Below are 57671 nucleotides of genomic sequence, written 5' to 3'. Positions count from 1 at the left end.
AATAAGACAATTTCATTGCAATGGCAATTCCGATATTTTAAAATTGTCATTGGATTTTGTTATTGAATTTTAAAAAACATAAACTATGTTAATCGAATTAAACGAAGATACATTAGCAGATTTAATTGCAAAAGACGAAAAAGTTGTAGTTCAGTTTTCGGCCTCATGGTGTGGAAACTGTCGTATCATGAAACCAAAATTCAAAAAATTGGCTTCAGAAAACGAAACAATTACTTTCGCTTTTGTGGATGCAGAAAATTCTCCAGAATCTAGGAAGTTAGCTAATGTGAGCAATTTACCAACCTTTGCTACTTTCGTAAACGGAAAATTAGTGAACGAAACACAAACTAATAAACAAGAAGTGCTAATTGAATTAGTAAACGAAATAATTTAATTAGATTACTAGACTAACTTAGATTTTTAGATTTCTTAGTTTAACAGATTCCTCGAATCTTTTGATCTAAAATTTTAAAAAATTTAAGAAGTCTAAAAATCTAAAATGTCTAAAAATCTAAGAAGTCTAAATATGAAATTACCCGTAATCAAGCATTTAACACAGTTTATAGAAGATAACGATCAAGATTATGTGATAGAAGCGATCGAAGTTCTGCAAGCAATGACTGAGATTTCTTCCTTGAAAGACGAGGAATTAGATGTAATAGGTGAATTGATTTCTAATATGTATGGTGCATTGGAAGTTAACAAACTGGTAAAAAACGGAACGGATAAAAAAGAAGCTTTGAATACTTTCATGAAACGAGTTTTAGGCTCTATTGACCAATAGTTTTGGACATGAAAAAATTAGAAATGGAATTATCCGGATCTAAAAATAAAATTAAGGAAACGTAGTCAGTAATGGCTACGTTTTTTTTATGTGACTTAAATAAAAAAGGCATTCGGCTATTTTCGTTTTTTTGTACTAAAACGACAAACTTTATCCCGAATTTTCGGGGCCAAATCTTAAATAATTTTCATACTTTTGAACCTCATTAAAAAACATCTATTATGGCTTCAATAACATTAGGCGGAAATTTAATACATACAACAGGAGAATTGCCACAAGTTGGTACAAAACTATCTGATTTTAAATTAATTAAAACTGATCTTTCAATTGCAACCTTAGACGACTTTGCCGGTAAAAAATTAGTCCTTAATATTTTTCCAAGTGTCGATACAGGAACTTGCGCAGCTTCTGTTAGAAAATTTAACGAAAGTGCCAGCAATCTAAAAAATACAAATGTATTATGTATTTCCAGAGATTTACCTTTTGCCCAAAAACGTTTTTGTGGTGCTGAAGGACTTAATAATGTAGTTAATTTATCTGATTTTCCAGAAGGTAGTTTTGGCAAAGCAAATGGGTTGGAAATCACTGACGGACCTCTGGCAGGATTGCATTCAAGAGCAATAATTGTTGTTGATGAAAATGGAATAATTACGCATACGGAGCAAGTTCCTGAAATTGCAGATGAGCCTAATTATGAAGCTGCTTTAGCGGTACTTTAATATTTACGGATGGAATTTCAAAAAGATAATACTTTCGTTAGCGGAAGATTAAAAAGTGTCACTTATGCTTTTAAAGGAGCAGTAAAATTAATCACAACAGAACACAGCGTAATGGTTCAATTTTCATTAGGAATATTGATGGCTATTGCTGGCTTTTATTTTGGCATTTCTAAAACGGAATGGCTTTTTCAAACTTTTGCAATCGGTTTAGTAATGAGTATTGAAGGTTTAAATACTGCTGTAGAAAAAATGGCAGATTTCATTCATCCAAATTACCACGAAAGAATTGGTTTCATTAAAGACATTGCTGCAGGAGCAGTATTTTTTGCTGCAATGACGGCAATCGCAATCGGTTTAATCATATATATACCACTATTCTTCTAGGTATCAAAAAAACAAGAATGGCAAAAACAACAAAAAAAGAACCTTTAGATAAAAAAAACATTTCTAAAACGGGGGAAAATAATCCTTTGATATTAACCAAACAGCACAAAATTGTTTTGGGTTGTCTTTTGGTATTATTCTCTGTTGCTTTATTACTTGCATTTGTTTCCTTTTATATTTATGGACAACAAGATCAAAGCGCAGTTGCTGAATTGAATGACAGATCTGAAATTGTTCGTAATTGGTTAGGGAAATTCGGTGCTTTTTTAGCTGATTTAATTGTGTACAAAGGCTTTGGTCTCGCTGCATTTATATTCGTCCGTTTGTTTTTCCTGACTGGAATATATATGGTTCTTGGATTGCCTTTAAAAAAATTGAAAAACATTTGGTTCTGGGATTTATTCGTAATTATTGTCCTATCCGTTTTATTTGGTTTTTTCGCCACTTCAGTTCCGGAGTTAGGAGGCACTATTGGTTATGAATTAAATTCCTTTTCGCAAGACTACATCGGAAAAACTGGAACTTTGTTAATTTTATTTTTCGGATTAATTATTTACGTAATTTTTAAACTAAAAATATCTCCTGAAAATATTCAGTCCTTTTTCGATACTACTAAAAAAGAAATCAAAGATGAATTAGCGACTAATGCAATCAGCAGTACTAAAAACGCTTACAATTTAGAAGAATTTGCAGTTGCTGAAGAGGAATTAGATGAAATACATTTAAAAACAAATGGTTCACAATTCGAAATTAACAAAGAAGCATTAAAACCAACTATAAATAATTCTTCGGAAATTAATTTAGATCCTATTGCAAAACCATTAAATATGGTGGTCACGCCCCCGCCATTTCCTGAAACTATTTCAACTCCCAAAGAGGAATTTGTAATTGAAACTGCTCCTGACGAAGATATTATAGAAGAAAATTTGGCTTCAAGACTGGTTGCTGATTTTGGATTATTTGATCCAACTTTGGATTTATCCAATTATAAATTCCCTACAATTGATTTATTAAAAGAATATTCAACTGGAGGAATTACTATAAACCAAGAAGAATTAGAAGAAAACAAAAACCGAATTGTAGATACACTTCGCAATTATAAAATAGAAATCGCTCAGATAAAAGCGACCGTTGGCCCATCAGTTACTTTATACGAAATTGTACCGGAAGCGGGAATTCGTATTTCAAAAATCAAAAGCTTAGAGGATGATATTGCTTTGTCACTTTCGGCATTAGGAATTCGTATCATCGCTCCTATTCCAGGGAAAGGAACGATAGGTATTGAGGTTCCTAATAAGAACCCTACTATGGTTTCTATGAAAAGTGTTATTGGCTCAGCCAAATTTCAAGAAGCCGAAATGGAGCTACCAATCGCTCTTGGAAAAACAATTTCAAATGAAACTTTTGTAGTCGATTTAGCCAAAATGCCTCACTTATTGATGGCAGGGGCTACTGGTCAAGGAAAATCAGTTGGTTTGAATGCCGTTCTGACTTCACTTTTGTACAAAAAACATCCAGCTGAAGTTAAATTTGTATTGGTAGACCCTAAAAAAGTAGAACTAACACTGTTCAATAAAATTGAAAGACATTATTTAGCGAAACTTCCCGATATGGATGACGCTATTATAACTGATAACGCAAAAGTGGTCAATACTTTGAATTCCCTTTGTGTAGAAATGGACAACCGTTATTCTTTGTTGAAAGATGCAATGGTGCGTAACATCAAAGAATACAACGATAAATTTAAGGCTAGAAAATTGAATCCTGAAAACGGACACCGATTTTTACCATATATCGTTCTAGTTGTTGATGAGTTTGCTGATTTAATCATGACTGCCGGAAAAGAAGTAGAAGTTCCTATTGCCCGTTTGGCGCAGTTAGCACGAGCCATTGGAATCCACTTAATTATTGCCACACAAAGACCGTCGGTAAACGTAATAACAGGTTTGATAAAAGCCAACTTCCCAGCCAGAATTGCTTTTAGAGTTACCTCAAAAATTGATTCAAGAACAATTCTTGACACTCAGGGAGCGGATCAATTAATAGGACGTGGTGATATGCTTTACACTAACGGCAATGATGTAGTTCGCGTCCAATGTGCCTTCATAGACACACCCGAAGTTGAAAAAATTACAGATTTTATAGGTTCTCAAAAAGCATACGCAACCGCATATTTACTTCCGGAATTTGTTGGGGAGGAAAGTGGCATTAATCTTGATATGGATATCTCCGACAGAGATACTTTGTTTAGAGAAGCCGCTGAAATAATTGTAAATGCACAACAAGGATCGGCTTCATTGTTACAAAGAAAACTAAAATTAGGCTACAACAGAGCAGGCAGATTAATCGATCAACTCGAAGCTGCAGGAATCGTGGGCCCTTTTGAAGGAAGTAAAGCACGTAGTGTAAATATCCTAGACATGAGTTCTCTTGATCAATTTTTCAACAATGAACAAAACAATTAATACCATGAAATCAACGGATTCAGAATTCAAAAACAACAATATAAAAAACATGACTAAAAAGTACGTATTAATTACAGCCTTACTTTTTTTTAGCTTTTTGACTCAAGCTCAAGATAAAAAAGCGAAAGACCTTTTAGATCAGGTTACCGCTAAAGTTAAAAGCTACGATTCAATAATAATTGATTTTAAATATTCGTTAAACAATGCTAAAGAAAATATCAATCAGGACAGTAAAGGAAATGTAACCATGAAGGGCAATCAATATGTATTGAATTTTATGGGAATTACTAAAATTTTTGACGGAAATAAAACCTATACAATAGTTCCAGAAGACGAAGAAATCACAATTTCTAAAGTAAATGAAAAAGATGATAATGCGATCACACCTTCAAAAATGCTAACTTTTTTCAACACTGGTTACAGATATTCTATGGATATTTTACAAGATATAAAAGGTAGAAAAATTCAATACATCAAACTTATTCCTACTAGCGGTAAAGACCAACGAAAGGAAGTATTATTAGGTATTGATGTTCAAACAAAACACATCTATAATTTGATTGAAACGGGTAAAAAAGGTACTAAAACCACTTTAACGGTTAATTCTTTCAAAACGAACCAACCATTGTCAAAAAATCAATTTACCTTTACCCAAAGCAAATATCCAAATTACTACATCAATAAATTAGATTAATTCTTAGGTGAAAATTCTTGACAAATACTTATTAAAAACATTTCTGACTACATTTACTACTGTATTTGTAATCCTTTTTTTCATATTTATACTTCAAACTATTTGGCTGTTTATATCCGAATTGGCTGGTAAAGATTTGGATTTTCCAATGATTATCAAATTTCTAGCTTTTTCGATGCCAAGAATTATTCCGTTGGTATTACCATTGTCTGTTTTATTGGCATCTATAATGACTTTTGGTGATTTATCTGAAAATTACGAATTAGCCGCAATGAAATCTGCTGGTGTTTCGCTAAAAAGAGCGATGCAAAGTTTAACTATTTTTATCCTATTGTTGAGTATTATCGCTTTTTTCTTTTCAAATAATGTAATTCCATTTGCTGAATATAAGTTCATCAATTTCAGAAAAAACATAGCTCAGGCTAAGCCCGCTCTTGCAATAACAGAAGGACAATTTAGTGATGTTGGATATTATAATATTAAAGTAAATAAAAAATCCGGTGAGAATGGCAACACGCTTACTGGAATTACTATTCATAAAAAATCTGATTTTGGCGATGGTAGTAAAACGGTGATTAAAGCCAAAGACGGCCTATTGATTAGCAATGAAAAGTCCAGTATTCTACAATTAGTGTTGAATAATGGGTACTATTATGAAGACATTACTCCAAAAAAATATGAAGATCGCAGCAAAATGCCTTTTGCAAAAAGCACCTTCAAAAAGTACATCATTAATATTGACTTATCAAAATTGAATAAAACGGACCCTAATGATGAAAGTATCGCTAACACCAACACGATGTTAAATGTTAGTGAATTAAATTACACGCTGGATTCGCTCCATAAAACCTTCAAAACAGATGTTATTTCATTTTCAGAAAATATAAATCAACGAATTGGAATTCCAAAAGACAACAAGATACAGCCAGTCAAAAAAAATAAAAAACTTCCGGATAATATATTATCCTTATATACAAATGATCAGAAATCAAAAATACTGGACATAGCGATCAGTAATCTAGCGAGCACAAAATATTCAATTGATGCCAGCAATACTGAATTTAGACTGAAGCAAAAAAACATAAACAATCACATATTGGCATTTTATGATAAATTTGTAATCGCATATGCTTGTTTTCTAATGTTTTTTATTGGAGCACCTTTAGGAGCCATCATCAGAAAAGGAGGATTAGGACTCCCTATCATTTTTGCTGTCCTGATATTCATTACATTCCATTTTATAAATACTTTTGGTAAGAGAATTTCACAGGAAAATAGCATGTCTCCATTTATGGGCGCATGGATGTCCTCATTTATTCTTACACCTTTAGCCGTACTTCTGTCCTATCGAGCTACAAATGATATCGGATTAATAAACATGGATGTTATTTTAGCTCCATTTCAAAAGTTAGTAAAAAAAATATTTCCATCTCAAAAATAAATACCAATCATGGTTACAAATAAAATACAACTCAACACTATAGAAGAAGCCATTGAAGATATTCGACAAGGTAAAATTATTATAGTTGTTGATGATGAAGATCGAGAAAACGAAGGTGATTTTTTGGCTGCGGCCGAAAAAGTAACACCTGAAATGATTAATTTCATGGCAACACACGGACGCGGATTAATTTGTGCGCCATTGACCGAAAGCCGTTGTAAAGAATTAGGTTTGCATGTTATGGTTAGTAATAACACAGATCCTATGGAAACTGCTTTTACGGTTTCGGTTGATTTAAGAGGAAATGGAGTTACAACAGGAATATCAGCAGCCGACAGGGCAAAAACTATTTTATCGCTGGTAGATTCGAAAACCAAACCACATGATTTAGCGCGACCAGGACATATATTCCCCCTTATCGCTAAACAAGGAGGCGTATTAAGAAGGACAGGCCATACAGAAGCCGCTATTGATTTTGCTCGATTAGCAGGTTTTAAATCGGCGGGCGTGATTGTAGAAATCATGAACGAAGATGGTTCCATGGCTCGATTACCACAATTGGTTAAAGTTGCAAAAAAATTCAATTTAAAATTAGTTTCTATTGAAGATTTAGTAGCCTACAGAATGCAACATGATAGTTTAATTATCAAAAAAGAGGATTTTGATTTAGAAACCCGCTTTGGTACTTTTAGATTAAGAGCTTATCAACAAACAACCAATAAACAAATACATATTGCATTAACTAAAGGAACCTGGAATTTGGGCGAGTCTATTTTAACCCGAATAAATTCATCACAGGTTAATAATGATTTATTGGGTACTTTGACAAACAATGCCGACCAGCAACTTGATGATATGTTTAAAGTGATTAACGAGCAAGGAAAAGGTGCCGTTATTTTCATCAATCAGGATATGCAATCCGTAAATCTTCTCAGTCGCATTTCTGAATTGAAGAATTTACAGGCTGAAGGCACAATGAAAGCACCTAAAATTGTTATCGACAGTAAAGATTTTGGTATTGGAGCTCAAATATTACACGATATTGATATCTCAAAAATCAGATTAGTATCGAATGCTGAGCAAACCAAACGTGTTGGAATGATAGGTTACGGGCTAGAAATAACCGAATATGTAAAATATTAAACCCATTTTGAATTATTTTGTTAAAAAAATTTTATTCTAAAGCCAAGTAAATGAAAGATTTAAAAAATAGCAATAAAAATAGATGCATTTTTTCTAAAAATACATTTGCATAACCAAAAAAGGTTCTTATATTTGCACTCGCAATCAGGTAATGAAAGCGACATACTGGAGAAATGGCAGAGCGGTCGAATGCGGCAGTCTTGAAAACTGTTGACTGTAACAGGTCCGGGGGTTCGAATCCCTCTTTCTCCGCCAGTAGAAATACAAAACGAAGCAAACCCCTCTAAATCTTATGATTTAGAGGGGTTTTTTCATTTGCGGTAAATCAAATTATTCATTAAATCTCAAAACTTAGGTGTCTTTTGAGGTGTCACTGAAAATCTATTTTTTTAAGTGACACCTATCTCAAAAGTTACCAGTTCAACATTTGTCCAAATACCTTTTCACTATTTGAACATCTTGTTTGGAAGTATTACAAAGTTTAAATTTAATAATAACTAAAAGGTCACCAACCATGAACACAGCCGTATCCGTTCTCTTTTATATAAAGCGATCAAAAGTCAATAATGATGGTATCTGCCCTATTTACGTTCGCGTCACAGTACAATCTAAACGATTTGAATTTAGCAGCAACAAATTTGTTAATCCTGAGAAATGGTCAAATGAAGGATCTAAGGTCAAGGGAAACAATGAAGAGACTCGTTCAATAAACAGTCACCTTGAATATTTAAAATCTAAAATTTTAGAAGCTGAAAAAAAATTATACAAAAAGGATATCATTATATCTTCTGAAAATCTAAAGAATGAAATTTTTGATCTCCAAGACAGCCAAAGAATGCTTATCCCAATCTTCAAGGATCACAACAATAAAATAAAAGAATTAGTAGGCAAAGAATACGCCCCGGGAACATTAGAACGCTACAACACTTCTTTGAAGCATACGGTAGAGTTTCTGGAATGGAAATACAAAGTATCAGATATAGACATTAACAAAATAGATCATGCGTTTATTACCGATTATGAATTCTACTTGAGAAGCGTTCGCAATTGCGCCAACAATACTGCCGTAAAATACATCAAGAACTTCAACAAAATAATCAAGATTTGCCTGGCCAACCATTGGATAGAAAGAAACCCGTTTGCCAACTACAAATCGAAAGTCAAAGAAGTAGAAAGAGTCTATCTATCTGAAGACGAAATCCAAAATATACTCAACAAAGATTTCAAAACAGAACGATTATCGCTAGTGCGCGATATCTTCCTTTTCAGCTGTTTTACAGGCTTAGCCTACATTGATGTCAAAAACCTAACAAAGTCGCATATAAGCCTTGGAATCGACGGAGAGAAATGGATATTCACCCACCGCCAGAAAACAGAATCCGCTTCAAAAATTCCAATTCTTCCAATAACACAAATGATTATTGATAAATATGAAGACCATCCGGAATGCAATAATCAAAACAAACTACTTCCTATTTTGAGCAATCAAAAAATGAATGCCTATTTAAAAGAAATAGCGGGCGTTTGTGAAATCGAAAAAGAATTAACTTTCCATATTGCTCGTCATACTTTTGCGACGACTGTAACACTCACAAATGGTGTTCCCATTGAAAGTGTGAGCAAAATGTTAGGACACAAAAACATCAGAACTACACAGCACTATGCTAAGATATTGGATAAAAAAGTGAGCGAGGACATGATGGTTTTACGAAACAAAATGTTAAACTGCAACAATGATAAAATTATCAAAAATGCCAATTAGAATTTCTACTTTCCTAATGTAGCACATAATGAGTTTAGAATAGTTCAACGTTTCATTGTTCGTGCTGCGCACGCAACGAAACCCTTCCTGTTAGCATAAGTATTTATAATGTTTCATTAAAAATGATTTTCTCTTTTTGAGCTTCAATTTGTTCCCCAAAATTATATTGCTCTTTGGTTTGAATAAAAAACCATCCATCTGTATTTTCAGTTAACATTTTATTATTGCAAATTGGACACATTATGTTTGTGGCCTTTTCTTCTTCTGAAAAAAATAACTTATTTTCAATAACTACAATTTCAGAATCACAATTGTTACATATTATATCTTTTCTCATAATTTATTTTTTATAAAAATAATCTTTTTAATTCATTTACTGAACGTTGATTTAAATAATTGCTTGTACAATAACAATAGTCACATGTTCTGGTGGTAAATTTTCCGTTTAAAGGACTTGTGTCTGTAATAATTTCTTTGATTTTTCTTTGTACTGTATTAAACAGATGTGTTTTTTGTTCTTTTTCAGTTATGCTAACTTTTGGATCATCTACTATTATTCTTCTTACATAGTTAAATAATACAGGTGTTGAATTATTTCTAATAATTATCATTTTTCGTTGTCTCGGTATAGTATCCCAAAGTTCTTTTAATTCGTCAATATTTTGAAAATATCTTTCCTCAGTTGGAGTGTCATTATTCCAATAAATTGGATTGTTTTTTGTAATCCATATTTCAAAAGATTTATCTTTGATTAACTCTCTATCAAGCTCGAAAAGTATTGGACCATAATGATTTTCTCTTTTAAAAAAAGAATGTAAATCGGTAGTATCTATAAAAACATCATCCCATACGCCTAATACTTTATCAATGTCATCAGAAGATTGATGGGTTTGATAAAGACCTAAATTTTCAACAGCCCCTCTTGATAACAATCCTCCATTTTGAAAGTAAGTTATTGAGGTGCTTACTGTATTAGCATGATATAATGCTAAAATTTCTTTCCCTATTACAAAATTGTAGAGTTCTTCGTTATCCAGTCTCATAGTTTGGTAATATTTCTGTTAACGTCAGTATGTTTAAAAAACCTCTGAACAAATTGATTTTTATTTATTAGAAAGTAAATATGCCGGATTTAAACTACAATTATTTTTCTTTTTAACTACCTCTGGTTTCGTTCAACACAGCTTTCATTGTTCATGCTGCGCACGCAACGAAAACTTAGCTCTTAGCTGCTGCTCTTTTGATCCTTCAGTTGTTTTAAGCTCAAATAAAAAATCGCCAATTCACTAGAAGCTGCAACTGCTAGTTTTGTATAAATTTTGTCTAAACTCACAAATTCTGGAGAATGTCCATGCCCAGTTCCATATGAATTTCGTAATTCGGTTATTCCATGAACAATATTTGAAAAGCCACCTAAAATTTTTGCAACTGATGATTTTGCTAATTCAACATTTTCTACTTGAAAAGGCATTAAATCGATTTGCTTATTTGTTTCTTTTACCAATTTTGCAACATCCCACTCTTTATTGAGTTCTATACCTTCTTCATTAAGTATATGTTTACAGCAAGTTTCAATAAGTTCTTTCGAAATTCCTAAAGCCAAATGAGGATTATTTATAATAGAATTATTCATAAGCCTAATTTGTATATGAACATATTCGTGTGTAAGTATTTTTGTTATTTCATCAGTTTTTTTCTCGGATTCTTTATTATGTTCATTTTTTAAATATGGTCTCCAACTAATATCTCGAATATAGTTTCCACTTGATTGTGCAGATTCACTAATTGCAGATTCAATTGCAGAAGTTTCTTTACTATATTCGGCAAGTTTACGATGTAATTTTAAAGGTACATTTACAATAACTTCACTCATATAAGTCTCTATATCACTATCCATTGAAAATAAAGTGTCTATATAATTGTTTTCAATTTCACAATCGTTTAGAAAAATTGCTGCTTTATTTTCTTCTAATTCAATTAGCCAATCATAAATATGGTCTTTAAACTTTTCCATGATGTTCTTTTCGTACTTTTTTTTTAGAGTTGCAGCTAACGGTATAGATGCCTGTGCTCTGTTGTGGAATTTCGTAACCTTTTAATTTTCGGCTTTCCAGAAAGTTGATGCGAAACGGTAATTCCACTAAACTCCAGCTAGCTCAATAGTTGTTGGGCACAGTATTATTGTTCTTCTGTTAATTCATAATCTACAAGTTCATCATAAATTGCTTTAATTTCGACATTTAGTTGAACTATATATTCAGTACAAATGTTTTGAAATAGATCTTTCCCTTCATCTTCAAGACTAAATTCAAAAATCCCTTTCTTTAATTCTTTCAATAAGCTATTGAACACTTGCTTGATGTTATTTGGATTGTCGTCAGTAAGAATTATTTCAAGTGGAGTTTCACCAACTTCTAAAACCAAAAATGTATTGGTTTCTTCTCTTCTTATTGTAGCCTTTTTAGTTTCCATATATTTTTCCTCTTTCTCCAAAGGCTTCTTTACCGCCTTCTAATGTTTTCATACTTATTTCTTTCCAATTTAATTCAGGCATTGAATTATAAATACACTTTAATGAATTTGAAAACGGATTTCCAGTTAAAGTAAAGTGTTGCCCTTGTTTATGCAATCTATATATCGAATTATAAGGTAAAGTTCTAACTGCAATATTTGCATCGTGTGTAGCTATAATAACTTTTTTACAAAGAAATGCCTTTTCTTTTAGTAGAGGAACGATGACATCATTGATATAGTCATTACCTAAACTTTTCTCGGGTTCGTCTATTAAATAAATGTCTCTATCTTCAGTCAATTCCATATGAAGGAGAATCATTGAAGATTCACCATTTGAAGGACTATAATAGTTTCCGTTAAGTGTAAAGTGTTTTTGCTTCTGTAAAAGATCACTCAATGAGTTTATAGTTTCAATACGATCTATATCATTTAATTCAGATATTTTTAAAAATAATTCACTTGAGTGAATATGTTTTGATATTGAAATTACTGCATTTACAAAGTGTTTTTGAGGTGTCTTGTTTACATTTTTTACTGGAGAAAAGTCACCGTCTGTGAAAGTACCATTTTGAATAATTAGATTTGTTTTGCAGTGTAGTTGTCCTTTCTCTCCAAGGCTACCAACATATTCCTCTATTGGATCTATTTGTATTTTTATATTTTCAATAATTTTTTTTGCTGATCTCTCAATTTTCATTCGGTTTCGAGAATATTCTGCGAAACCTGTTTTTGTTGGTTTTGGTGGTTGTCCCGTTTTTTTTGATATTTCTGCCAAAAAAGTTGATACTATACCATTTAATAAATAAATACTTTTGTTTTCAATTATCTTTATCTCGGTTTCAGTTTTTAATTGATTAATTATTTTTTCAATTACTTCAATTAACTCTACAATTAGTGAATCTTGAATGTATTCTTTAAGTTCATCCGTTTCGTGAGCGTAATTTCGAAATGCTTTAAACTCAGAAAGAATATTTGTTATTTCAGTTAAACTTCTTTGAGTTAGGGTTTCATCTTCTTGATTTATGTTTTTTATTTTTAGTTTTTGAGATATTTTATTTGTCTCTTGAACTGAAAAATGAAGCATATATTTGTTCATACTTGTAACTTCTTCTTCACTTACTTCTTTGAGAAATTTTATAACTTCCTCACACTTATCTATTCCAAAGTCAGAAACTTCACAATTGAATGTATTGCCATTAATATCAAAAATATCATTTAAATGATAATCATTGGATTTGTAAACAGTAGTTTTATGACCTTTAGCATTATAATATTTTGATAACGCTTCTAAAATATCAGTTTTACCAGTTCCTTTAGAACCAAATAAAATATTAATATCATTATAAATATCTAGTCGAACAATTTCTGCTAGATTCTTAAAAGGTGTTATTTCAATATTTTCCTTTACTTTTTTGTTTAATAAAGTATTTATGGTTGCTTCATCTTTTTCAAGTAAAAGACAGAACTGTTCAAAACTTTCGACAGGTAAACGTAAATCAGGTAATGTTTTAGCAATTTCAATATAGTCATCCCAATTATGAACATCTGAACCATAAATAGAATTATGACCGTGACTTATGTATATTCCTGCGGAAATTGAATTAGTAGATTCTTTTAGAATTCTTTTAGGATTAGAAACTAAATCTGTAAGTATTTGTAATTCTTCATCACCAAGATCAGGTTTTTTTACAAAATAATGTGCAATATAAATACAGTCAAGAGAGTCAAATTTTTCAACTGTTTCCTGTAGTGTTGTTGTAAAAGTATCGGGATTTTTGCTTGCTAAAATTTCATTGACTTTTACATTAAATTCAATGTGATTTTTAGGATTACAAATAACAATTAAATGTGCTCTTTTTTTTCCGCTTTCTTGAATATCAAGTTCAATACCAGGCCATATTTGACAAGTTGTACAAACGCCATCCCTAAATTCTTCATATTGTACTAAATCAAAATGATTATGATTTGTGATAGCCAGAATTTTTACATCTGTATCTTTTAAAATATCAATGAATTTATCTGTTTCAATATTACGAGTTGGAGCATCTCCTGATTTTATTTTCCTTGTATGTACGTGTATGTCAAGTTTCATTTTTCGTGTTTTTAGGAGATATTGTGCCCAACTAGCACATAACATCAATAAGTAATGCCCTTTTAAAGTATTACCACATATCAAGGTATATTTTCTTGTTAGTAAATAAAAGCTTAATAAGTTGCATCCACAATACCCACTTTTAGTGATATTTAACACAAATAAAAAATACCATAGAAAACTTTCTTCAGATAAATTAATAGGTATAGGACACCTCACATCCTTCCCCCACTATTCCCTCTACCACTATAATAATAATCCCTCCTAAACTCAAAAACATTCCATCTCAGGTAAAGACCTAAAAACCAAACTACAATAAATACTATTGTTCCATACCTCAATTATACGACGCATCAAGAATAACTCTTTAAGTATAAAAGTAAAAAATAACTAACCGTTTACTAAAAAACACCTATTCAATTCCCGAATTGAACACTATACTTTTAGCAAATAAAAATTACATTATATAGTTTTGTCTGTCTTTTCAAGCACTTGTCTTGATATTCCACATTCAATTCCTCACTATATAATCTAATGGAAAATCAAAAAATGCAACAACGCATAAAGGCGATTTACCAAATGCTTTTTGAAATGGCAACTGGTAATCTCGCTTTTAGAATTATCAAAACAGATCAAGACGACGAAGTCGGCAAGATGTCTGAAATGCTTAATAAACTCGCTGGAGAAATGCATGATATACTACTCCAATCAGGTTACGTTAACCCTCATTACAGTTATCAAAACTTAGTACAAACAACATTTATCTTAGACGATAACTTTCTTATCAGCAATTATAATGCACACGCTCTACAAGCACTATACTATGAATCTGAAGAATTATTTCAGGTAGACTTTGGAAAATTTATCGCACCACAATCCTTCAGTATTTGGAATCAAAAAAAGAAAGAAGCTTCACTAGATGACAATTACCATAGTACCGTTCAGCTTATTTTTGTTACGGGTAATAATAAATTACTTCCTGCTTTTTGCACCATTTCACGGCTGCGCTACAGTGACAAAATAATAGTAAACTCAATTACTACGATATTGCAAGAATTGCTGTCAGACCCGAAGTATGTAATAAAAATAAATCCAGAAAGACAATCCGAAGCTATCGTCATGCAAAATCTTTATGATTACATATTAAATCACTTGGAAGAACCACTGCCTACTCTTAAAGAATTAGCTGTGCTTTTTGATTGTAATGAATACAAATTGAAACTTGGATTTCGTGAATTTTTCAAAACAAGTATTTATAATTTTTACCACGATGAAAGATTAAAAAGAGCACATTTGATGATCCTGCAAACAAAGATTCCACTCAAAGAAATTGCAATAATGAATGGCTTTAATACCTACCTCAACTTTTATAAAGCATTTAAAAAAAGATTTAAGTATGCACCGAGTGAAGTGGATCGTAGCCCGAATGAAGCTAATTAAATACTGAACAGCTTCAACTCTATTTTGGATAACGAAAGTTCTGATTTGCATAACATTATACTTTTATATTGTAGAATTTTACAAGACTAAAAAAGCAACTTATGAAAATTTCTGAAAAAATTAAAAGTGTTATAGTAAATTTCATAAGTTGGCTCTTTATTTTGCTTTTTACTTATGCAGCGACCAACAAAGTACTTGATTTCGAAAATTTCAAACAGCAACTAGGACAGTCACCGCTGTTGAGTTCTTTTGCCGAACAAGTAGCATGGGCGGTTCCGTCAGCTGAATTTTTAATTGTCATCTTATTGGTTTTACCAAAGTTTAGGTATCCAGCCTTGGTATCATCTTTCGTGTTAATGCTAATGTTTACAGCTTACATCTATATTATTTTAAATCATAGCGTATTTGTTCCTTGTTCTTGTGGAGGTATTTTAGAAAAAATGAATTGGCACGAGCATTTGATTTTTAACATAGGATTTGTTTTCTTGGCACTGATTGGATTGTGGTTGCAACCAACACCATCTATCACTATAAAAAGGAAATTAATTGTGGTGTCCAGTTCTGCATTGACAGGTATTATTATAGTAATTGCTTTATTTTTAATCTCGGAAAATATCCATAGTTATCACAATAAATTTGTGCGGCGTTTATCAAGTGCCCCTGCAACCAAAATCAAGGACTATAACCTCAAATTAAGGTCGTACTATTTTGCTGGGGCAGATGGTGATCATGTTTACTTGGGAAATACAACCTCGCAGTTATTAATGACCGTTGTAGATACAGCGTTAAATAAAACAACGATACACAATATTACGCTTGACAAAATAGACCTGCCATTTCGTTCACTGACAATTAGAGTAAACGGCCCCTATTTTTATATTTATGACGGAACGGTTCCTTGCATATTTAGGGGTAAAATTTCGGACTGGAAGGCTAAGTTATACAAAAGTGGCTCTGAGTACTTTACCTATGCAGAAGCTATTGACTCAACCTCTTTGGCAGTTCGAGTACAAAAACGGGGTAGTGGAGAAAGTATATTAGGGAAAGTTGATCTACTCTCCAATGAAAAGACAGTATTAAATCATAATTTATTGCAAAAACAGATTGATGGCCTATTCGATACTGATGGCTCATTAATGTATAGTAATGAAATTAACAGAATAATTTACTTGTATGCATATCGCAATGAATTTATCGTCGTCGATCCTAAACTAAATTTAGATTATAGAGGTAATACAATAGACACGATCGCACATTCAAATATTGAATTGGTAGATCTAGAAAAACGTGGGGAGCGAAAATTTGCAAAAAAGCCGTTGCTAGTAAATAAAGATGCAGCTGTTTATGGTAATGTACTCTTTGTAAACAGTAATATCCCCGGTCGATATGAAAGCTTAGAAATGTGGAAACTAGCCAGTGTTGTAGATAGCTATAATATCTCTTCAAATAGCTATCTCGAAAGCTTCTATGTCTACGATGTCGACAAACAAAAGTTACGTGATATAATAGTACATGGTGATAAGCTTTACGCCCTAGTGGGAAATCACCTTATAAGCTACAAACTACAGCCCATAATTACAACTAATTATAAAAAACAGAGTCGGTCGTAAACCCGACTAAGCAATCTATTGGCCAAATAGCAGGAAAAGATCGAAAACCTGTAAAAAAGAGTAGATCAAAACTTTTAATTTTTACGATTATGAAAACTAAAATTTTTAAATTCGGTATGCCGGTAGCATTTGTTGCTCTCGGATTAGTTGGTGCTTTATCCTCAAATGCGATGGAAAAAAAGGCAACCGTACTAGCTAGTGAAACGGGTTATAAAAAGGTAATTGGTGCTGCTCAACCTTGTCAACCTGTAGAATCGTGTGATAACGTTCAAGGTCAGCTTTGTAAGTCAAGCATTGATAACTCGCAGCTGTATCGTCGCATAAGCGACAACCAATGTCCAACGATGTTGTTTAGAAGTAATCCTTAATTATTAAAGAAAAGCCGTCACAAAAAAATGTGACGGCTTTTCAATTTAAGATTTTAAATATTTCGCAAACCAGGCCTCAATTCGTTTTGTGAGATCAGTCTGTTTCTTCCTGTCAGATATCGTATGAGATTCCTCTGGGTAAATAAGTAGAGTATGTTCTTTCTTCAACCTTCTCAAAGCAAGATAATACTCGATGCTTTGAAAATAGTATACTTGTTTATCTTCCTCACCTGTCCATGACAATAAAGGTGTGTTTACACCTTCAGCTTGCAATATAGGTGAATTTATGAGATAACTTGATAAAACTTCAAATAGCGACTTCCTCATTCGTTGCTGCTGGCTTTCAAATCGCCAAAAATTTGTAGTGGCAGAATCAGTGTTATAATAAAGATAACTTGATACCAAATCTGTAATAGCCGCACCGGATACAGCGGTCGCAAATCGGTCCGTTTTTGCTATAATGTAGTCTGTTTCAAATCCGCCAAAGGAGTGCCCTGTTAATCCAATTCTATTGGGGTCAACATTATATTTTAAAAGAACCGTATCAACTGCAGCCAATACACATTTTTTTGCTGATTCACCTGTTTGCCGCATTTCATAGACAATATCAGGCAACAGGATAAAATAGCCTTTTGACGACAATACCGTAAAGTTAATCCCATTCTCGTTCAATAGCGTCGGGTTAACATACCGATGTAAACTACCTCCTTGTCTTTCATAAATGCTAACAATCATAGGATACTTGACCGTAGAATCAAAATCCGCAGGATAAATTAAAACACCCGATAAGGGTTTTCCATCTACAACATACGAAACCTTCTCAACCTTAGCCCACAAATAGTTGTGGTGCTGAAAATTGCTGCGATACAATTCTTTTACTTTCCCAAGAGCATCGACGAACAGCAACTCAGGGGGCGCATCAAAATGTTGCGAGATAAAAGTAAAAGCGTTACTATTTTTCGCCTTTACCACACGGTCAGTTCTTTTGTATTCCCAAAAAATTGGACGCGCACCAGTTGTCCCATCGTATCTATAAAATCCACTATACCCTGTCGCAGCATTTTGGGCAGATAAAATCCACTGCGTTGAATTACTGATGATAGCATTGGTCCGATCCATGTAATCGAACTTAGAGAGGAGCCTGCGTTGGGAAGTTGCAAAACGAAAAGTAGTTTTATTTTCACGTCCCTTGGTCAACCGTTTCTTTGTCTTTCCGTCAGCGCTAATCATCCAAATATCAAACTGGTCATAAATGAAAAGTGAGTTGTCGTCTATGCTCCACCCTGCAATACCATATAAAGGAACTTGCCCCGCACGATCATAATTGATATCACGAACTGGAACGCCCAAATCTTGAGTAATATTTCGGTGTTCGTCCTTCTTGAAATCATACACCCACCAGTCACCATTTACTGAATAAGATAAGTAATTGCCCTTGGGCGAAAATGCCGGATCCATCCCCGTCCCAGGATATCCTTTGAGCAATAATCGCTTTGTACCCGTTTGAACTGCAGTTACATAAATATCTCTCGATCCTATACCATCAAAATGTGGCTCAGATTCGAATTCATTCCAAGTCAACGCATATTCTGCGGTACGCCCAATTAGTGCAGAGGGCTCTTCCCTGTTGCTAATCTGCAAAAACCGACCCGATTCTACGAACCATACTGCGACTTTATCCTGTAATGTAAAGTCCCCATACATTTTTAAATTGGGATAGATTTGCTTGTCATTTCCATTCCATACTTGAACAACTTCGGCTGTATCTTCATTCGGCACATTTTCTTTCAACTTGAAAAAGATCCGATTTCCATCATTTGAAATAGTAACCGAACAAAAACCAGCACCTATGCTCATATCATTAGGAAAATTGGAACAGCTTTCCGGAACAAATGATAAAAGCTTCCCAGTATCTAACCGATAGGCATACAGCTTGCCTCTCAAGCTGTTATTTTGAATAAAAGCAATAGTTTGGTTAAGCCAGCTCAGGTTTTTAATCGCGCCAACTGTTAAAACCGGAATCTCTTTTTTTATAAAATTGTCAAAGATTTCAAGTATTTCCACTTTCTCTTTTCCAGTAACGTATGCAATCGCATCCTTGCGTATATTCCATATCCATTCGTTGATATTATCAGCATTAGCCACGGTTTGACCAAGCATGTTTTTTACAGTTAAGCGCTGGTTGCCACTTTGATCATCACTAATCAGTATTAAGTATTTACCATTGCCCGAAAATGAATAGCTGCTAATTTCCGGGAAGTAATTCACTTTTCCTGATGTTAAGTCTTGCAAAACCAATGTATCATTCTGCTTACACGCAAACCAATTTTCACCATTAAACTCCCCATTTGTACCATGAGGAAATGCGTATTTTTTTCTGCTTTTTGTTGCTATAGCAAATAGCGTATCAGCTGTATCGTATTGCAGGCTGTAACTTGCCCAACCTCCCTTATCAGAAATACTGTGCGATAGCATATCACTCCATAAATGATAATCTTCTTCCGGTACCGTTTTCTTTTGTAAAACCTGCCCTACTACCGTGCAGCCCACTAGCAAAAAACAATATGTAGTTAAGCGGAAGAAAAAAGAATGACGAAGTTTTTTCTTTCTCTGAACTATTCTAGTAACCATCATTTTGTGGGGCAAGATTTGGGTTTAACAACAATTCTTTTTGAGGTAGCGGAAGTAATCTATCTGTAGTATTCCAACCCAATTTCACAGGAGACAATGCAGTATCCAATAAGCCATTTCTTTTTAGGTCAAAGAAGCGGTGTCCAAATTCACAAAAAAGTTCCGTTTGGCGTTCCTTTAGCACGGCAGTGATAATTTCTGCACTAGTTGATGCTGGTGTATCCCCTAAACCTGCTGTATTCCTTATCTTATTCAAATCTTCTTTAGCGCCAATCAAATCACCTTGCTGCGCTCTGGCTTCAGCACGAATCAGATACTGCTCAGCAAGTCGGAGCACAATCGAGTATTCTACAGAACTCCCCGTATTGGAAGACTCTTTATATTTATAAGCGTGAGACCAACTATTAACACCCGTTGTAATCATTTTTGTCCAGTGTACTTTTCTTTGATCATTAGCCTCAAACGCAGTAAGAATGGTCGGTGAAAGTGATGATGAAGGTGGCGGTCCGTTAAAAAACACAAATGTTTTAGCTTCCTTTGTATTGTCTCCCATCATAGCAGGCATCAATTGCCAAATCGTAGTTGTACTTTCTTTAAGGAAAATTTTATCAAGATCATTCTCCCATACATAAACATCTGTTTGGTTCAGAACAGCAGAAGCAGCATTGGAAGCCTGATCCCATAAATGGAGATAAAGGTTAACTCTCGCCAGCATGGCATAAGCCGCATAGCGGTTTGGCCTTACACGTTCTGAACTAATATAGGAGTCGGGCAAAAGTGCAATAGCCTGTTCAAGATCAGATTTAACTAAGAGTAGTGCATCATTTTCAGCAGTACGATGCGCAATGCGATTGGCTTCATAATTGGTAGTGCTAATATACGGCACACCACCAAAGGAATTTACCAAATAGAAATGAATCAACGCTCGTACAAAAAGAGCTTCACCTTTCAATTGGTTACGGTCAGGTTCTGGCAGAGAAACAGAATGATCCACACCCTCAATTACGGCATTGGCAGCATAAATTTGGCTATAGCTACTGTTCCATAATTGTGCTATTTCTGTTCCCGATGCTTGCAAAGCATTAGTACCGTAATTAAATGATAAACTACCTGGATTATAATAGGAGGTAAGTTCATCACTGTAGAGCCCCAACTGGTTCGAAAACCCTGTAAATAGGCCTGTAAATAGTCCATTATCGCGCATTTTTGTGTAAATATCAGTCATCGCGGCATTAGCGGTAAGACGGTCTTCAAAAACAGCATCAGCAGTAAGCTGTGAATCTGGAAGGTCAACTTCTGTGAAGCTATCGCAGCTTGTAACCAGTATAGCAATACTTAGAATCAAAATAGGTAACATTGCTTTCTTTGATAGTATATTTTTCATGGCTTCAGTTAAAAAGTGATTTGTAATGTAGAAGTATAAACGCGTAAAGGAGGCATGAAACCTGCGGTCTTAAATTCAGGATCCCCTCCCTTATAAGAAGTGAGGACAAGTACATTTTGCCCCTGCATGCTCAGCTTGCAACTAAAGGATTTTGTCCATTGTTTCGGCAAATCATAGGTCAGTGAAATATTCTTCAGCCTGATGTAAGAAGCATCCGTTATAACCGCATCACTTTGGGAGTAAAGGGTGTTTGCACGCTGAGCAGTAGGATTGATTCCTGTACTATAAAGCTGATTAGGACCACTATCTCCCCGATTTTGCCAGTGTGACACAAATGATGCTGGCTGGTTCGACATGGTTCCCGGCAAAAGGGTTCCAAATGCTTCAGTATAGTTTTCCTGCTTAACAAACTGAAACAAAAAGTCCAGTTGCACCGCTCCGTACTTCAACTGGTTTTGCAATCCCCCATAAAACTTCGGATTCAGTTCTTTTACAAACCCCCTGTCATCATTAGCCGATAGTAGGCCATCACCGTTTAAGTCCTCAAACTGATAAGTACCAGTCTGCGGGTCAAGACCAATATAATGGAATACCTTAACAATATTCAATGGTTGACCAATGACAAATTGAGATTGGTAAGACGAACCTTTCAGATCCGGAAAAGAGAGCAGATTATTCCTAGCACTAGTAAAATTGAAATTCGTTGTCCAACTCAATTTATCGCCTTGCAGGTTCAACGTACGTAAGGTCAATTCATAACCACTATTTTGTACTTCTGCGTCAAGATTTGCCTGTATCGAGTTAAAGCCGGTAGTTCCTGGTAAAGGCACACCTAGTAATTGACTGCTCGAACGATTTCGGTACCAAGCCGCAGTCAAAAAAATACGGTCTTTCAAAAATCCTGTTTCTAGTGCTACTTCAAGTTTTCGGTTGGTTTCCCATCCAAAGTCCTTATTGAATAATCTTGTCGGTTGTAAACCGCTTATGCCTTCATAATTGCTACCAGATGTACTGTATGTATCAAGATACTGATAGTCTCCTATCTGATCATTTCCAGTGGTACCATAACTGGCTCGTAGCTTTCCAAAACTGAGGAATTCTGCATGTTTTTTTATAATTGGTTCGTCACCGAAAAGCCATGATGCCCCAACAGCCCCAAAGCTTGCAAACCGGTTAGCAATCCCAAACCGGCTTGATCCATCTCTTCTACCCGTCATATTGATAATATAGCGGCCTTTCCAGTTAAAATTTGCCCTGCCAAAAAAAGCCTGGTATTTGTACACCGTTGCATCACTGTTCATAATGGAGAATAGGGATGCCGATGCCGGATTTTCAAGGAGACCATTGCTTGAAAATCCATAGCCCATATGCACAACTTGGTTCGACATCTGCTGTTGAAAAGTGCTACCGGCAAGCAGATCTATCTTGAATTGCCCTGCTGTAAACTGGTAGTTAGCCTGCGGCTCAATAATCCACGAATTACGGCTGGTATTGTTCTCAAAGACCAACGATGAGGAACTGTCTAAACCATATGCGGGGTTATACATTGTTGAAGGCAACAGATTTAATTCTTTGTAACGCAAATCGCTATAACCAAAACTCGATTTGAGTTCGAATCCCTTAAACAGACTGTACGAAAGCAGTGAGTTAGCAATAAGGTCATTAGTTCTCCCTTTAAAGTCCGTCGCAAGTAATTGTAGCGGATTTTCAAAAGTACCGTTTTCCCAATTCAAATTCCCTAAGGCATCATAAAGCGAAGGTGCGTTGGGCGCTAAGCTTAGAGCTGCTCCCGTAAAGTCAGCTGTCGGCATAGTATTGTTTTGTACCACATAACCAGTAGTAAAATTAATCCTGAACCGTTGGTCTTCCGACTCATGATTAAGATTCAGGTGAACATTGCCTTTTTCGTACTTATAGTCACCCGGAAACACAGTAGTCTCTTTATTATAAGTACCACTTAATACAAATTGCGTTTGCTTTGAACCGCCTGACAATGAGGTTTGCATAGTACTAATACTGGAGTTCCCTCCCAATAATTCTTTTTGCCAGTTCGTATATCGGTTTTGATCCCATGTTCCGTTAATGTCATAGGCATTAGCCGGATAATCCGTAACGCCGTCATTGGCATACGCTTCACGTCGCATTGCGAGGTACTCCGCGGTATTCATTAGCTTCATAAATCGGGTGACATGGCCTGAACCACTAGAGACACTACCCGTGAATTTAGTTTTTCCTGCTTTTCCTCTTTTGGTGCTGATAAGCACAACACCATTGGCACCGCGCGACCCGTAAATAGCGGTTGCATCGGCATCTTTCAATACTTCTATACTTTCTATATCCCCAGGATTAATGCTATTTAACGGACTCGTTCTTCGTGGCAAATGTCCCGACGTAAAAAGGCTTCCAATGGGTTCAGAAGCATAAGGCACACCATCCACGATATACATGGGGCTGTTACCATCAAACCTCAGGCTATTTTGTCCGCGTATCTGGATATCAAATCCCCCACCTGGCATCCCCGTAGTCTGGGTAATATTAACCCCAGCCATCCTTCCCTGCATCGTAGCAAGCACATTTGTTACTGGTTGTTTTTCAATATCCTTAGCTGTAATACGGGCAATACTTCCAGTGCGCTCCTTTTCTTTGACAGAATAATAACCCGCATTGATGTGAACTTCCTGTAGTTGGGTAGCATCTTCTTGTAATTGTACGTTTAGTATTTTACGTCCGTCTATAGGTTCTGTAACGGTTACAAATCCCATAAAACTAAAGACTACTATATCGTCTGCTGATGCAGTTAGCGTATAGTTCCCGTTAAAGTCCGAAATAGTTCCAGCTGTAGCTTTACCTTTTACGGAAATGGTCACACCGGCTAAAGGGTTTGTACCATTAGTGATAGTACCACTGATTTGCACTTGCTGTTGAGGTATAATTTTTTTTGTTACCGTCGCAAAAGCGGAAGGGTTGATTGTTGCGGCATGGACAGGAAAATCGCATAAGCAAATCCCTAAAATCAAAGGAATCGCCGGCCATCCCTTGTAAAATGAAAATATATTCATAATTTTGGTTTAGTTAAATGAAACGTTAGTTTTGTTAGCATTGGTCCTCTTTTCAGTTGTCCAGACGGTTGGAGGGCCTTTTTTGTCATTGCGAGGCACGAAGCAATCTCATTTCGAGGTTCGACGCACCCGAGAGAAGCAAAGCAATCTCAATATTATTATTCTATCATAGGCATACTTTTTAATTAGATTTATATTCGATGTTATTGTCTCTATATTCTAAATTCTTTAACCCAATTCAAAATTTAAAATAATTAATAACCTCTAATCACCTGACGATGTGAATTTTAACATCAGTTCAGTTCGCGCTATTATAACCATAAAACCACATGAACATCGTTGCTATAAAAAGTATAATTATTCCTATTTTTATTTGTTTGTAGTATTTCATAGTGAAAATTTAGATGTTGTAAATCCAGTTGTATTGCTAGGGTAATTTGGTGTTAGTACGTCATAAAGATTGAAGATAGATTTTTAGCATCAGCGTGCTCTTCCCTACAATTCAAAATTTACAATTCAAAATTCAAAATAACAATTCTTGCTTTTTTCTCAATCAAAAAAAAAAGAACCTGCACTGAAACACTAACTCAAAATAAAGAAACAGCACAGGCATTAAATTGACAGTATTTTTTTTATTTCATAGTTATGGTTTTTTTAGCGGTTAAAACTGCTGCGAGACTATGAAAAAGGATGAAGCGATGCTGAGAAAATTAAGCTTAAGTAGTGCCTATTGAAAATAAAAAAGGCATGGAACTCAGCATAAACGTCTCTGGTACTTGGCATACCTACCACGAATAAGTGAGCCCACGCCTATAGACGTGAGCATCTTACTTATCATCTCGTGGTTTTAAACTGCCAAGTTTCGAGCCGAGATTCAAAGCGAATGCTTCAAATATTTTATATGAAGAGTCGCAAAAATACATTACATATTCGTAATGATAAAACAAATATAACAAAATACTTTGAAATGCGTACTAAAGTACGCGCTATTTTTTATTGATTGACTTTTCTTTGTTATTAATGACAGAGACTAGCAACATTATTTGTAACTATATTTTCAGTAACTGGATTCAGCCTTATAAATCTCAGAGGTCATTTGCATTGGATCATAATATTGAAGAAAGCATCGTTAGAAAAATTAAAAACACTTCGCTTAATATCGAAGGATCAAATTATAATATTCCTGTTAATACTCTTAAAAAAATTTGCGAATCAAGAAATATCAAGTTGTCGGAATTTTTTAAAATATTAGAATTATAGAAAATAATAAGATTATATAAAAAAGATGCTCAGAGAGGCATCTTTTTTATTTTTTAAAACTCCCAAATTGCATATTGAATTTTCCAAATTGCATATCGTATTAAAAATAAAAACACATATTTTGAACTTACTTAAAGATTCAAAATATGGAATGGTATGAAATCATTGGGTTTGTTGTGGTTTGGCTTTTAGGTCTTTATGTGATAGGGAAGTTTTATGAGTCCATGAGGAATAGGTATTATAATGATAGTTGGAAAAAGAGGGATAAGAAATAATAAAAGATGCCACATTGGAATTAGCTTACTGTTATACTCTTTAATTTAAGTCAAAATATCACTAAATGTGGGTATTGTAACAATACTTATAAAAGTCTTTATTTACGAACTAGAATAAATAGCTTGATATATGACAAAACTTTAAAAAAAAGTGTTACTTGTTGATGTTGTTTATTATTCACGCGATTTAACCACCAAACATGACCGAACAAGAAAAACTTGAAAACATTATCATTAATGAAAATGCATATATTTTTCATAATGCAAAAAATGCAAACATTTCTAAATATAAAATTGAGAAGGTTTTTAGAGATGCTTCGGTAATAAAGTCCAGTAACTTCTTACTCAAAGAAGTAAAAAAATCCATAACAATAAATAATATTGAAATCTTATATTCGATATGTGTTTTCAAATATAATTCACAACCGACTTTCATTGATGAGTCAGTTGAGAATTGGATTGAAACAAAATTAGCATATCTTCTAATTGTAGAAATCGACGATTATTTAGTTATCAGTAGAAAAAATATATCCAAAATTCAAGATTTTATAAAGCAGTTTGACCCTCTTGATTACAAAGTTTTATCAACTCTTTTTATAAAAGATGAAACGCAATTTGAAAAATTTAACCTTAAGAATCTTAATGTCTCGGATAAATCATTACGCGAGAAAAGCCTTGAAGCTATTGACTTAAAAGAAAATTTTTCCGCACTAGGCGCTAATAATTATATGTTGAATTCATTGAGATTGAAGAATGTTGATGAAAAAGTTTCACTAATTTTAAATTCTTCCAGAATCAATAAATTTGGAAGAAAAAATTCTATCGAAGAATTTTGTGGTTGGGCAGAAAATTTGGTTAATAAAATTAAACATCATATCGAAAAAGAAACATTTTTATCAGTTTTTGCCGAACCACAAGATTATGAAAGTCTTCGCGATACTTTAGTTCCAATATCAATTCTTTTTACATTTAGCGGGCTATATACAGATTTCGAAAATGAAGTTATCTCTAATAGTGTAATTAGATTTTTAGACGAAGATTTAATTCTAGAAAGAAATATTGACATAATAAAGTATCTGGAAAATTTCGAACGTTTGTCTAAAATTATGTACGATGCTCACTACGATATATTTAAGGTTGACAATCCTATTGTGAATGATATTGAATTAAAATTTAATGAAAAATCAATCACACTTAAATCTCATAAATTGAAACATCTAAAGCTAATGAAAGCCAACGGAACAGAAATTTCAATTATAGATTATATAAGTAATTCAAGTAGCTTTATTATAAATTTTGATAATATTGATTTGGTTTATTCAAACCGTAAATTATTCAAAGACACAAAACTTCTAGGAAATATTGATCATTTCATGAAAATTTTTGTAGCACATGATGATTTAGTTCTTTGCGACAGTGAAAAAGGTTTATTCAGTACTGGTCAAAATGAATTTGAAAATCTATCCATTTTTAATTTTGTTGAACAAAATTTTATGGACGATGCAGAATACTTTATCTGCGACGACTTAATAAAAGAATGGGCCGATCATATAGCCATTTATGATAGTAAAATTATCTTTTTTCATTCTAAACATAACACCACTCAATTTTCAGCATCTGCATTTCAGGACATTGTTGGACAAGCACAAAAAAACTTAGGTAATCTTAGTCCTCAGACATACCAATTGCTGGAAAAGAGAGACACTTGGGTTTCAACTTATAATAACGATGGTGTCAATACGAATATCATTAGATTAAGAAAAGGAGATAATGTAGACAATGCTATTAATCAATACCAAGCTGCTATTAATAATCCACATTATAAAGGAGAAGTTCATTTAGTAATTGATTTCATTTCAAGAAACACATTAGAACAAAATCTAAATAATTTAAGGAATGGGGTCGCATTTGCTCGAAGAAGTGAAGCAATTCAAATCTTATGGTTTATATCATCCTTAATTTCAAGTTGTCAAGAAGTTAATACAGATGTTTATATACATTGCAAGCCATAGTTATATCGCCTAACCTAAATCACTTATAAAGTTTAGCCTCGCTATTTAAAAAATTGACAAAGTCAAATTTTATTTTAGTACCTGTAGACTTAGAATTGCATTCCGTGACTGTCAACTAGAGACGTTAACCTCTCCAAATAACATTGTTATATAAACCCTCTCAATCTAGACTCCAAGTTATTCAAAGTATCCATACTCCACACTAATAAATCAATTTTTAAATAGGTAAAAAAATCCATCAACAGTGAAACAATCAAAACATAAAAATTTCGCAACAGAGTTGAGAATAATTGAACAGCTAGAAAGTTTCAAACAGCATAAAGTAACTTTAGAGGCTTGTCCAGGAGAAGCATATCTCACAAAGTCAAAAAAAGAATATCAGCTTTCCTTTGAAGGCATTTTTCCATATAGCGAGGACAAAAAAATTAAAATTCTGATTAATGGAGAACCTTTCACAATTAAATCTACTGATTTTCAAAAACCTACACGCTCTAGATTAGCTGAAATTCCAGCGCAACACACTTTCGATATAGATGGAGTAAATAAAGGGAACCTAAATAACTCCTCATTCTTCAGAATGTTTTTTTTTGATGACTCAAAAAGAACAAATATCTTTCATTACAAGCTTGAAAAGCCTAAACATGATGGTATTATTCCTTGGGCTTTTGACTGCGTGAGGTTAGCCGTTATGAAAAAATCGTATGATATTACCCAAAATCGTAACGGAGAGAATAGTTATTTTATAATCGAAAATCTGGATGCAGTAACACTAGAAGAATTCGAGGAAGATTCATATGCTATCCAAAAAGGAATCGGTTTTTTAATTGGCTACATGCCTGGTGGTGAAAATTACATATTCTCCGGAGAAAACTTCATATACCAGCGTCTGGCAAGAAACTCCCTAAAATCTATTTTCCATCCGGTTACATCAAATCCATATTCAAAACTATTTAAAGAAAAGGAAAAAGAAATAGCAGATAACTATTATGGTAAACTGAAAGTGATTCCTGCTCCGGTAATTTCAGAACTGATTAACCAACTCCGTCAAAATATGGATTTTTCAGTAGCCATCATTTTCCTGATGGAAGTGGCAAGCTTAAAATCTATAGTTTCAATGCCTGGTGTTTTTTCTGTTATTTTGGAATCCTTTGCTAATATTATTATCATAAAGCAAAATAAACAAGAAAAGTTAATCAATGATAAAGATCTCGTTGCAAAAATAATTTATGAGATGAATACGCTCATAGATAAACATGCTCCAAAGATAAATCCCGAAGCTGAAATAAAAATAAGACGAAGAATAAATGAAATTAACAAACCCGTAAATCTTAATCGATTAACCAATGCGGAGAAGTTAAGAGCGCCCTTTGATCAGTTAAAAATAAAGCTCACAGCAGAAGAAGAAAAAGCACTTGATTATCGTAATTATCTTCTGCATGGAAACATTTTGATGAATAATGAGCTAGAAAGAACTAGTGAAGAAATAGATAATCACATGTTACATGTAAGCGCCAAGTTATATACCTTGATTAGCAAACTAATTTTAAAAAGCTGTGGATATGAAGGCTATGTGATTAATTATTCTAAATTCTATCAGAAAAATTCAATAAATTCCAAAGAAGATTATTTTGAGTATATTTAAAAAACAGATTTACAATACTACCCACACCTGCGAAATAATCAATACCATCTATACAATTATTCTTTGCAAAAGTTGTTGAAAGGTTTATAAAAGTTATTGTTTTTACAAACAAGATTGCAAATGACATTTACCTTAAATAGCTGATAAACATAGCATTTACTATTTATAACAGTATTAAAAAAGTTAATTTTTCTGCAAAGATTTACAAAGAAAATGTATTTCAATTACCCAAAAACCTATCGATATTCTTTATAAAAAGTTCGCAAAGTTTATAAAACTGCAAAGAAACCTGCAAAGAAAACCATAGCTAATCCCTTGTTTTTCAACTCATTTTTCTTTGCAATCATTTTTTAATTTTATAGGTTCTTTGATTATGTTTTATCTCTCTTGCAATTTCCACGAAATCTTTTTCTATCATTTCGGCAAAAAGTCTTGATACGTAGGACACGTCTGAATCAGCAAGATTAAGTAACTTTCTGGCAGCTTCATTGTCTATTTCATCTGCACTGTCAAGGTATCTGATAATTGCTTCAATCTGCCTAGCTTTTTCTTGCTTCTTTAATTTGGAATAGCTGATTTTATCTTCTGTAGATGCTAATTTGTTTTTATGGATAATATATTTAACTCCTGAAGTTTTTCCGGTTGTTTCTATAAATTCTATTTCTTGCAATTCTTTTAATATTCTTCGTAATTGGTATTGGTTGACAAACGGGTTAGCTTCCAGTTGTTGAAAAGTTTGTTTCTTTTCGGTATAAATACAATTGATCACCAATAGTTTTTCTAGATCAATATCAATACCCGTAATTTGCTTGAATTCGTGACTCAATTCTGCTAATTTCTCAGAATAGACATCAGCATCAACTCTAAAAATAATAGAATGTTCATTTTGTATTGATTTGGGTAAGTTTTTTCCTTTAGACAATAAGGCTGTAAATATTTTATCAAAACCAGTACCTGCTTTTTCGGCATAACTTACTTCCCGCATCACATCCATAATATTAGGATTACGAGGGTTTGTTTTACGAAGAAAGTTCGTTTCATCTATACCTTGTGGAAAATGCCCCGGACTTTCAAATTCTATATAATTAGGAAACTTTCTAATTTCTATAATTTGTTGTCGGCTGTAATCACGATGTACAATCGCATTAATAAGCATTTCCCGTAGTACAATTTCTGGATAATCCTCTATATAATCCCGAAACAAACCAAAATGAAATTCTTTGACTTTGATTTCAGATTTTAATTGACTGAAACAAGCATCTGCAATTTCAATCAAATTGCCAGAATATTCAAATGGTTTATAACTCCCATCTTCATAGTAACGAATATATTTAATTTGGCTATAAGGCATTTCTTTTAATGCTTTTTGATTACCAATGAATAAAACACCTGTGGTTGTGGGTAATTGAACACCATTTTCTTCCTTAACGAGTCCTAATGTTTCTGTAAATTCATTTGATGTATTCTTGAGATAAGGGCTTTTAGGTTTTTCGCTTTGAATTCGATTGTAAAGTAATCGGGTTCTTGAAAGGTCTTGCCATCCCGGAATAGGATTTCTTTGTTTATCCTGTTCAATAGATTGAAAAGGAAAATCCCAAGTTTTTTGATCATAAACAATTAGTCCCTTTTCCGATTGAATGGTAGCAATTTCATAAGGTTCAATGGCCCTATTACCGTCATTACTCCTAATTAAATATTCTCCTTTAGAGGTTCTGTGCATTTGTGGCGAAAAAGGAATTTCGAGAACAAGCACTTCACTATTATTTATTTTAAGTTTGTGGGGATGTAACGTAATCGAAGGAAAAGTTCTATCTTGAACTTGTCTGATTAATTCAAATATTTTAGCATCTGTAGCCAAAAAAATAGGGTTTATTTCTTTGGTATCATCAACGATACCTACAAACAAAAAGCCTCCTTTCTTGTTAGCAAAAGCAACAACATCTTTAGCTAATTCCTCATATTTAGGTGCAAAATTTTTAATTGATTTACCAAAAATAACTTTATCTTCAAGTTGTTCTTTAAAATCAAGAATATCGCATTCACCTTGTGCAAGAAGATTGTAAAACCACTGAATACTATGTTTGGTATATTTGTGCATAATTTAAAAAAGTATTGAAAATTGTTTTTTTTTCATGTATAAAACCATGTTTTTCTATACATGTTTTTGGAATATTTATACAAAACGTCATTTTTGTGTACATATCTTTTTAATAAGTACCTAAAAAAGCGCATCATGAACACGTTTTAATCTAGTCAATTAAATCTTGTAGATATTTATCCATTCTATCAAATATTTTTTATTGTCTATCGAAATTAAGTTTTAGTAAAAACAAGCTTAATTTGCCAAAATTATATTTATTACTTCTATTACTTCATTTTCCCGATTTCTTATCAAGCCACAACGTTTCATCCGTCCAATATTAATCTCTTACTTTTCAAAAGCATTCAAAAATATATCCTCAAGTTCTCCCTGCTGCGCCATAACTATTCGAGATTTCCCGTTCTCGAACTATTGCCGGTTACACCTAATGATCCGGAATTACATTCCATGATAGTCAATAAGAAAAATCACCATCTTTCACAAAAATAAGAGTAATTGAATCAAAACAAGTTATTTTTTAATCAAAATATTCAGAAATACACATTAAACTATTAGACTCCACTATTTTTAATAGTGTTTTCAAATCAAAATCAAAAAAAACAATAATTATCACTACTAATCATCACATTTTTGCGATCATTAAAACTCTCTTCCACAGCTTAATTACCAAAAAAAACTACTTAGAAAGTAAAAATTATAACCACTATGCAATTCGGGAATTTCAATATTCAATTCGGGAATTGAACACCACTCCATTTGCACCACGAACAACCATCAAATAGATTTGCCTCCGGATTCAATTACCGAATCAGTCAAATTGTAAATCTAAAACAGCCCTAATGAAATTGTTTGCTGAATCCTTGATGTCCGAATTAGAACATCAGTTAAAATTGATCCATCTGGAAACAGAAAATCAGGTACAGTTGGCCGAGCAGGCAATTAAGATCAGTATTATTGTCTTAGAGAAACTAAAAACCTTTTTCATAAAATATAAAAGGCTAAACAAAACAGAGGAAATAGAATTCTTCCGGGACATCAAGCCTAAGTTTGCTGCCAAACTGATATACTATAACGAAATTTACATTATTGAAACCAACAAGCCATTCGGGTCTCAAAAAACAATAGGTAAATATTATAAAGCAGAACTCAATAAATTAAAAGTCTTTTTCGAGAAGAACCAGGAGTTTTACCGCTACTACCGCACCGGCAACAACTGCCTTGATAATAAATATTTTATACGTGCAAAATATGATCTTAAGCTAATGGTGGACAGTTTTTATTTTCAGGCAGATCATCACTTCACGACCTCGCATGACTATAAAGTGGCCAGCATACTAGCCAACGATGAGATTAAAGTTTTTCTGGAAGAGCAAATCCAAAAATTAGGCAGTAAAACAATCCAATCACCTTCTCAACTCTCTAAAGGCCCAAAATGGACGGGATCAAAAGTAGAACTGATCGAGTTGATTTATGCACTCCATACCGAAGGCGTTTTTAATAACGGCACCTCAGGACTCAAAGAAATTACAAGCTTCTTCGAATCCGTTTTTGAAATTGATTTAGGGCAATTCCACCGCGTCTTTCTCGAAATCCGAAACAGAAAAACGGAAAGAACTAAATTCCTAAATACCCTCAAAAACAAACTCATCATCCGCATGGACAACGCGGATGAGAATTAAAATTTGCGCTTTAGAATCCGCCCTTAAATTAAAAACGTCAATAAACAACGAAAAACGGAATTGCAGTGCTCCGCAAGCTGAGCATGAAAGGCGAACGGGTAGGGGCGCGGAATGGAGTTTTGAGGTAGTTTTTAAGTTTTGAATTTTCAGGCAGTGAAATCGAAGATTATTTCATCCGTTCGCCTTTCAGGCTCGGGTCATGAATACCAAAAAACAATAATAAACCATGAATAATTTTTTGTTACTTTTTTCATCAAGGAAAAAAGTAAAATCTATAATCAGAGACCATTCGTTATTGAAAATACAAATCAAAGATCCTGCGAACACCATTTAAAATAAAAATCTGACAAACTAAAAAAAGGCTGCCCATCTGGACAGCCCTATCAACCTAATTATTTAAAAATAAAATTTCTATTAAAAATCAACAGCTAGTACTTTTTTGATGAACTAACTTCTCTAAAAAGAATAGTCCAATCAGGATCTTTATTCTTTGGAGGTGTTATTGACTCCTCATAAGTTTCATACCGAACAACTGATGAATTCGTTAAAACAACCTCTTTATCATTTTCCGTAAACGTCTCATTTATCAAAACACTCGCTTCATAAGCAACTATAAAATCATATAGAACTTCATATCGTTCTTCCGTTTTTGAAAGAAGCAGCAAGGAATTAATAAACCGACTAAAACTTAATTTGGTTTCTACTGATAAATCCCAATTAGCAACTAATTCAGACAGACTATCCGAAAGAATAGGCGATACTTTTCCTGATGATAAAGAATTGGTATCACTACTCTTCACGCTGCTAATTACACTACCTTTTTGTAGATTTTGAAGAATGACATAAGACTTTTTCTTATAAAGTTTTCTTCCTGCCTCATCATAAGGATTAGCACTATTAGCTGGAATGATACGACTACTTATTGAGTTGTATTTAGTGTAGTGCGTTCTCTTTTCAAAACTATTGGGTGCATTGTCAATAGTTGATTCAGAATCAGTACTACAAGACTGCAGAATAAGCGAAATGGAATAGCACATTAAAATGGCTAGGAATAAAAATACTTTTTTCATTTTTGTAAATGTTTTAAATGTTACTGATTACTTTTTTCATCAGTTCTTTTCACCCGGGGTAATGGGAACAGTGGCGATTTTGCTCATAACAAAACCATTCGAATTCAGGGCAAAACTAAATGTGTAGTCCGCAACACACAACGCAACTGCTGTTCAATTCGGGAATTTAATAGGTGTAATTCCTGAATTGACAACAGTCAATTCAGGAACAAATAGTACATAACCAACAACTTAACATTCAAAAAATACATTTAGGGTCTCTCAGGGTAATTATCTTAATTATTGAAGTTTTTTAGCTACATTTAATCCTGATAAATAGAGGCCCAACTCCTTTATTTTGTTTTTAAAACGCTATAATCCCCATTTTAGAACATGAAAAAAAACTACTTAATCTTACTTTTACTTTGTTTTTTTATCAGCTTAAACGCTCAAAAAAAGTTTATAATTCCAGATAGTCTCTCAAATAAAGACTGTAACTACTTCAATGAAAAAATAAATTATAAGGAAAGTGATAGTTTAAAAGAACGCTTATATGCACAGTCTTGGTTAGCTAAAGCCAAATCCGAAAGAAACGATAAGCAAATAGCTCTCGCCTATAAATCCTTAATATATAAATTCGATAAAAAACTCCGACACCTATATGCTGACAGTTTGGTTATTGCTGCTAAAAGAACAAACAGTGCTGAATTGATTGGATCCGCTTATATGACAAAAGGAATAGTATATTATGATGATAAAAAGATGATGAAAGCACTGGACAATTACCTCATTGCCGAGGATTATATTTCCAAGACAAACGCCGAATATCTTATTTACAAATTAAAATACTGCAAAGCGCTAACTAAATATTATCTTGGATTTTATCACGAAGCAATAAGTTTATTCAAAGAGTGCGTTACTTATTTTAAAGAGCAAAATGATCACGCCTATGTCAATTCATTATATTCATTAGGTCAATGCTACAGCAGAGTTAATAAATACCAATTAAGCAGTCAAATAAATCAAATAGGAATAAAAGCGGCAATTCAATTTGAAATTTTCAGAATGAAATCATACTTTCTATTTTCTGAAGGTATAAACCAATCTTTTAAACACAACTATGTCGATGCTATAAAAAAATTATCGTTGGCATTACCGGATATTAAGAGTAATAAAGATTTTGCCAATGAAACTCTTGCTTATTTTTATATCGGTAAAAATTATTGGTCTCAAAATCAAAAAGAAAAAGCCGTAGCCTATTTCAAAAAAGTAGATATAATTTTCCAACAGCAAAACTATATAAGTCCGGAATTAAGGGAGGCCTATGAACTGCTAATTGATTATTCTCTAATTAAAAATGATAAAAAAGCACATTTACTTTACGTAGATCAACTCTTAAAAATCGATCAATTATTAGAACACAATTACAAATACCTTTCAGGAAAAATAACTAAAGTATACGATACTGAAAAACTACTGCAAACGCAACGTAATTTAGAAAACTCCAATAATTCCATAACTAATATTGCCATTAGTACCACAGCAGTCTTGATGTCAATAATTTCATTCCTTGTTTACAGACATTTTAGATCTAAAAAATTATTTCAAGAGCTGATGAACCGCCAACCGGCAACATCGAAATTATTTGTAGCAAACGGAAGTAAGGAACTCGATATCAATCCTCAAATAGTTGCTGCAATCCTAAAAAAATTGGAAAAATTCGAAATCAGTAAAAAGTATCTCGAAAAAGAGATGAATTTATTGAAATTGGCTTCTTTATTGAATACAAATACCAAATATGCTTCAAAAATAATTGCAAAATACCGTAACAAAGGAATTATTGAATATATCACTGATCTTAAGATTGATCATATCATAGAATTGCTTAAAAGTGAGAATAAATACCGTATTTACAAAAACAAATCTCTAGCAGACGAAGCTGGATTTGGTTCTACTCAAAACTTCACAAGAGCATTTAAATCCCGTACAGGAATATCCCCTAGCTACTTCTGTACGGAATTAAACAAATCAATAGCAGTAAACAATTAAAAATATTTTTTTAGTATGATTTTTATACACTCAAAAAACACTAGAAAAAATTAGCTCTGCTCACTCATATAACCCGCTGGGTATAATTATTCAAAACGTCAGTTAAAGGCATAAATTTTATTCCAAAAAAAGCAATATAAAATGACGTTTAAGATTTTAAATATGTTTAGCCAACTCGCTAATATTTACCAGACCCAAACGTCATTAGCATCTGCAGTCGAGTGTCAAATGTTTGACGAATGCGCAAAAAGAAAAGCTGTTTGAGCGCAGCGAGTGCTGCCTCTTTTAGCACTCGAAAACTAATTTGACCGACAGGGGTACGCAGGCTTGATTTTTTTGTTACTTTTTTCATCAAGGAAAAAAGTAAAGATTTCTTCAAACAAAAAATCAGTACTTACATAAACGTACTTCTTATATCCGTTCTTATATTTTTATTAAAAAAAGTCAATAACCACAACCATTTCAAAATAAATGCTCCTTTTTTCTTTCACAACTTGTGAACCACTTGTGATATAAAATCAACCAATACCAACACTTTTGTACCATAACAACCTAAAACATAAGTTATGGCACTTGAAAGCAACAGCTCCACCAACGCTACTAAAAACAGAATGTACCGCGAGCAATTAATTACAATGGAAGACTTAAACGAATTTCGAAGTCTTCTTCTCAATGATTTAAAAGGAATCATACAATCCAAACCACTCCGGCAGAAACAATGGCTCAAATCCAACGAGGTCCGAAAATTGCTGAATATTTCACCCGGTACTTTACAAAACCTTCGCATTAACGGCACACTGACCTATACCAAAATCGGTGGAATTATGTATTACGACCAAACTGATATAGAAAAACTTTTAAACGGAAATAAAGTAAATGCCCTCCCTATCCTTTTCAAGTAAAGTCATTGCAAGGAGCGAAGCAATTAAATTATCATTCCCCGTCATCTCGAGCGCAGTCGAGAGACACTTTTCACCACTCACCGTCATCTCGAGCACAGTCGAGAGACACTTCTCACTAAAAACATGAACTACATCAAACACCTCACCGGATTTTTCAATAAAATCAATTATGAACCCAACCTAAATCCAACACACATTTCGCTCTATTTGGCACTTTTCCAATGTTGGAACGTAAACCGATTCAAGAATCCAACAGGCATTTCTCGGGAAGAAATCATGAAAGCCAGCAAGATCAATTCAAAAGCAACGTATCATAAATGCATGAAAGAATTAGAACTTTTAGGATTTATGGTATACAACCCAACATTCAATCCACACTCTTGCTCCAACATCATAATGGTCAATTTTTCTGAAAAAGAAAAAACAATGTCAAAAATACCACACTCAACCCATTCAAAAAATGAACCCGTTCACAATTTGACCGAATCAAAAAATGAACAAGTCATTGAACAGGTAAATGAACAGCTCTATATATATAATAAAAAACAAACAGTTAAAAACAATTTAAACAATACAAAAATAGATATAGAAAAAAATTTAATAAATCAACCAGTTCAAAATTTGAATCCTTTGATAAATCCAAAAGAAAAGGAAATAAAAACGGAGAGCGGTCAGCAAATACTTCCCGTATTCGCTGCCACCAATAAAAAACAAACTGAAAGCGGGCAGCAAAAAGAAAAAAGTTGCGCCAAAAAAGAAAAACCAGTTGAACTCGATTTATTTTTTGAAGCAAACTCAAAAAATCAAACTGAAAACAGTTTGTACGAAACTGTCATTTCGAGCGTGTCATCCAGAGCGGAGTCGAAGGACGAGAAACCATCACTCGAAATGATACTGGAATACTTCTCTTTCAAAGAAAGTTCCCAAATAGAAGCCAATAAGTTTTTCAATTACTACTCCAGCATTGGTTGGCTCATAGGCGGTAAAACAAAAATGAAAGATTGGAAAGCTGCAGCAAGAAACTGGATGCTCAACACAGCTAAGTTTGCAACAAACACTCCAAAATCCGATTACAACGCCCAACCAAAACCGATGCACTTGCACACAGCAACCCAGAAAAACTATGACGAACCATTGTAAATCCGTCCGTGAAACCTTCCTAGTCCATAAAGGTTTCAAAGTGTATAATTTCCAGAAATGTCTCGAATACCTAGAGAACCAAGGAAAAACAACCTATGGAAGTTCGTTTCAAATCAGCGAAATGGATTATCCTACCATCTACAAATTGTTGATTTATATGATAAAAGATGAGAAAGCTGCAATAAACCAAAATATAGACTTATCAAAAGGAATTCTATTATCAGGTTCAATAGGTTGCGGAAAAACATCTTTAATGAACTTAGTACGTCCATTTGCCTATCATGCATCCGAATACAAAATCAAAACATGTAGAGAAGTCTCGTTTGAATTTGCCAAAAATGGCTTTGAGGCCATCAACTGCTACACGCTAAAGCAAACCAATCAATCGAAACTAACCGGTTATTGCTTTGACGATTTAGGTGCCGAACAGCAAATAAAGCACTTCGGAAATGATTGTAACGTCATGGCTGAGGTTCTAATCAGCCGTTACGAACAGTTTGTCGAAAACAAATCCATCACTCACATCACCACCAACCTTTCCGCCTCCGAAATCGAAAACAACTACGGCAACCGACTCCGCTGCAGAATGCGACAAATGTTCAATTTAATAACATTTGATAGTAGAACGAAAGACAAACGCTAAAGTCATTGCGAGGAGTTACGAGACTTGAAGCAAAGCAACCTCATCACGAGCGTGTCATCTCAAGCGTGTCACCTCGAGCGTGTCATCTCGAGCGCAGTCGAGAGACTAGAGACGATAGGCAAAACTCACTATTCACCAATCACTACAAAAAAATGAAAAAAATTAACACTTTCTGGAACTGGATCCAAGACAACAATCAAACCATCAAAAACCTCATCAACGAAACCCCTAAAAACCAAAAACACATCAGCTTTTGGATAAACAAAAACCTCAGCTACTATTGCAAGGAAATCGACTTTATGATTGTATTTCCAAAATCTAGTAATGGAAAAACAGAATTGATACTAACTGCCAATGGCGACACGGAATATTTTAACCACGTAATTGATCTAGTCGATAATGCGCCACAATTAAAGAATTGGAAATTCACCGCATTTATACAACCATTGGAAAGAATTGACGAACTCATGAAGGGTATTGACAATCCATATATCTTCCATGAGATTACATTAAAAGCCAGCGAACTCACATTTTTACCTGTTGAGTATCATGAATTATCGCATAAGGTAGACATTGTAGTTTTTCTAAAAAACTATAATTTGTATTGCGATACAAAGACGTTACAGCAAGCAATTTTTATCATCATGCAAGACATTGTAGGAGAAAAATCCCTGTACCAAAACATCAATTTTGTGCAGTTGGCACAAGTACCGGTTAATATGGAGGGATTGATTAAATTGTACGATTTTCAATTGTTTCTAGACAATCTAAACGGTATCGAATTAAATAATTATTTTCTCAAAATGTGGGAAACCGTAAGATAAATTAATTAATCAACTTAGTTTTGAAGAAACCATACAAATTTGAACTGTATGGTTTGTGTTTTTATAAACCTACTTTTTTAATAACAAAATTCTTACACTACTTTCAAATTGTGTATTTTTAGATTCTCAAAAAAAAACACATTACCAATGTCTTATTCCAGCCCTAAGTACTTATTAAATATATGAGCCCAAACTCTAAAATCACAAATAGAAACCACCGAAAAAGCCATTGATAAAATGGTGTATGAATTATATGGTTTGAGTGAGGAAGAGATTGAGATTGTTGAAATGAGTTAAAAAAGTTATAAGATAAAAAAACAAAATAAATATTTGGACGAATATGAACATTAATCAAAAACAAATTGTTCAGGATAGTTTAGAAGCTATAAAAAGTACTGATATTGAGCAACATTTAATAGCTGCTTATCCTACTGAAGCTGATTTTAGTAAAATAAATATCAGTAAATATAGTGCAGCAGAATTTCTGTTTCTTTTTAATAAAATGATTTCTCAACTAGAAGAGCTCATAGAAAATATCAAAACTTTAAAAAATCAAATAAATCAGTTAGGCTGGAGTCTGGATTACCATTCTAAGCACAACCTCCCCTCCTATTCTTTAAAATCCAAATAGAACTTATTATCAAAAAAAAGATAGATGTTGTATTACTCGCTTAACCGATGAATACAATAACTGCCGCAAGCAATTTTTGAGACACAACCAATAAGTTAGGAATTGCAAAAAGTAAATAAGAGTCCACGAATAAAGCTTTTTATCAATTTTAGATTGTTGAATAATTTTAAAAGAATATATTTGTTAATGTTATAAAATCCATTTTGTAATACTTTACATAGCAATTAGCGCCATGATGAAAAAGCTTATAAAGTTTAAAATAAAATAAATGATAAAAATACCTTTTATTGTATCCGCAAGAGCAGGAAAACTATTGGGAAGAGAAAACTTTTCTAACCCAGAAGGTGCTATAATTGAACTGGTTAAGAATTCGTATGATGCTGATGCAAAAAGTTGCCTTGTAGTTTTTGATATTGTATTTAAAATTGAAAAGGACGAAGACGGAATTGATAAAAAAATATTAAACAATGATTTAAGCAATATTTACATCATTGACAATGGTGAAGGAATGTCGAAAGATGTGATTGAGAATCAATGGATGAAGATTGGAACTGGCAATAAAGAAACTGAATTTATTTCAAAGGATAAAAGAGTTAAAACTGGAGCAAAAGGTATTGGAAGATTCGCTCTTGATAGATTAGGTTTTAAAGCTGAAATGTGGACGGTATCAAACGACAATAATGGATTTAATTGGAAAATGGATTGGAAGCAGTTCGATAATTCCGATAAATCTATTTCAGAAATTACTGCTGATTTAAGCGACAATGATATTAATATTGCAGAATTCTTAAAAACAAATTTCAACCATATTAAAATAAACAATCTATTTAATGAAGTAAGCTTTAATACAGGAACGGTCCTTAAAATATCTAATTTAAAAGACGACTGGTTTGAAAAAGATATTGCTGGTGTTTTTAAAAGTTTAGAAGCATTGATTCCTCCAAAAGAATTAAATATGTCTTTTGAAGTAAATTTTCAACATCTGCAAAAACCAAAAGAATTTGGAAAAGTTGAAACCGCATTTTTTAATGATTATGATTATAAACTCACTGCTAAATATGATGCTGAAAAGCTTTCTGTTGATTTCGTAATTACAAGAAATGAGATGGATATTGATGTTATTAAGAAAAAATTTTCTGAATTATATAAAAATACAAAAGCCCCATATGACTTAAAAACCTTGGAAAATAAAGTTTTTAAATATTCTAAAAGCATCAATGAATTACTAGAATTGGAAGTAGATGAAAATAATAATAAATTATTAAAAGACCTTGGTTCATTTGATTTGACCTTTTATTATCTGAAATATAATGTTTCGTTAAAAGAAGGATATCCATTCAAATCAATAAGCCAAAAGGAAAGAAGAAATGTTTTAGATAAATTTGGAGGTGTAAAGATTTATAGAGATTCTTTTAGAGTAAGACCTTATGGCGATACTGATAATGATTGGTTAAAACTTGGAGCAAGAGTTGCACAAAGTCCTGCAGGGGCAGGACAAAGAATTGGAGACTGGAGAGTTAGACCCGAACAAACGGCTGGTATAATTACAATTTCAAGAAAAAACAATCCAGATTTAATTGATAAATCTGACCGAAGTGCTTTACAAGAAAATGATTCTTATGAAATATTCAAGAATATAATTATAAAAGTTGTCAAAGAATTTGAAGTTGACAGGTCTAAAATTCTTAATGTGTTTTTTAAGCATTTTAAAATTCTTAATGAAAAATTAAGAGAAAATGAAATACAAAGGCGTGCAGAAGATTTAGTAAATAAAATCATTGAAGAAAGGAAAGTTGTTGAAGAAAAACTTTATGGTAAGAAATATAATTCAGTAGATTTATTTCAACAAAAAAGAGATGAAGAGGAAAGGAAAAAGTATGAAGAAGCATTCAAAGATACTTTTAAAGCTATTGATGATGAAAAAATTGAAAAGGATAATGAAGAAATAGTTCAAATACGTGGTTTAGCAAGTCTTGGTTTGATTGTTTCATCTTTTGCTCACGAACTCAAAGAAATAAAAAATAATTTTGATGACATTAACGATTTAGAAAATATTTATACCGATTTAGTTTCTAATGAATCAAAGAAAAAAATAGAATATAATGATGGAATTAACATCATTAAATCACTAAAATTAGATACCGAAAAAATCATCCATTGGGTTGATTACTCCTTAACTGCTGTTAAAAAAGACAAACGTAAAAGAGGCAACCTAAATTTTATTAAATACTTTGATTCTCTATCTCAAGAATGGAAAAATGTTCTTAAAAATAGAAATATTGAGTTAGTAATCAAAAAAGACACTAAAGCAAAATACTTATTTAGGGCTTTTGAAATGGATATGAATACTATTTTTAGTAATTTGATTTCAAATTCAATCGATTCTTTGGATATGCAAATAAAACCCGCAATCTTAGTTAAGCAACATTTTTAAAATTATTTTTCTGTTTCCAGAATTCTTCTATTGTTTTGTAATCTAAGGCGGAATGCCTTCTTTTTCTGTTGTACCAGATTTCAATAAATTCAAATATATCGAGTTCCATTTGCTCTTTTGATATAAGTTTATTACCATAAATTTGTTCGGTTTTCAAAGTCTTAAAAAAGCTCTCAGCTACTGCATTATCCCAACAATTCCCTTTTCTACTCATACTCCTTGTAACCATTTTATAGGAATCAATCACATTAGTAAACTTCTTGCTGGCGTATTGAATGCCTCGGTCAGAATGAAATATCAATCCTTTTTCAATGCTTCGGTTTTTAATAGCCATTCTCCAAGCCGCCAAAGAAGTTTCCTCTACACTCATCCCCTTACTTAGACTCCAACCTATAATTTTTCTGTTATAGAGGTCTAAAACGGTTGTTAAATATAAAAACCCTTCTTTTACTCGAATATAAGTAATGTCCGATACCCAAACTTTTGAAGGTTCTGTAACCGAAAATTCCCTATTTAAAACATTGGGTACAATTAAATACTTATGCTTAGAATTTGTGGTAACCTTGAATTTCTTGCTTAATTTACTTCGTAAACCCAGTTGATTCATATATTTAGCAACTGTAATCCTTGATGATTTATTGCCTAAAGAAGCCAACTCGGCAGTCATTCTTGGACTTCCATATCTTTGTTTTGAATTAAAATAAATGGATGTTATTTTTTCTTTAACAAGCTCAACTCTTTGTTTTCTATCTGAAACAGACCGACTTTTCCATTGATAATAACTTCTTTGACCAACTTGCAATACTTTACACATCTTTTCAATCGGAAATATCTTTTCATTGTTTCTGATGAAAGCATAAATCATCGACCGTTTTTGGAAAAGATGCCAATTGCTTTTTTTAATATATCACGCTCTAGTTCCGCATCTTTGAGTTTTCTTTCAAGCTCAAAAATTAGCTCCTGTTCTGGCGTTTGCTTTAAATTGCCATTACCTGGAAAACTTCCTTGTCCAAACTCTTCGTACTCTTTTCTCCATTTATACAATTGTGGAGCTGTAACTCCTAATTCTCTGGCCAGTTCTGAGATGTTATGTCTCTCATAACTCAATTGAACGGCTTTCTCTTTAAAAGCTCGGTCATAAATTTTACGCACTTGTTTCATATGTTAAAATTAAGGTTTTATTCTTAACTTTTTATGCAGGTAAAGTTAGCAAGTCCACTTCAAATAATAGATATTGATCCGCAATACACGTTAGGAGATTTAGAAAATGAAAAGCGAGAAACGATCAAAAAGCTAAAGCTGGAGGGTATTTACGATCAAAACAAAGAATTAGCACTCGCTTTTTTACCGCAAAGAATTACGATAATTTCGGTAGCAACCAGCAAAGGCTTTGGTGATTTTATAGATGTAATTGATAAAAATTCGTGGAATTACAAGTTCTTGTATCTTTTATTTCCATCCATACTGCAGGGAGACAAAGCAGTTACTGGCATCATGGCACAATTAAAAAGAATTAAAAAAGTAATCCATTATTTCGATGCAGTCGCCATCATTAGAGGTGGCGGCGGTGATGTGGGCTTGTCATGCTATAACAATTATGAATTGGCCAAAGCAATTGCCCTATTCCCTATCCCAGTTATTACCGGTACCGGCCATGTCACAAATGAAACGGTATGCGAAATGATTGCACATACCAATGCAATAACACCAACAAAGCTCGCCGAGTTCCTCATTCAAAAATTCCATAATTTTTCGGTTCCAATTCAAAAGGCCAAAGAAAAGATTGCGGACAAATCCAGAAGATTACTAAGAGAGGAAAAGACAAAACTAGAATCAGAACTTAAATTGTTTCGCTCGATAACAGTTTCTATTTTGAACACTAATGAAAACCGCATCAAAAATGCTAGCTACGCAATTCAGCAACAATCCCAATTTATAGTAAAAAACAACCACGAAAAATTAAACGTAGTACAAGCCAAAACACGCATTGCAACTAGATTCAATCTGAATCAATTAAAAGTAGCTGTAACCCCCGAAAAAAGACCAATGGTAAAATTATTTGCAACCTCTCCCTCGGATTCCACAACTCTTGCAGTAGTTGTGTTCCAAATTGCTCCATTTGGATTGGCTCCAACTCCATAAATCTTTTTAACTACTCCAACAGAATTTTGATCAGAATATGTACTGGTGATTTCTAGCTCAATAAAACCATTGATATAAGTATTTCCGCATCTTATATCAATTGCTTGATTTGCTGTGACATTTGGAAATGACACTGAAAAATTTCTGTTTTCTTCATTGCCAACTTTAAATGCTCTGCCCGTAACCTCTAGTTTCGCTGTGGGGTTTGTCGTGCCAAAACCCACGTTAACTCTTGCCGGAAAAGTATTCTGCCCCAAAGACGATGATTTAGCCAAAAGTGCTACAAATAAAATATTCTTTTATATATATGTTTTTTTAAAATCAAAGCCCCCTATTCTTCTGCAGAATCACTTCAACATATAATTGATCCGCATTGGTTTTATTATTTCTTTTTTTTGTGAAATTCAAATGTTTTATACTGCCAAGTGAGGGATTGTGTTCGATTTTGTTGAGCAATGCCAGACAACCATTAAAAGACCCTTCCAAAGAAAAAATGTAGCTTGTACTGACGAACCCTTTTTCGGATATAACATGTGGCTCTTTAAAATCTATAATTTTTAGTTTAAAGGAATCGCTGTAGGTGTTTAATTGTTTTAACAAATCGTTTTGAAAAGATTCCGAAGCAGTAATGTTATAGCGGGACAATAACAAATCCAATTCTTTCTCTTTTTGACTGAGCTGATGTCCTAATTTTGGAGAACTGGTATTATCGGTAATCATAGTATTTTTCGAACTATACTCTTTGTAATAGCGTATAGTATTCGAAATCGCAAAAGAGTAACAGATATATAATGCTACGAGAAACCCACAAAGAAGTAATTTATTTTTTCTATTTAGTATCATGCTATTTCAAGGTGAGTTTAATAGAAAATTCCGTTTCATTCAGATCATTTTTTCCAAAACGAGTAATGACAACCTGATTCATCCATTTAAATTGATCAATTGCTTCAATCCAATGGGTAAAAGCGGCATTGTCGATAGTGGTACCGGAAAGAATGATTATTTTTTTTTGCGTTACAATCGCTTCCTCAGTTTTGATATTTTTTTCTAAGGGATGATACACCAATTCGGTCAGCAAAATCGACTTTGGAATCCTCTTCGTGATTTCATTAATGACAAGCGAACTTTGCGAACCTGTTATTGCCGACATATTTTTTACTTTTTGTTCTTTCTCTTGAATGCGTTGCTTCATTTTAATCACTTCTTCGAGCGAAGATTTACTCAACAAAAGACTTTCCGATGTTTCTTCAGCTAATTTATAATAGTGGGTAAAGGTGAAAAAGTTAATTAACAAAATAGTGAGAAGTACACCAATCATCACCTTTAATCCTTTCGAAAAGAAACTGCGTTGCTTATAATTCTCATGAAGTTCGTGGCTATAATTGATTAGATTCCCAGTATTAGCAGTTCCATTAAGCAATAATCGCAAGATCCCTGAAAAAGCCAATAAATGACTGTTTTGAATAGACAGATCGTTTATATTAAAAGTAACATTTACATCTGTAGCATTTGTTGCAATGATTGGAATTTCTTCACTCCAAGAAACAGTTTGATGATTGGTAAACAATTCATTCGCTTCAGAATATTTAATTATTTCTTCAATAGAACAAACACCCAGACTAATCCCGGCAATAGAAATCCCTTGTTTTTGGTAATTAAATAACAATTCATCTACATAGGTTTTTCTACTAATAGCAACTATAGATTTTGTCTTTAACCTCCAAATTTCAAAATAGAATTCCTCCCAATTGGTATTCGGAAAAGCTTTATGAAGAAGTTTTTCATCTTGAGTATCTATACCCTGTACTTCTTTCTGAATGACCTGACTAGTATTAATAATAAGAAAAAAAGGAAGGTTCTTGTCCCATTTCTCAGGTACCGTTTCTGAATAGGAGACTTTATCTTTTTTAGTAATTATTAGTTCTTCTTTTTTCTTTTCAATAAGCAAAACAGCAATCATTTCCTTTGTATCTAAAGAAAAATGCTCGATACCAATGTATCGTTTGCCAAGTAAAATATTGGTTAACGAAGGGATATTCATTAGTAAATAACAGTAGGTTTAATTAATACCGATAACTTTTTCTTGGAGTCTTCGCGTTTTCTGGAACTAAACAACCATTTGATAACAGGAATTCGAGCTAATATTGGGACACCAGTGCCTGAATCATTTTTAACCGACTCTTCAAGACCACCCAAAACAATTAAATCTTGGTCTTTTACACGAATGATAGAAGTGAACTCTCTGGAGTTAATTCCAGGAGGCGCATTTTTATCTACTTTTTGACCGTTAAAACTTGATTGTATAACCTTAATATCCATCGTTATTTGACCATCCCCGGAAACCAAAGGCATGATAGTTACAGATAATTCGGCATCAATAGGCTGATAATTTTTAACCTCTGACGCTTGTGGAATCTGGGAACCGTAAAAATTCTGGTTCGTAACAACATAATAGGTCGTTTCGCCAATGGATAAATAAGCTTTATGGCCATTTAATGTTGATAATCTGGGAGAGGAACGAATTTTTAAATTTCCATTAGTTTCCATTGCTTTAAGACTCAAATAAAAATTAGGCACTACACTTCCAACATTTAGAGAACCAAAACCGTCAAAACCATTAATAATTTTGTTGATGGTTTGAGCACCAAGATTAATGTCGACATTAGGGAATACAGTTCCTGAAGTCGTAACTGGTTTATCGCCAATTCCGGCACTGATTCCCGTTTCTACAGTTGCACTCTTATTGACTTCCAAAAGCATAACTTCAATTAATATAACAGGAACGGCTTTGTCAATGTATTTTATAAAAGACTCAAAACGTTCAATGCTGGCTGCAGGACCATTAACCAAGAAACTATTCAATTCTTTATCAATCTTAATATCTAAATCTTTTTTTATTTCATCGGGAATAATGGTCAAAATAGATTCAGAAGCATTACTGCTGCCAGATGATGAGTTATTATTTTGGTTTTGGAAATTTGAGTTACTTTTATTGTCAGACGAATTTGAATTAGAATTATAATTCGTGAAACTGGTATTCGTATTCAACCTCCCCGCACTTCTTCCTTCTTTCGAAGGGTCCTTTAATAACTCAATTGAACGGTGCATCAATGGAATCGATTTTACGGCTCTGACAACCATTTGATTTTTAGTTCCAAAAAAATAAATAGACCCTTTTTTCATAAATGTATACCCTTCACCAGTGGAAGCCGAAGAGGCATCATTGTTGTTTTGGGACGGTGAGGAATTATTGGATTGCGCTTTGCCTTCTGCTCTGGTTTCGAATAATTTAACTAAAAGCGCATCGAATGAAATATTCTTAGCTTTAACGGTAGCATAACCTGCATTTTCCAGAGGACTTGAAACAAATAGATCAATATCCAATTCATGCCCTATGTCATAAACAATACTCGAAATGGGTGTGTTTTCAAAATCTACATCCAGTATTTTTCTATCGGCATCTACCACAGTAAAGAAAAAATTTGATTTTCTGGAGCGCTGCGGTTTATTTTGCCTAACAGCAGTTCCATTTTTATCAGCACTGTTTTCCGGAGAATAGTTACCTTCTAACTGGTCAAAAATATAGAAATTATCTTTGGATTTTATAACGCTAAGATTATTTGCATAGGCTAATTTATTTAAAGCCGCATCAAAAGGTATACTTTTGATATATACAGTTAGCATCTGATTCTCTAGACCCGGGGCATAAACGATATTTTTTCCGCTTTCATTCATTATTTTTTTGAAAGCATCATACAATTTGTCTTCTTTTAAATTAAGAGAGAGCAAATCATTTGACGAATCATATTTCGCATCAATTGTTTTTTCAATCGATTTTTCAATCGGCTTTTCATACGACTTGATAGCGAGAATGTTTCCCGAAAAATCAATAGTAAGATTGTACTCTTTACATAGAAATACCAATAAATCGGCAACACTTACATCAGTAAAATTATTAACAATGTTTATTTGACTCAAGTTTGGAGCAACACTGATGTTTAATTTGTGAACTTCTGAAACAGCCAATAAAAAACTGGAAAGTGAAGCTTCTTTAATATTAATATTTATTTTTTCAGATAGACCAGGCGCATCTGCACTAATGGCATCCATATTATTTTTAAGTTGTTGAATTCTATTCTCTTGAGCAAAAGCAAATTGAAAAATAAATAGTAAAAGGAGAGTTGTAATTTTTTTCATGAATGGGGACTAATTGAGTCGGCTAATATTAAGTTTACATTACAAGAGTAAAGAAAAAACCTCATCTATAGATGTTATCCCTTCTTTTATTAATGATAGGGCATTTTTTTTCAAAGTAAAAATCTCTTTTTCTTCGATATAATGATCAATCTCCAACTGATTGTTTTTGATCAAAGTAGAAAGCTCATTGTCTATAGGAAGAATTTCATAAATGGCTTTTCTTCCGGAATAACCAGTATGATAACACTGTTCACAACCCACGGCTTCGTAATGTATTTGCATTTTTTTAGGTATTTTAAATCCCGTTGGGAATAATGAGGCATGAATAGGTTTCTCTGATTTGCATTGATTACAAAGTTTCCTTACTAGACGTTGGGCAACACTTAAATTAAGTGTGCTGGCAATCAAGAAAGAGGGAATTCCCATATCTATGAGGCGGGATACGGTAGCCCAAGCCGAATTGGTATGAATCGTTGATAAAACAAGATGTCCGGTCAAGGCAGCTCTAATAGCCATATTAGCAGTATTGACATCGCGTATTTCACCAACCATTATAATATCAGGATCTTGCCGTAAAAAAGTACGAAGTGTTGCAGCAAAATCAAGCCCGATATTTTCGCGTAACTGCACTTGATTAATTCCTTCAAGAGTATATTCAATAGGATCTTCAACCGTTAATATATTAGTATTAGGAAGGTTTAGTTTTTTTAATGTCGCATACAAAGTTGTTGTCTTTCCAGAACCCGTAGGACCAGAAATAAGAACAATCCCATTTGGTTTTTTAATATTTTCAAGATACGTAATTAGTTCCTTTTCCGTAAAACCAAGCGCATTAATATCAATATGACTGGTGTCTTTACTCAAAATACGTAAAACCACTTTTTCTCCATGTAGCGTAGGCAAAATAGACACCCGAATATCAAAATCTTCTTGATCTGTTACTATGGTAATCCTTCCATCCTGAGGCAATCGCTTCTCGGAAATATCAAGTTGTGCCCTAATTTTTATTTTGTTGATAAGGATGGGGTATTCATCTATTGCAATATGAAACTGTTCTTTTAACTTTCCATCCAATCGAAAACGCACCCGTGCATTTTTCTCATAAGGTTCAAAGTGAATGTCACTACTGCCAATTTCTTTGGCGTTGACTAATATTTTTTCAAGGAAATCAATCGAATAATGAATGCTGGAAACTGTATGGGCAGATGATTTTCGGTAATTAGTACTTAGATAGCGATTAATATTTTCAGTAGTGTCTTCAACCAGTTGAGTAGGAAAACTCAATAAAATAGACAACTCTGATTGTAAACTGACAATGTCTGCAACATCAGTTTTTAATATAATTTGTTTCCCTATTTTGTCAAAAGGAATTATTCTATAATGAAATGCCTGTTCGGCTTTAACAAGCTGTTGAATGGCTATAGGGATGTTAAAATCAGTCATTTTTAATAAGCATATAAAAAGTTAGGTTCACAAAAAAAGACAAAGACATATACTACTCCAAAAAACAAAGACATATACCCCGCTAGCGGAACTGTTTTTACAATCTGCTTGTGTTGCAAAACGGAATGCAATAGTAAAGAAAATACCAATGCAAATACAAAGAGAACAAAGAAAGAAATTATTGAAAATGAAAACGCCATAAAAATAAAAAATAAAACATCACCCAATCCAAAGACTTCCTTTAATAAAGGCTTTTTCAATTTTAAAACAGCATATAAGTAGCAAACAAAAAGCAAAACAAAAACAAACAACAAATTAAAACCAGCGTTGACAGCCAAGTAGTAAATAGGCACAACCTCCATTTGCAAAACAAATACCAAAACACCCACGATAGGATAAAGAAACCAATATACTTTCCGGTCTTTACAATCCTGAATGAAAATGATTAAAAACACACCAATGAGCAAAAGCCTCAAAAACCACATTAGTCGTTGGTTATTTGTTTTGGGAGACCACTCTGATCTATTTCCCACACATTAAAAATACCATCCCCATTAAAATCAGTCAGGGCAGTAGCTCTTACCTTAAATTCAGTATTGGAAGATTGAATAATTTCATAAGCATAATTAGCACTGCCATTTTCTTTAACCGTTTTTGGAGCTTCAAAGTCAATTTCTTCAAAATTAGAATTGTATTTAGAATACATAAAATAATATTGCTTCTCGGCATTATAAATAGCCTTGAGTTGTATTTGTGCTTCAACACTTTTGGCTTTAGTTATTAAAGGCATCAAATTAGGTAATGCAATTAACAACAGAATGCCAATAATAGCCAATACAATAAGCATTTCTTGAAGATTAAAGGAATCCAGTCTTTTAAAAAAATGTTTTTTCATGCTTCAATTATTTAACAATAGCAAATATATACATTTTGTTCAAAATCCTACAATTAAAATAAAAGAAGAAGTATTTTATGAAAACTTATATATGTTTAAGAAATAATTTGTTAATATTGTATTAAATTAATTTTAAATTTAATAAATAACAATAGTTAAGGCAACGAGATAGTCGATTACAAAAAACTTCTATCACCCTCTCAAAATTAACAAAAAAAAAGAAAAACATAACCTCCTACTTTAAACTTAAAACTGAAAACAAATGAAGAAACAATTTAGCTTACTTTTTATTTTATTGATCATGTTTTTTCCACAAATAAGCAAATCTCAAGTCAGTACTGACCTGCGTCCCGCCATAAAATCACCAGAAGTAAACAAATTCGAGCAATATATAAATATGCCCGTGAATTTGGTTTCTGGAACGCCACAAATAAGTATTCCAATCTATAATCTGAGCTATGGTGGAATGTCATTACCAATATCTCTTGAATATGATGCTTCGGGTGTAAAAGTGGAAGACATATCGTCCTCTGTTGGACTTAAATGGAGTTTAATTGTCGGCGGTACCGTTAGTCGTATTGTAAAAGGTGGGCCTGATGAAGGTAATTCGTATGGCTATAAAAGGGTAAGTAGAATACAAACATCTGGATATTATTTGGATTATGGATTACGCAATTTGAATAGTACTTTGAATACTTATTCAGAGACGGGACAACCCGTAAACCGATATGGAGAATTTAATTTTTGGATGAATGATGTTTTTCAAAGTTATTTAGATGCACAACCCGATTTGTTCTATTTCAGTACACCCGAAGGTGGCTCAAAATTTGTTTTTAATGATCATAGAGAAGTCGTATATTTAGAAAACACTGATTTTGTCATTAATGTAAATAATGGAATTACTTCTGCTAATAGTCTTTTTGATTCCTGGAATGCTACTTCACCAAAAGGAATAAAATATACTTTTGGAGCAAATAACTTAAAAGAGCAATCTATAATTTCAAATGTTGGGGATCCAAGCTATGAATGTAAAACAAATGCTTGGCTTTTAAATGAAATTTCAAATTATGCTACTAATGATAAAATAACAATAGAATATACAGATAACAATTACTCTACTATAATAAACAAAGCTCCGAGTAAAATAACAACTCCTTGTATTCCTTCTTTACAAAACGGATCTCAATGTGGCAGTGTAGGAGAAGCAGCCGGATATGAATATTTTGCACAGAGTCCATATTCTGATAACAGTACTAATCCAGAAATTTTCTCAGGAGGTGCAAATGGACCAAATATAGAGAATCATGTAATGTCAAAATTAATTAGTAAAATTAAAGCCGGTACTACAGAAATATCTTTTATTTATAGTACAAGGAATGATTTAGCTCCACTAAGCAATAATTCTGGAGTTATCACAGCTAAAAGACTTGACGAAATACAAATTATGCAAGATGGTATTTGTATTAAAAAGTTTAATTTTAATTACAGTACAACCGTTTCAAGCGATGCCTTACCGGCTGGACCTGCCAGTCAACCAAATTCCACTGTTTTAAAAACACGATTAATATTGAACAGTTTTACAGAATCTAATTGTGATGGTTCAATCACTAAGCCTTATGTTTTTGACTACAATACGCAAGTATTACCAAATAAACTATCTTATGCACAAGATAAATGGGGATATTATAATGGGAAAATCAATAATCCTTCGCTTGTTCCAATACATAAATTTTCTCAAGAGCCATCGATTTATGCAAATCGTGTAGTCGATTTCTCTTTTGCTAAAGCAGGTGTCCTTGAAAAAATCACGTATCCGACTAAAGGAACAGTAAATTTTGAATATGAACCACATCAATCGGATGTTCCTACAGATTTTAAATATGATGTTGAACATCCTTTAGGAACATTAGCTAATATATCTTCTACACAATCAACATCTGGAACTTACTCTTCTGTTTTTACTTACAATGCCAGCGATAATGAAACATTACTTTTGCAGACTTTTTTAAATTATAACCCAACAGGAGGGAGTGGATGTTCCTCTAGTATTTCCAGAGCAGCTTCAATAGTCGATAATGTGACAAATACAGTTATTGCTCAAACTAATTATCAAGGATTACTAACATCAAAAACAGTACAAGTTCCAGTTGATAAAGATTTATTGGTAGATCAAAGGCAATATACTTTAATTGTGCAAGGTTATGGAGGAAGTAATGGAATGAATTATATGTGTAATATTAATACCAGTAGTATAATCAGAGTTCCTATAATTTATATTTATGATGTAGGGGGGCTAAGAGTGAAGAAAATTACCCATAAAAATTATGACAACACCAATGCAAAAGATCTCAATTACACTTATTTTCAACCTAAAACAACTTCAAACCCAAAACCAATTTATAAAATTGATTATAACTACTTGAACTCCTTCAATGAATTACTGAGTTACCCATCAATATTAAGTAATTACAATGTTAATAGTTTCAAGAATTATATCATTAACAATAACTCGAATTATATATCAGGATATTATTATTATGTATCCTCAGGAACTGACCTCTTGGATGTTAATTTTATGGGCCCCGATATTACTTATGGAAAGGTTGTAGAAACGGATGGTAATGGAAAAACTGAATCTAACTTTAATACATATAAATCCTACTTTGAACTTAACGGATATGCACAACCGAAACAAATTCCCGCTGAACCTAAATTCCAATCTCTTTTAGCAGGTGAAAAATATTCTGTAATTAATTACGATCAAAATAATAACATTAAAAAAAATAATGAAACTGTTTATAACTATAATAATAATTATACTTTAACTACATACCCAGTTGTAGGATTAAATGTAAACAAGAATGAATATGGCTGTATATATTATCCATATACTTTAAAAGGACAAATAAAAACTCTTAAAACTGAAACAGAAACAACTAACCTTGGTGGGTTATCTGTAACAGCTACAAGTGATTACGAATATGCTGGAACAAATCATTTTCAACCAACCAAGACCACTGTGACTAATAGTAAAGGGGATCAATTAATTACCAAAATGTATTATCCCCGTGAATTGGACACAGAACCCTTGATGCAAGATTTATTAATTCAAAACAGAAAAGCTACACCTATAAAATTAGAATCTTTCAACGGATCAACAAAACTATACGAACAAAAAACTGTTTATGCTAATGATGCCTCAACAAACTTTCTATTACTGCCTAAAAGTATTTATGCCGCTAAATTCCCTAATATACTCCCTATTATTGCAACTCCCAATGTAGGACAATTAGAGAAAAAGGTGACTTCGGATAAATATAATACTAATGGTAGTTTATTACAATTTACTCCTGAAAATGGTTCTTCTGTTACTATGCTATGGGGGTATAACAAAACAGAACCAATTGCAAAAATAGAGAATACAACTAGCACACAAATAGCAACTGCCCTAGGGGTAAGTGATTTGAGTTCACTTAATGAGACTAATTTAACAGCAATTAACAGTCTGCGAACTAACAGTTCTCTTTCTAATATAATGGTCACCACTTATACCTATAAACCGCTTGTAGGAATCAGTACAATTACAGATCCAAAAGGATTAATAACGTATTACGAATACGACAGCTTTAACAGATTACAATTTATTAAAGATAATAACTCAAATATTCTTCAAAGATATTGCTACAATTATAAAGGACAGTCTTCAAATTGTGACAATAGCAGTACCATACCATTAGCACCCATAGGATTAGCGTCTACAAGTGTAACTGCATCTATAATCAACTTTTCTTGGAATGCTGTTTCTGGCGCAACCGGATATAAAATTTATCAAAATGGAGTCTATGTAAGTGCTACAACTACAGGGTCTGGCACTCTATCAGGTCTATCAGCTGATACTTCTTACAATGTACAAGTTCTCGCCTATAATACTGCTGGTGATAGCACATTATCCGCTGCTGTAGTAATGGCTACAACTTCTGATCCTTATACAGATGCATGCTCCTTAAGCTTTGACGGAATTAATGGTACTGGTACTTTTTATAAAAATGATGGCAGCTACTTAACACTGTCAGCATCTGGTACTATAAACGGGATTTTAGCTGCTGGAGATACTTTTTACGTGACAGTAATTGCGTCAAGTAATTACTACAAAAGTTTAACAATAACCAGCTCAGTAAGAGGGATTTTGTTTACCGCAAATAATTTAAGTAACAATCTTATTTCTGACACATTAACTAAAATAGGGTCTGAAGTAATAACCGTGCAATGTAGTACTGCGGCACAAGGATTTGACGAAGTTGGATATTAAATTAAAAAAATCATGAAAAAACATATTCTAATAGTTGTTTTGTTAGTACTATCAAGTCTAAATAGCATCGCTCAAACCTTAAATAATGAAAATTTTATTTATTCAGCAGCTCCTCAAAAACCGATTCAGGCTGCCAATTACAATACCCTGACCAAAGCAGAAATAAATCAAAGTGTAACTTATTTTGATGGACTTGGTCGCCCCATACAATCCATAGGAATTGCACAAGGATCAAATAAGATTAATAACAATCTTTTAGATTGGAGAAACACCTGGACCATCAGTAGCGGATCTGCAAGTCCTTTTTTCAATCAAAATGGGGATACTGCAGAAAATGTGAGAATAAATGGTGTGGGACCTTTTGGGAAAAATGCGGTTTTATGGCAATGTGTCAATGATGCTGCTAATGATGCTGACGGCGGTTGGAATTCAATCACGATTCCGGTTGATAAAACTGTTGCATATCGTTATGCAGTTTGGGTAAAACGTACTGGCAGTCAAAACGGCACTACTTATCACGGAACACAAAATGTAGTGAATTTGGATGGATCCGCTAATAATAATCCTTATTTTTGGTATGGTAATCTGCCCGCCTTAGACACATGGTACCTTATGGTAGGAATGATACAACCAGCTTCATATTCAGGTGGTGACTCCGGCTTAAGCGGAGTTTACGACACAGCTGGAAATAAAGTGATAGGCGGTCCTGATTTCAAATGGAGTAGTACTACAACAGATGCTTATTTTAGAAGTTACTTGTATTATGCCACCGATACCAACACTAGTCAGTATTTTTATAACCCCACAGTTCAAAAACTGGATGGCACAGAAGCTTCAGTTACAGGATTAAGTGCTGATTTTGATGCTTCAGACATCGTAACTTATATGGAGTATGATGCTTTTGGTCGTCAAGTGAAAGAGTATTTGCCGTATGCCTTTACAAATGCGGGGAATGAGTATTTAAAAACAAATGCCTTAACAGCTACAAATGGTTTTTATAATACTCTAAAATATGAAAACACAGTCAATCCCTTCAGTGAAAAATCGTTGGAATCTTCTCCTTTAAACAGAGTATTACAACAAGCGGCTCCCGGAAATGATTGGGCAATGGCAAACAATCATACCATAAAACTAGAGTATCAAACCAATATAGCAAATGATGTCAAATTATATCTCGTTGCCCTCTCTTTTGCAAACAACACCTATACTCCTACACTAACAGTAGCTACTGCAAATGGTGGATTTTACTCCCCTAACGAACTTTACAAAACCATTACTAAAGACGAAAACTGGAGTGCTTCTGATTTAAACAACAAAACAACCGAAGAGTTTAAAAATAAAGAAGGTCAAGTAATTTTAAAACGTACTTATTCCAATTACAAGGATATAAATGGAAATATTACCGCAACTAATGCAGCTCATGACACCTATTACATTTATGATATTTACGGAAATCTGACCTTTGTTTTACCTCCAAAGGCAGAGGGTTTAACAGACATCGCTACACTAAACAACCTATCGTATCAATACACATATGATTATCGCAACCGACTG

At 33.2% G+C, this 57671-nt stretch carries 45 protein-coding genes and 1 tRNA gene (1 of these 46 running past the window's edge); 27 read left to right on the top strand and 19 right to left on the bottom strand.

The genetic code is table 11. From position 1 onward, the window contains the following. The 11 genes from ACFX5F_RS14945 to ACFX5F_RS14895 form a co-directional block, all read left to right on the top strand. Positions 1-2, top strand: partial view of a peroxiredoxin gene (locus tag ACFX5F_RS14945; RefSeq protein WP_379852827.1) — a 2-nt sliver only. Its footprint begins 637 nt before the window's first position; only 2 of the gene's 639 nt are visible here; its start codon lies off the left edge, out of view; only part of the stop codon is in view: it crosses the left edge, with 2 bases visible at positions 1-2. An 83-nt stretch (positions 3-85) separates the two neighbouring features. After that, positions 86-394, top strand: a complete 309-nt coding sequence (locus ACFX5F_RS14940) for a thioredoxin family protein (protein ID WP_379852826.1) — start codon at positions 86-88, stop codon at positions 392-394. Between the two features lie 132 nt (positions 395-526). Further along, entirely contained in the window at positions 527-784 is a 258-nt protein-coding gene (locus ACFX5F_RS14935) for a DUF6952 family protein (RefSeq protein WP_379852844.1), read from the top strand. Between the two features lie 221 nt (positions 785-1005). Further along, complete coding sequence (gene tpx / locus ACFX5F_RS14930) at positions 1006-1503, top strand: thiol peroxidase (RefSeq protein ID WP_379852825.1); 498 nt, start codon at positions 1006-1008, stop codon at positions 1501-1503. Positions 1504-1512: 9 nt separating this feature from the next. Further along, complete coding sequence (locus tag ACFX5F_RS14925; RefSeq protein ID WP_379852824.1) at positions 1513-1887, top strand: diacylglycerol kinase family protein; 375 nt, start codon at positions 1513-1515, stop codon at positions 1885-1887. A 17-nt stretch (positions 1888-1904) separates the two neighbouring features. Next, a complete protein-coding gene (locus ACFX5F_RS14920) occupies positions 1905-4352 on the top strand; it encodes a DNA translocase FtsK (RefSeq protein ID WP_379852823.1) in 2448 nt (815 codons plus the stop codon). A gap of 49 nt (positions 4353-4401) precedes the next feature. Beyond that, positions 4402-5046: an outer membrane lipoprotein periplasmic chaperone LolA1 gene (gene lolA1 / locus ACFX5F_RS14915; RefSeq protein ID WP_379852843.1), complete on the top strand. Its 645-nt coding sequence runs from the start codon at positions 4402-4404 to the stop codon at positions 5044-5046. A gap of 7 nt (positions 5047-5053) precedes the next feature. Beyond that, a complete protein-coding gene (locus tag ACFX5F_RS14910) occupies positions 5054-6487 on the top strand; it encodes an LptF/LptG family permease (RefSeq protein WP_379852822.1) in 1434 nt (477 codons plus the stop codon). Between the two features lie 9 nt (positions 6488-6496). Further along, positions 6497-7630 (top strand): 3,4-dihydroxy-2-butanone-4-phosphate synthase, encoded by a 1134-nt coding sequence (ribB, locus tag ACFX5F_RS14905; protein ID WP_379852821.1) that lies wholly within the window; start codon positions 6497-6499, stop codon positions 7628-7630. Positions 7631-7797: 167 nt separating this feature from the next. Then, a tRNA-Ser gene (locus ACFX5F_RS14900) sits at positions 7798-7885 on the top strand. A 259-nt stretch (positions 7886-8144) separates the two neighbouring features. Continuing rightward, the gene (locus tag ACFX5F_RS14895; RefSeq protein ID WP_379852820.1) at positions 8145-9392 is read left to right on the top strand and encodes a site-specific integrase; all 1248 of its coding nucleotides are present in this window, start codon (positions 8145-8147) and stop codon (positions 9390-9392) included. Between the two features lie 103 nt (positions 9393-9495). Here the strand turns inward: ACFX5F_RS14895 and ACFX5F_RS14890 are convergent, their stop codons facing one another. The 5 genes from ACFX5F_RS14890 to ACFX5F_RS14870 form a co-directional block, all read right to left on the bottom strand. Continuing rightward, positions 9496-9729: a hypothetical protein gene (locus tag ACFX5F_RS14890; RefSeq protein WP_379852819.1), complete on the bottom strand. Its 234-nt coding sequence runs from the start codon at positions 9727-9729 to the stop codon at positions 9496-9498. 10 nt (positions 9730-9739) lie between these two features. Then, a complete protein-coding gene (locus ACFX5F_RS14885; protein WP_379852818.1) occupies positions 9740-10435 on the bottom strand; it encodes a hypothetical protein in 696 nt (231 codons plus the stop codon). Between the two features lie 182 nt (positions 10436-10617). Then, complete coding sequence (locus ACFX5F_RS14880) at positions 10618-11406, bottom strand: abortive infection family protein (RefSeq protein ID WP_379852817.1); 789 nt, start codon at positions 11404-11406, stop codon at positions 10618-10620. Between the two features lie 164 nt (positions 11407-11570). Then, positions 11571-11864, bottom strand: a complete 294-nt coding sequence (locus ACFX5F_RS14875; protein ID WP_126453253.1) for a hypothetical protein — start codon at positions 11862-11864, stop codon at positions 11571-11573. Beyond that, entirely contained in the window at positions 11854-13998 is a 2145-nt protein-coding gene (locus tag ACFX5F_RS14870; RefSeq protein WP_379852816.1) for a hypothetical protein, read from the bottom strand. The genes ACFX5F_RS14875 and ACFX5F_RS14870 overlap by 11 nt, the downstream gene beginning before the upstream one ends. A gap of 534 nt (positions 13999-14532) precedes the next feature. Here ACFX5F_RS14870 and ACFX5F_RS14865 point away from each other — a divergent pair. From ACFX5F_RS14865 to ACFX5F_RS14855, 3 genes are all read left to right on the top strand, one after another. Then, positions 14533-15438 (top strand): helix-turn-helix transcriptional regulator, encoded by a 906-nt coding sequence (locus ACFX5F_RS14865; protein WP_379852815.1) that lies wholly within the window; start codon positions 14533-14535, stop codon positions 15436-15438. Positions 15439-15539: 101 nt separating this feature from the next. Then, on the top strand, positions 15540-17048 hold the full coding sequence (locus ACFX5F_RS14860) for a MauE/DoxX family redox-associated membrane protein (protein WP_379852814.1): 1509 nt from the start codon (positions 15540-15542) through the stop codon (positions 17046-17048). Between the two features lie 89 nt (positions 17049-17137). Next, the gene (locus ACFX5F_RS14855; protein WP_066076088.1) at positions 17138-17416 is read left to right on the top strand and encodes a hypothetical protein; all 279 of its coding nucleotides are present in this window, start codon (positions 17138-17140) and stop codon (positions 17414-17416) included. Positions 17417-17461: 45 nt separating this feature from the next. Here the strand turns inward: ACFX5F_RS14855 and ACFX5F_RS14850 are convergent, their stop codons facing one another. Genes ACFX5F_RS14850 through ACFX5F_RS14840 form a run of 3 tightly spaced genes read right to left on the bottom strand, consistent with a single transcriptional unit; the run spans position 17462 to position 24490 of the window. After that, complete coding sequence (locus ACFX5F_RS14850) at positions 17462-20050, bottom strand: S9 family peptidase (protein ID WP_379852813.1); 2589 nt, start codon at positions 20048-20050, stop codon at positions 17462-17464. After that, complete coding sequence (locus ACFX5F_RS14845; RefSeq protein WP_379852812.1) at positions 20037-21431, bottom strand: RagB/SusD family nutrient uptake outer membrane protein; 1395 nt, start codon at positions 21429-21431, stop codon at positions 20037-20039. Before ACFX5F_RS14845 ends, ACFX5F_RS14850 begins: the two co-directional genes overlap by 14 nt. Positions 21432-21439: 8 nt before the next feature. Beyond that, positions 21440-24490: a SusC/RagA family TonB-linked outer membrane protein gene (locus ACFX5F_RS14840; RefSeq protein WP_379852811.1), complete on the bottom strand. Its 3051-nt coding sequence runs from the start codon at positions 24488-24490 to the stop codon at positions 21440-21442. Positions 24491-26225: 1735 nt separating this feature from the next. Between ACFX5F_RS14840 and ACFX5F_RS14835 the strand changes: the two genes are divergently transcribed. After that, positions 26226-28037: a hypothetical protein gene (locus tag ACFX5F_RS14835; RefSeq protein WP_379852810.1), complete on the top strand. Its 1812-nt coding sequence runs from the start codon at positions 26226-26228 to the stop codon at positions 28035-28037. A gap of 244 nt (positions 28038-28281) precedes the next feature. Next, a complete protein-coding gene (locus ACFX5F_RS14830; RefSeq protein ID WP_379852809.1) occupies positions 28282-29679 on the top strand; it encodes a hypothetical protein in 1398 nt (465 codons plus the stop codon). Between the two features lie 343 nt (positions 29680-30022). Here the strand turns inward: ACFX5F_RS14830 and ACFX5F_RS14825 are convergent, their stop codons facing one another. Beyond that, complete coding sequence (locus ACFX5F_RS14825) at positions 30023-31777, bottom strand: RNA/DNA-binding domain-containing protein (RefSeq protein WP_379852808.1); 1755 nt, start codon at positions 31775-31777, stop codon at positions 30023-30025. Positions 31778-32619: 842 nt separating this feature from the next. On the opposite strand from ACFX5F_RS14825, the gene ACFX5F_RS14820 reads away from it, so the two are divergent. After that, positions 32620-33459, top strand: a complete 840-nt coding sequence (locus tag ACFX5F_RS14820; RefSeq protein ID WP_379852807.1) for an RteC domain-containing protein — start codon at positions 32620-32622, stop codon at positions 33457-33459. A 428-nt stretch (positions 33460-33887) separates the two neighbouring features. Here the strand turns inward: ACFX5F_RS14820 and ACFX5F_RS14815 are convergent, their stop codons facing one another. Beyond that, complete coding sequence (locus tag ACFX5F_RS14815; protein ID WP_379852806.1) at positions 33888-34529, bottom strand: hypothetical protein; 642 nt, start codon at positions 34527-34529, stop codon at positions 33888-33890. 372 nt (positions 34530-34901) lie between these two features. Between ACFX5F_RS14815 and ACFX5F_RS14810 the strand changes: the two genes are divergently transcribed. Continuing rightward, the gene (locus tag ACFX5F_RS14810) at positions 34902-36557 is read left to right on the top strand and encodes a helix-turn-helix domain-containing protein (protein ID WP_379852805.1); all 1656 of its coding nucleotides are present in this window, start codon (positions 34902-34904) and stop codon (positions 36555-36557) included. 178 nt (positions 36558-36735) lie between these two features. Here ACFX5F_RS14810 and ACFX5F_RS14805 read toward each other — a convergent pair whose 3' ends face one another. Then, entirely contained in the window at positions 36736-36909 is a 174-nt protein-coding gene (locus ACFX5F_RS14805) for a hypothetical protein (protein ID WP_379852803.1), read from the bottom strand. A 214-nt stretch (positions 36910-37123) separates the two neighbouring features. Between ACFX5F_RS14805 and ACFX5F_RS14800 the strand changes: the two genes are divergently transcribed. The 6 genes from ACFX5F_RS14800 (at position 37124) to ACFX5F_RS14775 (ending at position 43131) form a co-directional block, all read left to right on the top strand. After that, positions 37124-37459, top strand: coding sequence for a helix-turn-helix domain-containing protein (locus tag ACFX5F_RS14800; RefSeq protein WP_379852802.1), 336 nt, complete (start codon positions 37124-37126; stop codon positions 37457-37459). A gap of 123 nt (positions 37460-37582) precedes the next feature. Further along, a complete protein-coding gene (locus ACFX5F_RS14795) occupies positions 37583-38599 on the top strand; it encodes a transcriptional regulator (RefSeq protein ID WP_379852801.1) in 1017 nt (338 codons plus the stop codon). Next, complete coding sequence (locus tag ACFX5F_RS14790; protein ID WP_379852799.1) at positions 38583-39242, top strand: P-loop NTPase family protein; 660 nt, start codon at positions 38583-38585, stop codon at positions 39240-39242. The genes ACFX5F_RS14795 and ACFX5F_RS14790 overlap by 17 nt, the downstream gene beginning before the upstream one ends. Positions 39243-39394: 152 nt before the next feature. Then, a complete protein-coding gene (locus ACFX5F_RS14785; RefSeq protein ID WP_379852798.1) occupies positions 39395-40066 on the top strand; it encodes a hypothetical protein in 672 nt (223 codons plus the stop codon). Positions 40067-40406: 340 nt separating this feature from the next. Then, positions 40407-40697, top strand: coding sequence for a hypothetical protein (locus ACFX5F_RS14780; RefSeq protein ID WP_379852797.1), 291 nt, complete (start codon positions 40407-40409; stop codon positions 40695-40697). A 268-nt stretch (positions 40698-40965) separates the two neighbouring features. Beyond that, positions 40966-43131 carry an ATP-binding protein gene (locus tag ACFX5F_RS14775; RefSeq protein ID WP_379852796.1) on the top strand — a complete coding sequence of 722 codons (2166 nt, stop codon included), beginning with the start codon at positions 40966-40968 and terminating at the stop codon, positions 43129-43131. Here ACFX5F_RS14775 and ACFX5F_RS14770 read toward each other — a convergent pair. Beyond that, positions 43115-43996 (bottom strand): IS3 family transposase, encoded by an 882-nt coding sequence (locus tag ACFX5F_RS14770; protein WP_379852795.1) that lies wholly within the window; start codon positions 43994-43996, stop codon positions 43115-43117. The two genes, ACFX5F_RS14775 and ACFX5F_RS14770, sit on opposite strands and share 17 nt — an antisense overlap. Then, positions 43993-44292, bottom strand: a complete 300-nt coding sequence (locus ACFX5F_RS14765) for a transposase (RefSeq protein ID WP_379852793.1) — start codon at positions 44290-44292, stop codon at positions 43993-43995. The genes ACFX5F_RS14770 and ACFX5F_RS14765 overlap by 4 nt, the downstream gene beginning before the upstream one ends. Before the next feature lie 33 nt (positions 44293-44325). Between ACFX5F_RS14765 and xseA the strand changes: the two genes are divergently transcribed. Next, positions 44326-45273 carry an exodeoxyribonuclease VII large subunit gene (xseA, locus tag ACFX5F_RS14760; RefSeq protein WP_379852792.1) on the top strand — a complete coding sequence of 316 codons (948 nt, stop codon included), beginning with the start codon at positions 44326-44328 and terminating at the stop codon, positions 45271-45273. Between the two features lie 321 nt (positions 45274-45594). On the opposite strand, the gene ACFX5F_RS14755 is transcribed toward xseA, so the two are convergent. The 6 genes from ACFX5F_RS14755 to ACFX5F_RS14730 all read right to left on the bottom strand — a co-directional run bounded on the left by ACFX5F_RS14755 (position 45595) and on the right by ACFX5F_RS14730 (position 51808). Beyond that, positions 45595-45993, bottom strand: a complete 399-nt coding sequence (locus ACFX5F_RS14755) for a hypothetical protein (RefSeq protein WP_379852791.1) — start codon at positions 45991-45993, stop codon at positions 45595-45597. A gap of 124 nt (positions 45994-46117) precedes the next feature. After that, on the bottom strand, positions 46118-47314 hold the full coding sequence (locus ACFX5F_RS14750) for a hypothetical protein (RefSeq protein WP_379852790.1): 1197 nt from the start codon (positions 47312-47314) through the stop codon (positions 46118-46120). Then, positions 47314-49470, bottom strand: a complete 2157-nt coding sequence (locus ACFX5F_RS14745) for a type II secretion system protein GspD (protein ID WP_379852789.1) — start codon at positions 49468-49470, stop codon at positions 47314-47316. Before ACFX5F_RS14745 ends, ACFX5F_RS14750 begins: the two co-directional genes overlap by 1 nt. A 39-nt stretch (positions 49471-49509) precedes the next feature. Beyond that, a complete protein-coding gene (locus ACFX5F_RS14740) occupies positions 49510-50913 on the bottom strand; it encodes a GspE/PulE family protein (protein ID WP_379852788.1) in 1404 nt (467 codons plus the stop codon). A gap of 2 nt (positions 50914-50915) precedes the next feature. After that, positions 50916-51173, bottom strand: a complete 258-nt coding sequence (locus ACFX5F_RS14735; RefSeq protein ID WP_379852787.1) for a hypothetical protein — start codon at positions 51171-51173, stop codon at positions 50916-50918. 224 nt (positions 51174-51397) lie between these two features. Further along, positions 51398-51808 carry a prepilin-type N-terminal cleavage/methylation domain-containing protein gene (locus tag ACFX5F_RS14730; protein ID WP_379852786.1) on the bottom strand — a complete coding sequence of 137 codons (411 nt, stop codon included), beginning with the start codon at positions 51806-51808 and terminating at the stop codon, positions 51398-51400. A 262-nt stretch (positions 51809-52070) separates the two neighbouring features. On the opposite strand from ACFX5F_RS14730, the gene ACFX5F_RS14725 reads away from it, so the two are divergent. After that, a complete protein-coding gene (locus tag ACFX5F_RS14725; RefSeq protein ID WP_379852784.1) occupies positions 52071-56117 on the top strand; it encodes a fibronectin type III domain-containing protein in 4047 nt (1348 codons plus the stop codon). Positions 56118-56129: 12 nt separating this feature from the next. Continuing rightward, positions 56130-57671 (top strand): DUF6443 domain-containing protein (locus ACFX5F_RS14720; RefSeq protein ID WP_379852782.1); only part of this gene is annotated, 1542 nt, incomplete at its 3' end.

The organism is Flavobacterium zhoui (genome assembly GCF_042787235.1).
In the GTDB taxonomy this organism is placed as follows: domain Bacteria; phylum Bacteroidota; class Bacteroidia; order Flavobacteriales; family Flavobacteriaceae; genus Flavobacterium; species Flavobacterium zhoui.
This window is presented reverse-complemented; position numbering and strand designations above follow the sequence as displayed.

What these genes read in the sequence shown, in the direction of transcription:
- lolA1 (WP_379852843.1), top strand. Translation starts at nt 4,402, where the DNA reads ATGACTAAAAAGTACGTATTAATTACAGCCTTACTTTTTTTTAGCTTT.
- ACFX5F_RS14740 (WP_379852788.1), bottom strand. Translation starts at nt 50,913, where the DNA reads ATGACTGATTTTAACATCCCTATAGCCATTCAACAGCTTGTTAAAGCC.
- ACFX5F_RS14855 (WP_066076088.1), top strand. Translation starts at nt 17,138, where the DNA reads ATGAAAACTAAAATTTTTAAATTCGGTATGCCGGTAGCATTTGTTGCT.
- ACFX5F_RS14890 (WP_379852819.1), bottom strand. Translation starts at nt 9,729, where the DNA reads ATGAGAAAAGATATAATATGTAACAATTGTGATTCTGAAATTGTAGTT.
- ACFX5F_RS14925 (WP_379852824.1), top strand. Translation starts at nt 1,513, where the DNA reads ATGGAATTTCAAAAAGATAATACTTTCGTTAGCGGAAGATTAAAAAGT.
- ACFX5F_RS14745 (WP_379852789.1), bottom strand. Translation starts at nt 49,470, where the DNA reads ATGAAAAAAATTACAACTCTCCTTTTACTATTTATTTTTCAATTTGCT.
- ACFX5F_RS14880 (WP_379852817.1), bottom strand. Translation starts at nt 11,406, where the DNA reads ATGGAAAAGTTTAAAGACCATATTTATGATTGGCTAATTGAATTAGAA.
- ACFX5F_RS14895 (WP_379852820.1), top strand. Translation starts at nt 8,145, where the DNA reads ATGAACACAGCCGTATCCGTTCTCTTTTATATAAAGCGATCAAAAGTC.
- ACFX5F_RS14775 (WP_379852796.1), top strand. Translation starts at nt 40,966, where the DNA reads ATGATAAAAATACCTTTTATTGTATCCGCAAGAGCAGGAAAACTATTG.
- ACFX5F_RS14730 (WP_379852786.1), bottom strand. Translation starts at nt 51,808, where the DNA reads ATGAAAAAACATTTTTTTAAAAGACTGGATTCCTTTAATCTTCAAGAA.
- ACFX5F_RS14920 (WP_379852823.1), top strand. Translation starts at nt 1,905, where the DNA reads ATGGCAAAAACAACAAAAAAAGAACCTTTAGATAAAAAAAACATTTCT.
- ACFX5F_RS14755 (WP_379852791.1), bottom strand. Translation starts at nt 45,993, where the DNA reads ATGATTACCGATAATACCAGTTCTCCAAAATTAGGACATCAGCTCAGT.
- ACFX5F_RS14940 (WP_379852826.1), top strand. Translation starts at nt 86, where the DNA reads ATGTTAATCGAATTAAACGAAGATACATTAGCAGATTTAATTGCAAAA.
- ACFX5F_RS14885 (WP_379852818.1), bottom strand. Translation starts at nt 10,435, where the DNA reads ATGAGACTGGATAACGAAGAACTCTACAATTTTGTAATAGGGAAAGAA.
- ACFX5F_RS14795 (WP_379852801.1), top strand. Translation starts at nt 37,583, where the DNA reads ATGAACTACATCAAACACCTCACCGGATTTTTCAATAAAATCAATTAT.
- ACFX5F_RS14835 (WP_379852810.1), top strand. Translation starts at nt 26,226, where the DNA reads ATGACCGAACAAGAAAAACTTGAAAACATTATCATTAATGAAAATGCA.
- ACFX5F_RS14865 (WP_379852815.1), top strand. Translation starts at nt 14,533, where the DNA reads ATGGAAAATCAAAAAATGCAACAACGCATAAAGGCGATTTACCAAATG.
- ACFX5F_RS14800 (WP_379852802.1), top strand. Translation starts at nt 37,124, where the DNA reads ATGGCACTTGAAAGCAACAGCTCCACCAACGCTACTAAAAACAGAATG.
- ACFX5F_RS14840 (WP_379852811.1), bottom strand. Translation starts at nt 24,490, where the DNA reads ATGAATATATTTTCATTTTACAAGGGATGGCCGGCGATTCCTTTGATT.
- tpx (WP_379852825.1), top strand. Translation starts at nt 1,006, where the DNA reads ATGGCTTCAATAACATTAGGCGGAAATTTAATACATACAACAGGAGAA.
- ACFX5F_RS14810 (WP_379852805.1), top strand. Translation starts at nt 34,902, where the DNA reads ATGAAAAAAAACTACTTAATCTTACTTTTACTTTGTTTTTTTATCAGC.
- ACFX5F_RS14770 (WP_379852795.1), bottom strand. Translation starts at nt 43,996, where the DNA reads ATGATTTATGCTTTCATCAGAAACAATGAAAAGATATTTCCGATTGAA.
- ACFX5F_RS14820 (WP_379852807.1), top strand. Translation starts at nt 32,620, where the DNA reads ATGAAATTGTTTGCTGAATCCTTGATGTCCGAATTAGAACATCAGTTA.
- ACFX5F_RS14875 (WP_126453253.1), bottom strand. Translation starts at nt 11,864, where the DNA reads ATGGAAACTAAAAAGGCTACAATAAGAAGAGAAGAAACCAATACATTT.
- ACFX5F_RS14860 (WP_379852814.1), top strand. Translation starts at nt 15,540, where the DNA reads ATGAAAATTTCTGAAAAAATTAAAAGTGTTATAGTAAATTTCATAAGT.
- ribB (WP_379852821.1), top strand. Translation starts at nt 6,497, where the DNA reads ATGGTTACAAATAAAATACAACTCAACACTATAGAAGAAGCCATTGAA.
- ACFX5F_RS14805 (WP_379852803.1), bottom strand. Translation starts at nt 36,909, where the DNA reads ATGAAAAAAGTAACAAAAAAATCAAGCCTGCGTACCCCTGTCGGTCAA.
- ACFX5F_RS14750 (WP_379852790.1), bottom strand. Translation starts at nt 47,314, where the DNA reads ATGAATATCCCTTCGTTAACCAATATTTTACTTGGCAAACGATACATT.
- ACFX5F_RS14845 (WP_379852812.1), bottom strand. Translation starts at nt 21,431, where the DNA reads ATGAAAAATATACTATCAAAGAAAGCAATGTTACCTATTTTGATTCTA.
- ACFX5F_RS14790 (WP_379852799.1), top strand. Translation starts at nt 38,583, where the DNA reads ATGACGAACCATTGTAAATCCGTCCGTGAAACCTTCCTAGTCCATAAA.
- ACFX5F_RS14850 (WP_379852813.1), bottom strand. Translation starts at nt 20,050, where the DNA reads ATGATGGTTACTAGAATAGTTCAGAGAAAGAAAAAACTTCGTCATTCT.
- ACFX5F_RS14815 (WP_379852806.1), bottom strand. Translation starts at nt 34,529, where the DNA reads ATGAAAAAAGTATTTTTATTCCTAGCCATTTTAATGTGCTATTCCATT.
- ACFX5F_RS14725 (WP_379852784.1), top strand. Translation starts at nt 52,071, where the DNA reads ATGAAGAAACAATTTAGCTTACTTTTTATTTTATTGATCATGTTTTTT.
- ACFX5F_RS14765 (WP_379852793.1), bottom strand. Translation starts at nt 44,292, where the DNA reads ATGAAACAAGTGCGTAAAATTTATGACCGAGCTTTTAAAGAGAAAGCC.
- xseA (WP_379852792.1), top strand. Translation starts at nt 44,326, where the DNA reads ATGCAGGTAAAGTTAGCAAGTCCACTTCAAATAATAGATATTGATCCG.
- ACFX5F_RS14780 (WP_379852797.1), top strand. Translation starts at nt 40,407, where the DNA reads ATGAACATTAATCAAAAACAAATTGTTCAGGATAGTTTAGAAGCTATA.
- ACFX5F_RS14825 (WP_379852808.1), bottom strand. Translation starts at nt 31,777, where the DNA reads ATGCACAAATATACCAAACATAGTATTCAGTGGTTTTACAATCTTCTT.
- ACFX5F_RS14785 (WP_379852798.1), top strand. Translation starts at nt 39,395, where the DNA reads ATGAAAAAAATTAACACTTTCTGGAACTGGATCCAAGACAACAATCAA.
- ACFX5F_RS14870 (WP_379852816.1), bottom strand. Translation starts at nt 13,998, where the DNA reads ATGAAACTTGACATACACGTACATACAAGGAAAATAAAATCAGGAGAT.
- ACFX5F_RS14935 (WP_379852844.1), top strand. Translation starts at nt 527, where the DNA reads ATGAAATTACCCGTAATCAAGCATTTAACACAGTTTATAGAAGATAAC.